Source organism: Collinsella sp. SGI.241 (genome assembly GCF_050312955.1).
Classification (GTDB): Bacteria; Actinomycetota; Coriobacteriia; order Coriobacteriales; family Coriobacteriaceae; genus Collinsella.
The window spans coordinates 173,015-230,685 of record NZ_JBNPKM010000001.1 but is presented as its reverse complement, the minus strand read 5'-3'; the positions used below and the strand labels follow the sequence as shown (position 1 = coordinate 230,685).

The 57,671-nt window shown below is 59.5% G+C and carries 46 protein-coding genes and 1 riboswitch (1 of these 47 cut by a window edge); of the genes, 15 read left to right on the top strand and 31 right to left on the bottom strand.

Annotated elements, in window-relative coordinates; translation table 11 throughout:
- Nucleotides 1–168: 168 nt before the first annotated feature.
- The 8 genes from ACQQ92_RS00960 to ACQQ92_RS00925 form a co-directional block, all read right to left on the bottom strand.
- Nucleotides 169–579 carry a pyridoxamine 5'-phosphate oxidase family protein gene (locus ACQQ92_RS00960; RefSeq protein WP_427718303.1) on the bottom strand — a complete coding sequence of 137 codons (411 nt, stop codon included), beginning with the start codon at nt 577–579 and terminating at the stop codon, nt 169–171.
- Between the two features lie 54 nt (nt 580–633).
- Entirely contained in the window at nt 634–1,080 is a 447-nt protein-coding gene (locus ACQQ92_RS00955) for a pyridoxamine 5'-phosphate oxidase family protein (protein ID WP_427726998.1), read from the bottom strand.
- 30 nt (nt 1,081–1,110) lie between these two features.
- Nucleotides 1,111–1,911 carry an energy-coupling factor transporter transmembrane component T family protein gene (locus tag ACQQ92_RS00950; RefSeq protein WP_427793609.1) on the bottom strand — a complete coding sequence of 267 codons (801 nt, stop codon included), beginning with the start codon at nt 1,909–1,911 and terminating at the stop codon, nt 1,111–1,113.
- Nucleotides 1,911–3,815: an energy-coupling factor transporter ATPase gene (locus ACQQ92_RS00945; RefSeq protein ID WP_427795081.1), complete on the bottom strand. Its 1,905-nt coding sequence runs from the start codon at nt 3,813–3,815 to the stop codon at nt 1,911–1,913. Before ACQQ92_RS00945 ends, ACQQ92_RS00950 begins: the two co-directional genes overlap by 1 nt.
- Entirely contained in the window at nt 3,812–4,402 is a 591-nt protein-coding gene (locus ACQQ92_RS00940; protein WP_427793611.1) for an ECF transporter S component, read from the bottom strand. The genes ACQQ92_RS00945 and ACQQ92_RS00940 overlap by 4 nt, the downstream gene beginning before the upstream one ends.
- 5 nt (nt 4,403–4,407) lie before the next feature.
- A riboswitch (FMN riboswitch) is annotated at nt 4,408–4,600 on the bottom strand.
- 368 nt (nt 4,601–4,968) lie between these two features.
- Nucleotides 4,969–6,606 carry a chaperonin GroEL gene (groL, locus tag ACQQ92_RS00935; protein WP_154514811.1) on the bottom strand — a complete coding sequence of 546 codons (1,638 nt, stop codon included), beginning with the start codon at nt 6,604–6,606 and terminating at the stop codon, nt 4,969–4,971.
- A 96-nt stretch (nt 6,607–6,702) separates the two neighbouring features.
- Complete coding sequence (gene groES, locus ACQQ92_RS00930; RefSeq protein WP_427718293.1) at nt 6,703–6,996, bottom strand: co-chaperone GroES; 294 nt, start codon at nt 6,994–6,996, stop codon at nt 6,703–6,705.
- Nucleotides 6,997–7,917: 921 nt separating this feature from the next.
- Nucleotides 7,918–9,561: an amidohydrolase gene (locus tag ACQQ92_RS00925; RefSeq protein WP_427795560.1), complete on the bottom strand. Its 1,644-nt coding sequence runs from the start codon at nt 9,559–9,561 to the stop codon at nt 7,918–7,920.
- Nucleotides 9,562–9,865: 304 nt separating this feature from the next.
- Here ACQQ92_RS00925 and ACQQ92_RS00920 point away from each other — a divergent pair, with 304 nt between their 5' ends.
- On the top strand, nt 9,866–11,329 hold the full coding sequence (locus tag ACQQ92_RS00920) for a M20 family metallopeptidase (protein ID WP_427795559.1): 1,464 nt from the start codon (nt 9,866–9,868) through the stop codon (nt 11,327–11,329).
- A gap of 140 nt (nt 11,330–11,469) precedes the next feature.
- On the opposite strand, the gene ACQQ92_RS00915 is transcribed toward ACQQ92_RS00920, so the two are convergent.
- From ACQQ92_RS00915 to ACQQ92_RS00865, 11 genes are all read right to left on the bottom strand, one after another.
- The gene (locus ACQQ92_RS00915) at nt 11,470–12,735 is read right to left on the bottom strand and encodes a zinc-ribbon domain-containing protein (RefSeq protein WP_427728026.1); all 1,266 of its coding nucleotides are present in this window, start codon (nt 12,733–12,735) and stop codon (nt 11,470–11,472) included.
- Between the two features lie 150 nt (nt 12,736–12,885).
- Nucleotides 12,886–13,908, bottom strand: coding sequence for a YitT family protein (locus tag ACQQ92_RS00910; RefSeq protein WP_427718279.1), 1,023 nt, complete (start codon nt 13,906–13,908; stop codon nt 12,886–12,888).
- 207 nt (nt 13,909–14,115) lie between these two features.
- Nucleotides 14,116–14,637, bottom strand: a complete 522-nt coding sequence (locus tag ACQQ92_RS00905; RefSeq protein ID WP_427795558.1) for an Asp23/Gls24 family envelope stress response protein — start codon at nt 14,635–14,637, stop codon at nt 14,116–14,118.
- A gap of 44 nt (nt 14,638–14,681) precedes the next feature.
- Nucleotides 14,682–15,059 (bottom strand): DUF2273 domain-containing protein, encoded by a 378-nt coding sequence (locus ACQQ92_RS00900; RefSeq protein WP_427795557.1) that lies wholly within the window; start codon nt 15,057–15,059, stop codon nt 14,682–14,684.
- Nucleotides 15,052–15,597 (bottom strand): hypothetical protein, encoded by a 546-nt coding sequence (locus ACQQ92_RS00895; RefSeq protein ID WP_195838499.1) that lies wholly within the window; start codon nt 15,595–15,597, stop codon nt 15,052–15,054. The genes ACQQ92_RS00900 and ACQQ92_RS00895 overlap by 8 nt, the downstream gene beginning before the upstream one ends.
- 165 nt (nt 15,598–15,762) lie before the next feature.
- Nucleotides 15,763–16,569 (bottom strand): YebC/PmpR family DNA-binding transcriptional regulator, encoded by an 807-nt coding sequence (locus ACQQ92_RS00890; protein ID WP_154514825.1) that lies wholly within the window; start codon nt 16,567–16,569, stop codon nt 15,763–15,765.
- 165 nt (nt 16,570–16,734) lie between these two features.
- Complete coding sequence (locus ACQQ92_RS00885) at nt 16,735–18,918, bottom strand: DUF6020 family protein (RefSeq protein WP_427795556.1); 2,184 nt, start codon at nt 18,916–18,918, stop codon at nt 16,735–16,737.
- A gap of 146 nt (nt 18,919–19,064) precedes the next feature.
- Nucleotides 19,065–19,886, bottom strand: coding sequence for a prolipoprotein diacylglyceryl transferase (lgt, locus tag ACQQ92_RS00880; RefSeq protein WP_427747670.1), 822 nt, complete (start codon nt 19,884–19,886; stop codon nt 19,065–19,067).
- A gap of 109 nt (nt 19,887–19,995) precedes the next feature.
- A complete protein-coding gene (locus ACQQ92_RS00875) occupies nt 19,996–20,274 on the bottom strand; it encodes a NifU family protein (protein WP_427718265.1) in 279 nt (92 codons plus the stop codon).
- Nucleotides 20,275–20,462: 188 nt separating this feature from the next.
- The gene (locus ACQQ92_RS00870) at nt 20,463–20,987 is read right to left on the bottom strand and encodes a deoxycytidylate deaminase (protein WP_154514829.1); all 525 of its coding nucleotides are present in this window, start codon (nt 20,985–20,987) and stop codon (nt 20,463–20,465) included.
- An 88-nt stretch (nt 20,988–21,075) separates the two neighbouring features.
- Complete coding sequence (locus ACQQ92_RS00865; protein ID WP_427795555.1) at nt 21,076–21,927, bottom strand: type III pantothenate kinase; 852 nt, start codon at nt 21,925–21,927, stop codon at nt 21,076–21,078.
- 354 nt (nt 21,928–22,281) lie between these two features.
- Here ACQQ92_RS00865 and ACQQ92_RS00860 point away from each other — a divergent pair, with 354 nt between their 5' ends.
- Nucleotides 22,282–23,985 carry an OPT/YSL family transporter gene (locus ACQQ92_RS00860; RefSeq protein WP_427795554.1) on the top strand — a complete coding sequence of 568 codons (1,704 nt, stop codon included), beginning with the start codon at nt 22,282–22,284 and terminating at the stop codon, nt 23,983–23,985.
- 209 nt (nt 23,986–24,194) lie between these two features.
- A complete protein-coding gene (locus ACQQ92_RS00855) occupies nt 24,195–25,334 on the top strand; it encodes a DUF389 domain-containing protein (RefSeq protein WP_427747667.1) in 1,140 nt (379 codons plus the stop codon).
- On the opposite strand, the gene ACQQ92_RS00850 is transcribed toward ACQQ92_RS00855, so the two are convergent.
- The 4 genes from ACQQ92_RS00850 to ACQQ92_RS00835 all read right to left on the bottom strand — a co-directional run bounded on the left by ACQQ92_RS00850 (nt 25,291) and on the right by ACQQ92_RS00835 (nt 33,151).
- Nucleotides 25,291–26,148 (bottom strand): aminoglycoside N(3)-acetyltransferase, encoded by an 858-nt coding sequence (locus ACQQ92_RS00850; protein WP_427795553.1) that lies wholly within the window; start codon nt 26,146–26,148, stop codon nt 25,291–25,293. The two genes, ACQQ92_RS00855 and ACQQ92_RS00850, sit on opposite strands and share 44 nt — an antisense overlap.
- A gap of 123 nt (nt 26,149–26,271) precedes the next feature.
- Nucleotides 26,272–27,231 carry a 3-hydroxyacyl-CoA dehydrogenase gene (locus ACQQ92_RS00845; protein ID WP_427747665.1) on the bottom strand — a complete coding sequence of 320 codons (960 nt, stop codon included), beginning with the start codon at nt 27,229–27,231 and terminating at the stop codon, nt 26,272–26,274.
- Between the two features lie 416 nt (nt 27,232–27,647).
- Nucleotides 27,648–32,429 (bottom strand): acyl-CoA dehydratase activase-related protein, encoded by a 4,782-nt coding sequence (locus ACQQ92_RS00840; protein ID WP_427795552.1) that lies wholly within the window; start codon nt 32,427–32,429, stop codon nt 27,648–27,650.
- A gap of 11 nt (nt 32,430–32,440) precedes the next feature.
- On the bottom strand, nt 32,441–33,151 hold the full coding sequence (locus ACQQ92_RS00835; RefSeq protein WP_154514843.1) for a TetR/AcrR family transcriptional regulator: 711 nt from the start codon (nt 33,149–33,151) through the stop codon (nt 32,441–32,443).
- A gap of 205 nt (nt 33,152–33,356) precedes the next feature.
- Between ACQQ92_RS00835 and ACQQ92_RS00830 the strand changes: the two genes are divergently transcribed.
- The 6 genes from ACQQ92_RS00830 to ACQQ92_RS00805 all read left to right on the top strand — a co-directional run bounded on the left by ACQQ92_RS00830 (nt 33,357) and on the right by ACQQ92_RS00805 (nt 41,541).
- Nucleotides 33,357–35,483 (top strand): hypothetical protein, encoded by a 2,127-nt coding sequence (locus ACQQ92_RS00830; protein WP_427795551.1) that lies wholly within the window; start codon nt 33,357–33,359, stop codon nt 35,481–35,483.
- Nucleotides 35,484–35,648: 165 nt separating this feature from the next.
- Nucleotides 35,649–37,454, top strand: coding sequence for a hypothetical protein (locus ACQQ92_RS00825; protein ID WP_427795550.1), 1,806 nt, complete (start codon nt 35,649–35,651; stop codon nt 37,452–37,454).
- A gap of 1 nt (nt 37,455) precedes the next feature.
- Nucleotides 37,456–37,782 (top strand): hypothetical protein, encoded by a 327-nt coding sequence (locus ACQQ92_RS00820; protein ID WP_427795549.1) that lies wholly within the window; start codon nt 37,456–37,458, stop codon nt 37,780–37,782.
- 2 nt (nt 37,783–37,784) lie between these two features.
- Nucleotides 37,785–38,858 (top strand): hypothetical protein, encoded by a 1,074-nt coding sequence (locus ACQQ92_RS00815; protein WP_427795548.1) that lies wholly within the window; start codon nt 37,785–37,787, stop codon nt 38,856–38,858.
- Nucleotides 38,859–38,866: 8 nt separating this feature from the next.
- Nucleotides 38,867–39,901, top strand: a complete 1,035-nt coding sequence (locus ACQQ92_RS00810) for a hypothetical protein (RefSeq protein WP_427795547.1) — start codon at nt 38,867–38,869, stop codon at nt 39,899–39,901.
- Between the two features lie 398 nt (nt 39,902–40,299).
- Nucleotides 40,300–41,541 carry a PD-(D/E)XK nuclease family protein gene (locus tag ACQQ92_RS00805; RefSeq protein ID WP_427795546.1) on the top strand — a complete coding sequence of 414 codons (1,242 nt, stop codon included), beginning with the start codon at nt 40,300–40,302 and terminating at the stop codon, nt 41,539–41,541.
- Nucleotides 41,542–41,665: 124 nt separating this feature from the next.
- Here ACQQ92_RS00805 and ACQQ92_RS00800 read toward each other — a convergent pair whose 3' ends face one another.
- A complete protein-coding gene (locus ACQQ92_RS00800; protein ID WP_427795545.1) occupies nt 41,666–42,499 on the bottom strand; it encodes a hypothetical protein in 834 nt (277 codons plus the stop codon).
- A 10-nt stretch (nt 42,500–42,509) separates the two neighbouring features.
- A complete protein-coding gene (locus ACQQ92_RS00795; RefSeq protein ID WP_427795544.1) occupies nt 42,510–43,607 on the bottom strand; it encodes an RtcB family protein in 1,098 nt (365 codons plus the stop codon).
- Between the two features lie 222 nt (nt 43,608–43,829).
- On the opposite strand from ACQQ92_RS00795, the gene ACQQ92_RS00790 reads away from it, so the two are divergent.
- Together ACQQ92_RS00790 and ACQQ92_RS00785 are read left to right on the top strand one after the other, a co-directional pair.
- Nucleotides 43,830–44,840 carry a helix-turn-helix transcriptional regulator gene (locus ACQQ92_RS00790; RefSeq protein WP_427793633.1) on the top strand — a complete coding sequence of 337 codons (1,011 nt, stop codon included), beginning with the start codon at nt 43,830–43,832 and terminating at the stop codon, nt 44,838–44,840.
- 7 nt (nt 44,841–44,847) lie between these two features.
- Nucleotides 44,848–48,135 (top strand): ATP-dependent helicase, encoded by a 3,288-nt coding sequence (locus ACQQ92_RS00785; protein WP_427795543.1) that lies wholly within the window; start codon nt 44,848–44,850, stop codon nt 48,133–48,135.
- 152 nt (nt 48,136–48,287) lie between these two features.
- On the opposite strand, the gene ACQQ92_RS00780 is transcribed toward ACQQ92_RS00785, so the two are convergent.
- From ACQQ92_RS00780 to ACQQ92_RS00755, 6 genes are all read right to left on the bottom strand, one after another.
- Nucleotides 48,288–48,413 (bottom strand): hypothetical protein, encoded by a 126-nt coding sequence (locus tag ACQQ92_RS00780; RefSeq protein ID WP_373573398.1) that lies wholly within the window; start codon nt 48,411–48,413, stop codon nt 48,288–48,290.
- A gap of 155 nt (nt 48,414–48,568) precedes the next feature.
- Nucleotides 48,569–49,426 (bottom strand): HAD-IIB family hydrolase, encoded by an 858-nt coding sequence (locus ACQQ92_RS00775; protein ID WP_427728054.1) that lies wholly within the window; start codon nt 49,424–49,426, stop codon nt 48,569–48,571.
- Between the two features lie 84 nt (nt 49,427–49,510).
- Nucleotides 49,511–49,849, bottom strand: a complete 339-nt coding sequence (locus tag ACQQ92_RS00770; RefSeq protein ID WP_117734256.1) for a P-II family nitrogen regulator — start codon at nt 49,847–49,849, stop codon at nt 49,511–49,513.
- Nucleotides 49,850–50,037: 188 nt separating this feature from the next.
- The gene (locus tag ACQQ92_RS00765; RefSeq protein ID WP_427795542.1) at nt 50,038–51,315 is read right to left on the bottom strand and encodes an ammonium transporter; all 1,278 of its coding nucleotides are present in this window, start codon (nt 51,313–51,315) and stop codon (nt 50,038–50,040) included.
- A gap of 198 nt (nt 51,316–51,513) precedes the next feature.
- Nucleotides 51,514–52,533: a putative ABC transporter permease gene (locus ACQQ92_RS00760; protein ID WP_427795541.1), complete on the bottom strand. Its 1,020-nt coding sequence runs from the start codon at nt 52,531–52,533 to the stop codon at nt 51,514–51,516.
- A gap of 3 nt (nt 52,534–52,536) precedes the next feature.
- Nucleotides 52,537–53,073, bottom strand: coding sequence for an HD domain-containing protein (locus ACQQ92_RS00755; RefSeq protein ID WP_427795540.1), 537 nt, complete (start codon nt 53,071–53,073; stop codon nt 52,537–52,539).
- A 227-nt stretch (nt 53,074–53,300) separates the two neighbouring features.
- Here ACQQ92_RS00755 and ACQQ92_RS00750 point away from each other — a divergent pair, with 227 nt between their 5' ends.
- From ACQQ92_RS00750 to ACQQ92_RS00735, 4 genes are all read left to right on the top strand, one after another.
- Complete coding sequence (locus ACQQ92_RS00750; RefSeq protein ID WP_427795539.1) at nt 53,301–55,082, top strand: 1-deoxy-D-xylulose-5-phosphate synthase; 1,782 nt, start codon at nt 53,301–53,303, stop codon at nt 55,080–55,082.
- Nucleotides 55,083–55,625: 543 nt separating this feature from the next.
- Nucleotides 55,626–56,621, top strand: a complete 996-nt coding sequence (locus ACQQ92_RS00745) for a glutamate ABC transporter substrate-binding protein (RefSeq protein WP_427718227.1) — start codon at nt 55,626–55,628, stop codon at nt 56,619–56,621.
- Nucleotides 56,622–56,759: 138 nt separating this feature from the next.
- Nucleotides 56,760–57,419 carry an amino acid ABC transporter permease gene (locus ACQQ92_RS00740; protein ID WP_154514877.1) on the top strand — a complete coding sequence of 220 codons (660 nt, stop codon included), beginning with the start codon at nt 56,760–56,762 and terminating at the stop codon, nt 57,417–57,419.
- Nucleotides 57,416–57,671, top strand: partial view of an amino acid ABC transporter permease gene (locus ACQQ92_RS00735; protein ID WP_373094275.1) — the beginning only. 578 nt of this gene lie beyond the right edge of the window; the window shows 256 of its 834 coding nt (coding positions 1–256); the start codon lies at nt 57,416–57,418; its stop codon lies beyond the right edge, outside the window. The genes ACQQ92_RS00740 and ACQQ92_RS00735 overlap by 4 nt, the downstream gene beginning before the upstream one ends.

The window sequence follows — 57,671 nt, the reverse complement described above, 5'->3', positions numbered from 1 at the left end:
ACGCAAATAATTTGTGTCTTCATGCATTGAAACATACCCGACACATTCGCTTGAAGGAATTGACAAAAAAATAAGCGAGCTCTGCATTAGCCGCAGCGCATCATACTGCTGGCCAATGCGGAGCCCACCTTATACGGAATACCAAACTTAAGGGTCGCCCAGAGCAGCCTAGAGCTCGACCGGAACCCATTCGTCGTGATTGCAGATAAAAGCCTCGGGGTCCTCGACGCTAAAGAAGACGAGCGTGGGGTCGTTAGGCCCCTCATAGTGCTCGCTCAAGCGCTCAAGATGCTTCCACCCGGCCTCGCGCATTTCATCCGAAGCCCGGTCGTCCAGACCCGCACGCCCGCGCAGGATCAACCAACCATGGCCCGGCCACCAACTCGTGGCCTCAAAGCGCTGGTTTTGCAGCAGCTCTTGCCACACATCTTTGGTGCGCGCCGTTACAAACCACAGCTTGCCGTCCTGAATCTGCGCAAACGAGAACGGACGCACATGCGGCTGCCCATCCACGCTCGTCGCTAGGTACCACGCCGGCACCGACGTCAGATACTCCAGCACCGTATTCAATCCGTCCACGTTTCCTCCTGTCATCTGACCAGTCTTTTTGGAATGGGCAGCTAATTTGGGAAATTAAAGCTCGAGGAGCTCTTCGCTGCCGTCGATATCGCAGAACCGCGCGGCGATGTTGCGGACCGAGAAGAACGCAAGGCGGCCATCGTTGGCACTATCGTGTTGCTCGCCAATGCCCACCATATGCTTAAAGCCCGTCTGGCGCACCTTGTCACTCACGAATGCATCGTCCTCGAGTGCGGCCTCGCCAGTTAACACGATCCAGCACTCCCCCGGCTTCCAGCCCGATACCTCAAACTTGGGATTCTTGCTCAACTCCGCCCACACGTCCTTGTCGCGCGACGTGCAAAACCACAGCTTGTCGTTATCGACCATGGCAAACGAAAACGGCCTCACGCGGGGCTGATGCCCGTCGTTTGCATCGGTCGTGGCAAGATACCACGCCGGAATGCGCCTGAGATACGAGCAGACGCGCTCGAGCTGAGCCATGCGATCGATGTCGGTCATAGAGACCCCTTTCTTGCGCTCGAATCGAGCTTAGACGAGTTGGAGATTGATAACGACAACGCATGCCACCAGCAGCGCCATCGCCACCGCGGCCAGTGCATCCCCGCGGCCAAACGTAAGCGCATGCAGACGCGTGCGTCCCCGCTCGCCGTGATAGCAGCGCGCATCCATGGCGGCCGAAAGCGTCTCGGCATGACGGAACACGCCAGCAAACAGCGGAATCGCCACACTGCCGAGCATGCGCACGCCACCGAGCGGACCGCCCGTCACGCGCGCGCCACGGCTTGCCTGTGCATCGGCCGTCTGTTTCATCTCGGTGGCAAATTGTGGCATAAACCGCAGTGCGATACCCATAATCATGCCGAGCTCGTGCGCCGGAAGCCCCACACGCGCGAATGGTGCGAGCAGGCGCTCAAAACCCGCGGTGAGGTCGAGCGTCGGCGTGGTGAGCGTAATGGCGCTCATGCCGGCCATCATCATCGTCAGGCGACACGCCATAAACGTCGCAGAACGCAGCGAGCCCTCGCTCACCTGCAAAAAGCCAAACTGCCACAGGATGCGGCCACTCTGATCGGAAAACAGGTTGAGCACCGCGACCACCACGACAATCGCCAGCAGTGGTGCCATCGACGATAGGACCCGACGCAACGGAACCCGGGCCGCGACATAGACCAGCACGACAAAAATTGCGATCGGAACCAGCCCGCGGAAGCTGCCGACGGTGAGCGCAGTGATCAGAAATGCGAAACCTAGGAGCAACTTAGTGCGCGGATCCAGGCGATGCAGCGCGCTTTCCCCCGGATAGTAGCTGCCAAATGAGAATGCCTCCATTAGCAGCCCTCCTCTTGCGTGGCCATCTTGGAACCAGCCTGACGCGACGCCCTCAAAGGTCCGTCCGCGCAGCCTAGCAGCATGCCGGCCAACTCGTCGGCCAGCGCCTCAACCGTAAAAAGCTTGTCGCAGCGGAGCGGCACACCGGCTTGCACGAGCGACAATGCCATGCGCTGTGCAGCGGGAACGCCCAAACCGATCGATTTGAGCTCGTTCGCGTGCGCAAAAACCTGTGCGGGCGTTCCATCGGCAAACACCGCGCCCTCGTTCATCACAACGATACGGTCACAACAATTTGCCAGGTCATCCATGCTGTGCGAAACCATGACAACAGTCAGGCCCTCACGATGGAGCCGATCGATAAGCTCCAGGAAATCCCTGCGCGCAGCCGGATCGAGCCCCGCCATGGGCTCGTCGAGCACCAGGACCTCGGGCTCCATGGCAAGCACGCCGGCAAACGCCACGCGGCGCTGCTGACCGCCCGAAAGCTCAAAGGGGCTCTTGTCGCCTATCGCGGCAAGGTCGAGGCCCACGCGCGCAAGCGATGTTGCGACACGGCGAACAACCTCGTCTTGCGGCAGGCCAAGGTTGCGCGGGCCAAACGCCACGTCCTGCGCCACGGTCTCGGCAAATAGCTGGCGCTCGGGATACTGAAACACCACGCCGACCTTGGCCTTAACCGCGGCGGCGCCTTTCTTGCTTGATAGGTCGAGCCCCAGTGCGCAAACGCTCCCCTCCTGTGGACGAATCAGCCCGTTGAGATGCTGAACCAGCGTTGATTTACCCGAGCCGGTATGACCCGCCAGGCCCAGAAACTCGCCGCGACGCACCGTCAGCGAAACATCACGTAGCGCCCAGGGGCTGTTTGGATCGTTGCCCCAAAGAGTCTGTTTGCCCGATGCGCCCACAGTGGTCGAGCGCTTGCGCCATCGGCGGCGCTCGCGGGCGCTCAGCGACCAACTATGCGAGAGGTGCGAAAACTCGATGACGGGCTCCGACGCGACCATCCCACCGGCTGCAGAGGATGCATGGTCAAGCACACGAGAATCGGATGCGGAAGGCCGCCCAGCGACGTCCGCCCCGCTCCGCTCAGCATAAACCTGTGCAATCTCGGCGACCATATCCGCCTCACGCACCTGCGCGCAAACGGGTACGCCCTTCGCGCGGAGTGCCCTACCTAGACAGCACGACGCCGGCATATCCAGGTTGAGCTGGGCAAGTTCGTCCGCCCGCGTCAAGATTTCCTCGGGCGTACCGAGCATGGCAACGCGCCCCGCCCGAAACACCGCGACACGATCGGCCTCGGCGGCCTCTTCCATAACGTGCGTAATCATCACGATGGTCATGCCGCGATCGTGCAACGCGCGGCAAACCTTCATAAGGCCCTTACGTCCACGCGGATCGAGCATCGAGGAAGCCTCGTCCAAAATGAGCACGCGCGGTTCCATGGCGAGCACGCCGGCAAGCGCCACGCGCTGCTTTTGGCCGCCCGAAAGTGCATGGGTCTCGTGGCGCTCAAAGCCCACCAGGCCCACACCCTTCAGCGCCTCGCGTACGCGCTGCGCAATTTGCGCCGATGGCACGCCAAGGTTTTCGGGACCAAACGCAACATCATCTTCGACAAGCGTTGCCACCAGCTGATCATCGGGATTCTGGAACACCATGCCCGCGGTCGAACGAATGTCGTAGACCAACTCGGGATCTGATGCATCCATGCCGTTGATACGCACCGTGCCTGCATCGGGCCGCAGCAGCGCATTCAGATGCTTGGCAAACGTCGACTTGCCCGACCCATTGCCGCCGAGGATGCAGAAAAACTCGCCATCCTCGATGTTCAGATCGATACCGTCGAGCGCCGGCGTGACACCGTCATAGCTAAAGGAAACTCCTCGACAATCAATCATGCGCGGCCTTTGACCTGGTTCTTTTTAGGCGTGATGAGGTTGGAGGCCGCCTTGTACACTGCAAGCGTGAGCACCGAGTTGAGCACGGTCTTGATAAGGTTGAACGGCAGCACGGCAGGAACCATGAGCGGAGCGATCGCATCGACCGAGCCATACCAGAACCATACGCCAATGGTAAGGTTTGCAACCATAGACAGTGCCGTAGCGGCAATGACGCCGAACACCAGGCCAATCACGGCACCCTTATAGGTATGCATCTTCTGGTAGACGATAGCCGCGGGCAGAATGTAGCCCAGCGTGGCAACCAGGTTCATAAGCGCACCGACCCAGTCACCCGTGGTGAGCGCGTGAATAACGATAGCCATAGCGGCAACAGCAGTACCGGCGCCGGGACCATACGCAAAACCGCACACCATCGCCGGCACCAGCGACGGGTCGTAGGTCAAAAACGGCGCCGAAGGAAGGATGGGCAGCTGCACGTACATAAACAGGGCGCCCAAGGCGCACATCAGCGCCATGGTAACGAGCTGTTTGGTGCTCCACCTATTCGTGTTCTCAAAATGGATATGCTGCGACTGTTCAGACATAAGATCACCTGCCTCTTTCATCCGGACTCTAACCGTTGGTACTGGGATCTCACCAGTTCAGCCGACATGCGAACCAACGCACGCACGGGTCGCGGACTCATCGGCTCGGACGCAGGCACCTCGCCTGCGCCACGGTGCCCCTCTGGCACCGTCCGATTTACCGCCAGTGGGGAATTTCACCCCGCCCTGAAACAGCAATTCCAAGTCTAGCACGGGCAGGCTTTCGCGCAAGCATGCCAAGGGTAATTTATAGTGGGGATCAGTTGCCGCAACAACCACGTTCCCCACCCATCCCACAGTAACGCGCCTTTCGCGCAAAGCGCGAAACAGCGTCCGGGATACGTATCCCCAACAACCATGTCCTTCTCCGCGAGCCGACCTCAAGGCCGTAAACGCAGGGAATCCGGGGGCGTGACGGGGTTTCTCTCCGGAACATTCCGCAGGACGCAAAGAGGCTCCGCAGCGCGAAGCGCGATGCGGAGCCTCTTTGCATGTCCGAGGACGTTCCGGAGAGAAACCCCGTCACGCCCCCGGATCCCCGGTGGGAGTTCTAGACCTTGTCGGCCTTAGTACATACCGCCGCCCTGCTGACCAGCGGTAGCAGCAGCGATAGCATCCTCAAGCTGAGTGTTCTTGGGCACATCGGAAACCGTGGCCTCGGTGATGAGGATCAGGCTGGCGACAGAAGCAGCGTTCTGCAGGGTGACGCGGCTGACCTTGACGGGGTCGAGGACGCCCATCTCGATCATGTCGCCCCACTCGCCGCTGGCAGAGTTGAGACCCTGGCCAGCGGGCAGCTCGGCGACCTTGTCGACCACGACAGCGCCCTCAAAGCCAGCGTTCTTGGCAATGGTTGCGACCGGAGCGGTCAGAGCCTTCTTGACGATGTCGACGCCGATCTTCTCCTCGGGGTCGTCGATCTCGACTGCATCGAGCGCAGGAACAGCGTCCATGAAGGCGACGCCGCCGCCAGCGACAATGCCCTCCTCGACAGCAGCGCGGGTTGCCTGCAGGGCGTCCTCGACGCGGTGCTTGATCTCCTTGAGCTCGGACTCGGTGGCAGCGCCGACCTTGATGACGGCAACGCCACCGGAGAGCTTGGCCAGGCGCTCCTGGAGCTTCTCGCGGTCGAAGTCAGAGGTGGTGTTCTCCATCTCGCCCTTGATCTGAGCAATACGGGCGTCGATGGCCTCCTTGGAGCCAGCGCCGCCGACGATGACGGTGTTGTCCTTGGAGATGGTGACGGACTTAGCGGTACCGAGCATATCGGCGGTGATGTCAGCGACCTTCACGCCCAGCTCGTCCAGAGCAGCCTGACCACCGGTGAGGACGGCGATGTCCTCGAGAATGCGCTTGCGGCGATCGCCGTAGCCCGGAGCCTTGACGGCGCAGACGTTGAGGGCGCCGCGGATCTTGTTGAGGACGAGGGTGGGCAGGGCCTCGCCGTCGATGTCCTCAGCGATGATGAGCAGGCCACGGCCAGCGCGCTGGACAGCCTCGAGAACAGGCATGATGTCCTGGACGCTGGAGATCTTCTGGTCGGTGATGAGGATGTACGGATCCTTCATCACGGCCTCCATGCGGTCGTTGTCCGTGACGAAGTAAGCGGAGACGTAGCCCTTATCGAACTGCATGCCCTCGACGGTGTCGATGGTGATGTCGAACGTCTGGGAATCCTCGACGGTGATGACGCCGTCCTTGCCCACGACTTCCATGGCCTCGGCGATCTTCTCGCCGACCTCGGGGTCACCGGCGGAGATGGTACCGACGGAAGCAATCTGCTCCTTGGTCTCGACCGGCTTGGCCTGCTTCTTCATCTCGGCGACGGCGGCGTTGACGGCCTTGTCGATGCCGCGACGGATGGCCAGCGGGTTGGCACCAGCGGCGACGTTGCGCAGGCCGTCGTTAACGATGGCCTGAGCGAGCAGGGTTGCGGTGGTGGTGCCGTCACCCACGGTGTCGTTGGTCTTGGTGGCGACCTCCTTCACCAGCTGGGCACCCATGTTCTCGATGTTGTCCTCGAGCTCGATCTCCTTGGCGACGGAAACGCCGTCGTTGGTGATGGTCGGGGCACCGAACGTGCGCTGCAGGGCGACATAGCGACCCTTGGGGCCCATGGTGACGGTAACGGCATCGGCCAGAGTGTTGACGCCCTTGGCGAGCTTAGCGCGGGCATCGGTATTGAACGTAATGTTCTTTGCCATGGTAGGTAATCCTCCAAAAGAAATGTGACTCACGTCGCCGCTTCCGAGTCCTATGCGGCGACCGCGTTCAAAGACGAATCAGAGAGCCTGATGAGACTAGGCCTCGACGACGGCGTAAATGTCGTCGGCGCGCATCAGCAGATACTTCTCGCCGTCGACCTTGACCTCGTTGCCACCGAACTTGCCGTAGATGACAACGTCGCCTTCCTTGACGTCCATGGGGATGCGCTCACCCTTGTCGTTGACCTTGCCAGCGCCAACGGCAACGACGGTGCCGCGCTGCGGCTTCTCCTGAGCGTTGCTGGCGATATACAGACCAGAAGCGGTCTTCTGCTCGGCCTCGTCGGGCTTGACCAGAACACGATCTGCAAGCGGTTTCAAAGACGACATGCTTGTCTCCTCCTTTTTGGGCCGCGTGGTTATGCCACGCGAATTAACCCTATTTGTTTGCGTACGCGTTGAATGGTACCCACGAATGGCGGGTTATACAACACAGAGTCAAAAAATCTTATTTTTTGGCACTTAGATTTTCTGAATGCCGGGGGGATAACTTGTGCGCAGCTCCCGTGTGGCGCCGGAGGGGCGGGGCATAAGGTTTCCTGCTCGGGCAGTCCTGCTCGCACGAAGGCCACATTACGTGGCCTTCGGCTCGTGCGGAACTCGCGATAAACCTTATGCCCCGCCCCTCCGGCGCCACACGGGAGCCAAGTTAACTAGTTCGGGCGCGGCATTCAGAAACGTCAGTGCAGCAAAATGGCGATGCGGATAGGAACATGGGCATGGCTTTCGCTGCACGCACGGGTCCCCTGGGGAGCACCGTGCATTTTTGGGAGTATTCAGCAGACCAGGATGGCTGTATACGCGCCAGACACATCTTATTGGTCCCAAGGACGCCTTCGACCGGCGATTTGGGTCGGCAGGCAGACCCCATCAGGGCATAAAGGCATGCCTCGTGCCTGCCCGGACGCCAAAATGACGTCAATCCCCATGACATTACCCGACCGCAACGGCGCCGGCAGAGCTCGCAGTGCTGAATACTCCGTTTTTTGCACGGCCCAGGCGGGGGTACATCAGGGCCAGAAAGAACATCCCAACCTTTTTATGCAATCTGTAATGGGAAGTATGCAAAACACCATGAGGCAGTATTGCAAATGTCCAATTTGAACGCGCGGGGCAGCAGCGCCTCCACCCCACGCACAAATCCGGCAGAGCAGGGACGCTCATAACGAGTCCCCACCGATATGCAGACGTCGCTCGAGCGCCATCCCAAAATAAGTCACCCGGGCCGCGTTTAACGACACGGCATGAGCATCAGCGCTCGTAGATTACGTTACCTGCCAGGTAGGTGGCCTGAACGTTGGTGGCCTGAAGCTCTTGGGGGTCAACAGTGAGCGGGTTTTGGTCCAGGACTACCAGGTCAGCATACTTGCCGGGCTCCAAACTGCCGAGGTTTTGCTCGTCGCCTGCCGCATAGGCGCTGCCCAAGGTGTAGTTGCGCAAAGCCGTTGCCGCGTCGATGCGCTCGCTCGGCAACCAGCCGCCCTCGGGCCAGTGGCTTTTGGGGTCCTGGCGTGTGATAGCCGTGTAGAGCACATCCATGCTGGTAACGGGCGTGATGGGGCTGTCGGTACCGAAGGCTTGGCGAATGCCGCGCTGCTTATAGGTTGCGAACGGCCACATGATGCGGCTGCGCTCCAAGCCCAAATCGCGCTCCGGTCCACCCGGGTCGAGCGTAATATGGCAGGGCTGGCTCGAGGCGACCACGTTGAGCTTGCGCAGGCGGTCTATGTCCTCGGGCAGGAGGTTCTCCAGGTGCTCGAGCGTGTTGTGGCCGTGCTGGGGCAGGCCGTACAGACCGGCGGCTTCCTCGAAGATATCCAGCGCGGCATGAATCGCACCGTCGCCGATAACGTGGATGCGCACGGCGCGGCCGCGCTCCGCAGCCGCCAGAACCAGCTTGCGCATGCGCTCGGCGGAAACCGTCAGACGGCCTTGGTCGCCCGGGAAGCGCGGATTGGTATAGGGCTCGGTGAGATATGCCGTATGTTCGCTCGACACGCCGTCAAAGAACTGCTTAAAGCCCGGCGCCGAAAGCAGTGCGTTGTTCGCGTAACGTGCCTGCAGCTCTTCTAGACGCGACTGGTCATCCAGCAGCGTGGGGAACAGATGGGCACGAATGCCCAGCTTGCCGGCTGTCTGCAGTTTGTCGTAGACGTCGTCGCGGATAAAATCGCAGCCCGGCATGGGCATGAGCGACATGTCGCAGATAGAGGTGATGCCCTGCTCGGCCATGCGCCTCATTTGATCGGCGTAAGCGCTTGCGATGCGATCTTCGCCCAGCCACTCAAGGCAGCGCGGCAACAGCTGCATGGCGGCCGCCTCGTGAGCAATGCCCGTGAGCTCACCGTTTGCGTCCTTGTCGTAGCTGCCGCCCGCTGGCGGCTCGCTATCGCGCGTGACGCCGAGCGCCTCGAGAGCGCGACTGTTGAGCCACAGCGTGTGGCCGTCGCCCGAGTACATAACGCAGGGACGATCGGGAAATACCGCATCGAGCGACGCCTTGGTAGGATGCTCGGGCGGGTCCCAACGGTAGTCGCGCCAGCCCTGCGTCACAACCCAAGCGTCGTCGGGCAGATCCTGGGAAAACTCGAGCACGTGCTGCACCAGCGCCACCTCGGACGTGCCCCCATCCATGAGCATATACGGCGAGGAACCGACCGAGGTATGAAAGAAGTGCAGATGAGCGTCATGGAAACCGGGGCAGACAAACTGCTCGCCGTAGTCGATAACCGGCGTGGCGGCAGGCGCGGCGGCGATCACGTCATCGGGCTTGCCGACTGCGACGATACGGTCGCCTGCGAAGGCAATCGCCAGCTCACGGGCGGTATCGATGCCGTCTTGCGAGGTAAAGACGTTCTTAGAGCGGATAATCCGATCGATATGTTGCATGGGCATCCCCATCTCTGGCAGGAAATTCAACACCCCCGAGTTTACTCCACCGCCACAGCTGCAAAACGTCAAGCGGTAAACGGCACCTTTCCCAACCCCAACGGCCTCGCCTGCCCCTTGGGGACGGGGTAGAAATGGTAGATTTCAAGCTTGAAAGCCGCATCCAAAGCTGCGTGCATAAGCAATTTGGACCTGTCAAGGTTACGGAGGTATCCATTTCTACCATTTCTGCCCCGTCCCCAAGTGGCAGGTGGCATACTGGAAAGAGCCTGTACGATTTTGCGATAAACCAGCAAGGAGCAAATCGACCATGACGAAGACCAAGGCACAGCAGATTATGGCAGCGACCGAGGCCCGCGCGGCTGATGACGTCACCGCAGCCATCCAAGATATCGCCGCCGAGTTTGAGCCCTACATCATCAAGCAGCGCCGGCACTTCCATAAGCACCCGGAGCTGAGCCTCGCCGAAGAGCGCACGACTTCTGACATCGCCAACCAGCTCGACGCCATGAATATCCCCTACGAGCGCCCGCTTAAGACGGGCCTGGTGGCGACCCTTCGCGGCACCGCACCCGACGCCTACCGCGAGGACGGCACGCCGCGCCGCCGCATCCTGCTGCGCGCGGATATCGACGCCCTACCCGTCACCGAGCAGACCGGCGAGGAGTTCGCCAGCGTCAACGAGGGCTGCATGCACGCCTGCGGCCACGACTGCCACATTGCCATGATGCTCGGCACGCTGCAGATCCTGCGCCATATGACCGACGACATCCACGGCGAGGTCCGCATCGTCTTCCAACCCAGTGAGGAAAACGGCCAAGGCGCCAAACTCATGATCGGCACGGGTGTGCTCGACGGCGTCGATGGCGCCTACGCCGCACACATCTGGAGTGAGGTCGACGCCGGCACCGTAAGCTGCGAGCCCGGTCCGCGCATGGCCAATACCGACTGGTTCCGCATTGATGTCCGCGGCACCTCGTGCCACGGCGCCATGCCCCAGCGCGGCCACGACGCCGTCATGGTGGCGGCCGAGATCGTCAACGCCCTGCAGACCATCGTTTCGCGCGAGATCAGCCCCTACGAGCCGGCCGTCATTACCGTCGGCGAGCTGCACGGCGGCACCGCGCGCAACGTTATCGCCGGTACCGCCTACCTCGCCGGCACGGTGCGCACCTATGGCGATTCGACGCACGAGGAAATGCCCGAGCTCATGCGCCGCATCGTAGAGCACACTGCGGCGGCCCTGGGCGCCGAGGCTGAACTTACCGACTACACCATCGCCAACTACAAGGTCGAAAACGACGTCGCCTCGAGTGAGCGTTGTCGTCAGGCCGTGGTCAAGTGTCTGGGTGCAGCCGGCGAAGGCCATTATCGCGGCACGCTTTCGGGCGAGGATTTTTCGGAGTACCTGCGCCGTGTACCGGGTGTGCTTGCCTTTGTGGGCACGCGCAACCCCAAGATTGGCGCCACGTACGCCCAACATTCCTGCTTCTACAAGATCGACGAGACCGTGCTGGCTCAGGGCTCCATGGTGGCCGCTCAGTATGCTATCGACTTTTTGGCCGAGCCCACGCAAGAGGAGCTCGACGGCCCCGCTATCGCCGCGGTTGCCGAGACCAATCCCGATCTGGCAGCCAAGTTACGCTCTGCCAAGGCAACGGCCGCCGAGGCCCGCGACGCCATGCACGACGCCCGCACCGCTCGCCATGCCGCGATCAAGGGCATCCACGAAGCTCGCGCCGCCGCTCGTCACGAGGAGAAGCACAACGAGTAGTCGAATCGCGGCCATCTCGCAGCCGTAGCCACATCGCGATGTCAAAGCGGGGGCGGACGTTTCGACACGTCCGCCCCCGCTCATTCGTCAAGCACTATTTCTACCATTTCTACCCCGTCCCCAAATGGCAGGTGACAGGGCTACTCGTCTTGCGGGTCCTCGTCGGAGCTTGGCGCGGGTTCCGTCTCGGGCGCGGGTTCCGTCTCGGGCTCGGGCTCCGTCGTGGGCTCGGACTCCGGCGCAGATCCCGGGACAGACTCAGGCTCGGGCTCAGGCGCGACATCCGGAGCGCTGTAACCCGAAGGAGCGGACTTCTTCTCGAAGGGCAATACAAACGTCAGGACGTCGTCCTTATCCTCGTCGGCCCACTCGCTTGCATAACGTGCGACCCAATAGCCAACGGCACGGTGCTTGAGCATCTTGCCAAAGACCGTTAGAAATACGGTGACGAAAGCGATCAGCACCAGGAACAGCACGAGTGAGATGCCACCGCCGCTAACAATTGCCTCAATACCCGTAGGACGATAGTAGTAGCTATACATACCGACAGAGGCAATGGCGCCAAAGACCGCCGTCAAGATCCATGTGACAACGTTGGCGACCAGGCCCGTCAAAAACTCGGGAAGGAATGAAGCGCAGAACAGCTTGGTCTTATTGTTCTTAAAGGCCGCCCAGACCTTGTCGAGCGAAAACGCGCTCTCGACGCGACCGGTCACCGCAAAGTGCATCACGGCGATATCGGCGAACATCTTAAAGAAGACTCCCAGGACCGCCGTGGCAATCATAGCCAGGACAAGCAGGCCAAGCGAGCCAAACAGCGCAGTCTCGAGCGCAGAAGAGCCGTAATACGAATACGAGCCCGCCGCGCCAATTACCACGCTCTCCACCAGCGAAAGCACTACACCAATAACGGGAATGGCAGCGATAATCTCGAGCACGACCGAAATAACGCTCGAAAAGACCCCGAGGCCAAACGATGTGGAACGCATCAACGGACGATCCATGCCGTCATCGATCTTAAGCGACAGGTCGCGACCCCACTCGATGCCAAAGCCCGAACCGCACACACTCGCCACGCAGGCGGCCAAAAAGCCGATGGCAGCTGCAATACCGCCGATAACGGGAATGAACAGCACGAGCACCGACACGACACAGATAAGCGCCGGCAAAAAAGCAATCTGGCACACGCGCTGCAGCACGCCCGGAGTCTTGGTCATGTCTTGGAACGCCTGAGCCACACAGCCCTTTGGCGCATTCGCCACGGGCGGTTGCGGAACAAACTGCTGGGGCTGAGACTGTTCCTGGGGAGCGGGGCCGGCGGCCTTGACCACGGTATTAGGGGCACCGCACACGCCGCAGAACTTGTCGTTATCGCCCATGGGGGCGCCACACTGCGAACAGAACATCGAAATCATCCCTTCGTATCTAGAGTGAATCACCTGGATCGCAAACGACGTCTTTGGCAACATTATCGCGCAATGTGGGGACAAATACCCCAAGATGACCGGTTTGAAACGTAGGCGGCTTTATTCAATGGTTCGAAGGGTATATCCGCGCTAGTTCGTGCCGCGGAAGCCCTTGCCCACGATCTCGGAGCTGTCAACGATCGTGATAAACGCATCTGGATCGATATCGCGGGTATAGCGGCGCAGTTGCACTGCTTCGCGACGGCTCAGCACGCTCATGATCACCGTCACGCAATTGCCCGAGAAGGCACCGTAGCCGCGGCTGATCGTTGCCGTGCGGTTGAGATGCTTGACGATAAACTCCTCGACTTTGCGTGGCTCGGCGCAAATAATCGTACAGACCTTGCGCAAGTGAATGCTCTCGATGGCCTTGTCGACCACAAGCGTCTTGGCAAACAGGCCGAGCACGCAGTACAGGCCAACGCGCGGACCGTACAAAAAGGCCGCGATGGTCACGATGCCGATATCGACCAGTAGCAAGGCGCGTCCGATCTCGAGCGTCGTGCGACGCTTGAGGATCATGGCAAGGATATCGGTGCCGCCCGTTGAGGCGCCAATGTCAAAGACAATGGCACTGCCCAGCGCCGGCAAAATCACGGCAAAGCACAGATCGAGCCACATATCGCCCGTCATCGAAACATCCGTCGGAATGAAGAGCTCAAACAGCGAGACGTAGGCCGAAAGCGCAAACGAGGCAAAAACGCTCCAAAGGATTGCCTTGCGCTCCAAAAAGATAAAGCCCAAGACGACGAGAACCGCGTTGATAATCCACATAAAGACGCCGACGGGCAGCGTCGGGAACAGCGTGGAAAGAATGACCGACACGCCCGAGGTTCCGCCAAAAGCAAAATGATTAGGGGTTTTAAAGGCCACGATGGCGAACGCCGTGAGGATCAGGCCCAGATTGAGCTCGGCGAAAAAGCGCGGGAAGCCCGGCTCCTGGCTGCGCTTTTGACCGGCACGCTCGCCGCGCTCGATATCGGCGCGATCGACCACGCGCTCCATCGGCACCACGGGAGGACGATGCACCTCCTCGGCGGCACGCGATGCCGCCTCTGCCGCGGCGGCCTCAATCGCCCATGCCTTGCTTTCTGTTTCGTGCTCGTCGGCCATTACGGCAACCCCTCGTTAACGATTTGGAAACAATGCGCCCATTAGGGTAACGCGGTACGCGAAGATTGCAACCCTTAGTTAGACAAGCGGTATGACTACATCGAGGGCATATAGAAAACGGTCGACCGCACTTTTGCTTGCGCGATCGACCGTTTAGCGTTTTCGCAGGTAAAACCTATCGAAACAAACCTGTCCCTATTTGGTAGGTTACTCGTGCTGGCTGGTGCGGTGCTCGTACTCCTCGGGGGTGATGACATCCTCGATGCGCAGGTTGACGCCTGCCACCTCAAGGCCGGTCATCGCGGCCAGGCGCTCGGTCACGCGCGCCTTAACGTCGTCGAAAATCGCGGGTGCGTAGGCGCCGTACTCGATAATGACGGAAATGTTGACGACCACGCGGTTGTCATCGGTGACCTCGACCGTCACGCCCTTGGTCAGGTTCTCGGCACCAAACTGCTCCTGCACAAAGTGCATAAGGTTGCCCTTCATGCCCAGGACGTGCGGCACCTCGCGGGTGGCCATGGCGACGATCTTCTCGATCACACCGTTGGAATAGGTCAGCGAATCCTCGGACTCGTCCGCTTCCTCGTCATCCTCGTCCGCATCGTCGGCGGGCTCGGCCTCGACGAGCGCCCCGTCCTCGAGCGTTACGTCCTCAGCCTCGGCGGCGACGGTCTCGTCTGCCTCGAGCTCGGTATCGGCCACATCGACCTTCGTGCTAAAAGCCATGGTTCCTCCTTATGCCCACCGCACACGCGGCGGTCGAATACATACTAGCGGCCGCTAAACAGACGGCCGAAGAAGTTGACGATCCCGTTCTCGCCGTCACGGATCTGGCCAATCACGGCGCCGATCAGCACAAAGAATGCGATGACGAGTGTGTCCCACAGGCCGAGCGTGAGCACCAGCACGGCGAGCACAAAACCAGCGACGGCTCCGAGCGTGGTGTTGGGATGACGGACGGCATAGCTCCAGATGGCCGCCCCCGTACCCTTGATGAGACCCATGGCCTCGTCAAAGTCGTTGGCGGCGCTGTCGTGCTGCTCGCCGGCCTCGGGGGTGGTGTCGGCGGACTCGCTCGCCGGCGTAGCGTTCTGGTCGATCGTCAGGCGCGGGGTACGGACGGTCTTGTCTTGATTGGTATCACTCACCGGAAACCTCCACGGTCTGGACGGTAGTCTTGGACGGCAAAAAACGGACGCGCGCGGTCGTGCCCGGCGTGCCGAGCATGGTGTCGCAGGCCTCCTCGATACGTTGCTGCATCGCGGTTGCAAGGGAGGCCACGTCCCGGTCATCGAGCGCGATGGCGTCGACCTTAAAACGGACGAGCGATTCGTCGGAACCCTGCACGCGCGCCTCGACATGCTCGACCATCACACGGTCGTCGCGCTCTGCCGCAGCGCGAGCGCACGAGGAAAGCGCTGCGAGGGTGACCTCGATGTTGCGCTCCCCCGCCGGATGCACGCAGGACGGCTCGCGACGCGCGAACATCAGGCGGAAAAACCCGATGAGCACGCCAAGTGCCACGATGGCGGCGCACACCGTAACGACGACGCGAGGCATGGTGTCACGCAACAGCAGCATAAAGCGATACGTATACGGTCCCCAGAACTGGCAGACAAGCGTGCCCAGCGCCACGATGGCGGCGGCAAGGTACACGATTGCTAGGGCTCGTTTGAGTACGCGCACGCGCGCTCCCTTCAGGTTTCGGTCCACAGAATGCAAAACGATTCGCATCATTATAAAAGAGCCGGGTCCGGTGCCATACGCACGCGGATCCGGCTCATCTATTCCACGAGGCTTGTATGCTCGCTTCATTATGCCCAGATATGCACGGCTTAACCCGTGCAGGCGCTACTCCTCCTCGAGGGCAGCGATGACCTCGTCGGTCATGTCCATGGTGCTGTAAACATCCTGAACGTCGTCGAGCTCCTCGAGACGGTCGATAAGGCGCTGGACCTTCTTGGCATCGGCGCCGGAGACCTCGGTCGGGGTGGTCGGAACCATGGTGGTCTCGGAGCCCTTGACCTGGATGCCCTGCTCCTCGAGCGCCTTGGAAACAGCCATGACGTCGTTGGCGGCGGTCCAAACGATCCACTCCTCGCCGGCGTCCTCGTAGTCGTCGCCACCGGCCTCGGCGATAGCCATCATGAACTCTTCCTCGTCACCGGCAGCACCGTTGGCGATCATGGTCTCCTTCTTGGCGTTCTCGTCCAGGATCTCCTTGGCGACGACGATCTGGCCCTTGCGCTCAAACTGGAAGGCGACGGAGCCAGAGGTGCCCAGGTTGCCGCCAGCGTGGGAGAAGGCGGAACGGACATCGGCGGCGGTACGGTTGCGGTTATCGGTCAGGCAGTCGACGTAGACGGCAACGCCGGCGGGACCATAGCCCTCGTACACGATGTTCTCGTAGACGGCGGCATCGGCACCCGAACCGAAGGCCTTGTCGATAGCGGACTTGATCTTGTCCTTGGGCATGGACTGAGCCTTAGCCTTGGCAACGGCAGCGGCGAGGCTGGCGTTGTTCTCGGGCAGCGGGTCGCCGCCGAGACGGGCAGCAACGGTGATGTTGCGGCTCAGCTTGGAGAAGAGGGCGGAACGCTTGGCGTCCTGCGCGCCCTTACGATGCTTGGTTGTGGCCCACTTAGAGTGTCCGGACATACGTGTCTCCTATCGGTTTCGACCTAAAGCCCAGCGCAGATGCTCGGGCAATATAAACAAACGTCGTTATGATATACCTAGTGGCCTGCGAGATAAACCCCAAAATGAAGGCGTCGTGATGATGCAGCCCCTTGGTGCAAAGCAACCTGCCCCCTTTGCACCAAGTTAGAACCAGAGAAGGTCGCTGCGGGTGATGGTGGCGCCGATGGCGAAGGGCATGCAGGCGATGACTGGATACAGGTAGCGCATGTAGGTCGAGCCGTTGCAGGGACCGATCAGGCACACGGCGAGCACGCCCAGCAGCGGCACCCAAATGGCCAGCCCGCGCCACGAATGACGACGTAGCAGATAGACCACCACAGCGATCATGATCCACACATAGGTGGCCGAGCTCATGGTGAGCGAGATAAACGGGATGCGTTGTACTGCCACGCGATACAGGTTGATCAGGTGGTCGCACCAGCGCACAACCTTGCTATCGACCGGATGGAAGTCGAAGTACTTGAGGTTATCGGGCTTCGCCATGATCTCGGCACTGCGCGCCGTGCTGTAGACCCACGCATCGCGGGCACTCGGATAAAAGTAGCCGTAGTAGTTATTGATGAGCGCCGAGATATAGCACTCGGGATCCTTTTTGAACATCTGGGCCCACACCTCAAAATAGGCCTTGATGTCCTCCTGCGAGGCGTACTCGTTAAAACAGTTTTTTACGGCATCCGACTTGTCGGGGTTGTAACGGCGGCCCAGATTCTCGTACTTAAGCACCCGATCGATCGCAGCGCGTTCCTTATCGGTCACCAGACCGTCGCAGGGAGCTTCCTCAATCGTGCCGTCGTCTTTGACCTTGGGGTTAACGCCCGAATTAAGGCCGTCGTGCTTTTGGACGAAGCGCGCCGTCTGTTGAAACGGAATCGAGAGGATCTCGCGCTTGGAACCCGGCGTGATATCGTGCTCGGGCATAAAGACCTTGGTAAAGTACATGTTGGAGACAAGGCAGAGCACGAGCACCGCGAGAACGCCGGCCCAGCGGAAGCGCGGCGTGGCGCATGAGGGTGCGACGCCAGATTGTTTGACCACGCGACGGGCCACATGCGCGTCCCAGGCGCAAAACGCCGCCGCAATCACGCAGGCCGCCAACGGAAAGACCAGGCCGCCATTGCGCAAAAACGTGGAGCCTATGGCGCCCAGCACGAGCAACAGCCAGTCGTGGCGCGCAAAGAGCACAGGCGTGCGCTCGCCCGCGCGCTCGGCATTGACATCGCGACGGGGCAGGCCACATGCCACGAGCTTGACGGTCTGAACGAGCAGTACCAGAAACGCATCGGCAAACAGTACGTCTTTGGTCAGCAGCGCCGCGTAGTTGGAGAACATCGGCATAAACGCAAAGAACAGCAAGATGACGCCGCGGACCGGCAGGCTCACGCCCAGCTTGCGCAGCGACGATATGGAATAGGCCACGCAGGCGGCCGTGATGACAAATTGGGCGCAGGTGTAGATGGCAAGACCCGCATTGGCGCTATTGAATAGCGAAAGCCCCAGTTGCACACACGAGCCGATGATGGCCGTGTGCACCACCGGATGATGGCCGTTGAGCAGCACGTTGGGGTTAAGCAGGCGCAGGTAGTCGCTCGTGCCGTTGGGGTAGTTGAACCATTGGCGGATCTGCGCGCCCGTATCTCCCATAAAGAGGCCGGGCAGCGAGGCGATAAGCGTGGGCGCCCAGACAATCATGAGCACAAGAAACGGCCCAACAAAAGGATGGACCGAGAGCACGGCGTGGGTAACACGCCACACGCGGCCAAAATGCGCCTCCGAAAACGGAATGCGGCGGGAACTCAACCAATCCAAAAACTCAAAAGCCAGATAGAAGGACACAATCGCCAGAAGCATCCAGCCCGCGCCGCCAATCCAGGCGCAGATAACGCGCGCCTTGTCGCCCAGCACAATCTCGGCCGAATCGGTGAGGTCGTAACTGCGGCCGAACACCATGCAGACGGCAAAGAACAGCGATGGCAGCACGACCGAGGGGCGCCAAGCGTCACCGCGGCCAAAGAACACATAGCGAAACGGCAGCGTGAGCAGGCAGGCCAGCGCGAGCAGCATCACAGCGTCGGTATGGCCGGCAAATGAGAGGAGTACCTCGTAGCACACGTAAAGCATGCCCGTCGCCTTTGGATCGATCGCCAGGACCGCGTTGCTCGACACCGGGGCGGGATCGATGGAAAACGCCGTAGTCGCCAGCAGGGCGAGCAAAAATGCGACGAGCGTCTGCTTGGCGGGATAGCGCTTAAACCAAACGATGCGGGCGGCGTCGCGCGCAGCCGTTGTGGAGAGATCGGAATCCTTCACAGTCCGAAAAGCCTTTCTAGAAACCTGCCAAAAAGGGACAGGTTTATTTTGGCAGGTTTTATCTGGGGAAACGTTACGGTTCTGTCATCGTTGCCTGGCAAAACCGCCACAAAGGCGCCTGTCCCCTTTGTGGTGGTATGTGGTGGTTAGGCGTCGAGATAGATGCGCTGGGGACGGTTGCGACGGAGGGCAAAAATGATGAGCGCCAGGCCGGCAATCACGAGCGGCAAACTCAGCAGCTGGCCCATGGTGATGACGCCGCCCAACAGATAGCCCAGCTGGGCATCGGGCACGCGCACGAACTCAACGAAAAAGCGGACAATGCCGTACCCCATCACAAACACACCCATAAACGTACCCTGGGGCAGCAGCGGTTTTTTGCGGCTGAGCACCTGCAGAATGCAGAAGAGCACAATGCCCTCGAGAAATGCCTCGTAGAGCTGGGATGGATGGCGCGGCATATCGCCCGCGGTGCCGCCAAAGATCACGCCCCAGGGCAAATCGGTCGGCTTGCCCCACAGCTCGCCGTTGACAAAGTTGGCGCAGCGCCCCAGGCACAGGGCCAGCGGAGCACCGATAACGGCAAGGTCGGCGATGGTCCAGGCGTCGAGCTTGTACATGCGGCACACGAGCACGCCGCCGATGATGCCGCCCACCAGGCCGCCATGGAAACTCATGCCGCCTTCGTTGGTGGCAAAGATCTCGAGCGGATGCGCCCAGTAGTAGCCGTCACCGTAAAAGATGACGTAGAACAGACGGGCGCCAATGATGAGGCCAAAGACCACACCAACCACGACACTCATCAGGTCGTCGACCGTAATGTCAAAACCCCAACGACGCTGCGTGCGGTACATGACGACCGCCGTGAGCAGAGCTCCGACCACATAGGCCAAGCCGTACCAGTAGATGGTGATGGGCCCCGCCGAAATGGCGACAGGATCAAGCATATGGTAGAGGTCGTTGAGCATATCGGTCCCCCTGTTCCCTACATACAAATGCGGCCGCGGGCCTTTCGCTCGCAGCCGCACATTTGGGCATGACGTCTATGCGGAGCACATCGCCCGCAGCTTTCGCTTCTCAGAACGGCGCATACTCGTCGTACAGATCCTCGACCTCGCCGGAGGCATTGACCTGCTCGACACGCGTAACGCCGGGCACGTGCTCCTTGAGGATACGCTCGACGCCCATGGAAAGCGTCAGAGCGCTCATGGGGCAACCGGCGCAGGCGCCCTGAAGCTCCAGCTTGACGACGCCCTCGTCATCAACGCCCATATACTCCATGTCGCCGCCGTCGGCCTGCAGGTTGGGGCGAATCTCTTCAAGAACCTTCTTAAGCAGCTCTTCGTTAACAGCCACAGGGGCTCCTTTCTCACAATAACGCGGGCGCGCCCGCGGACAGAGCTATGTTACTACAGCCATGTACCCGCTCGCGAGCCGTCCATGCGCGCGGACACGACTTTCACGAGCAGTTAATTTGACAGTCAATTTGGAACGGGGCTTAATTAGCCGCTTTTGCCAACGCCCGGCGCTCGTACACGCTGCCGCTACTGCTGCGTTTGTTCCCCGGTACCAATGTGGACATCGACGATAACCTGGCGGAAGCTAATGCCACAGGAGTCGAGAATGCGGCGGCTGATGCGGCCGTCGTCGGTGTCGGCGTACTTATTGTCCAGATAGACAACCTCGCCCACACCTACCTGCGCCAGAATTTTGGCACAGTCGTGGCACGGGAACAGCGTGACGTAGACCGTGGAACCCTCAAGGTCCTTGAGCGAGCCGCGGTAGTTGAGCACGGCGTTGGCCTCGGCATGAACTACGTAGTTATGTTTGTCCTGCAGCGGGTCATCGCTCGTACCCCACGGGAAAAAGTCGTCGTTGAGCGCCGAGGGCGTACCGTTGTAGCCCACCGAAAGAATGCGGTGGTTGGTGCTGGCGATGCACGCGCCCACCTGCGTATTGGGATCCTTGCTGCGGCGCTGCGCGGCGATGGCCACGCTCATAAAGAACTCGTCCCAGCTAATAACGTCGCGGCGCTTGCCCGACGCGGTTTGATGAAGATCGTCCGACATGGCAGACACCTCCGAAATCGAAATAGTTTGGCCCATTGTAGCAGGTGAAAGGTGGGGCTGTTTCCTCCCGGCGCCGACGTCCTTGGCTTTATGCGCGGCGAGGCTTTTGGTTGATGCGGTACAGCTCGGCGAGACCCCGCAGCGTCAGCGCGTCGTCTACCGTCAGGCTGTGGCCGACCAACGCCGCGAGCGCCTCGGCATCGTCGCCGGTGATGACAATGGGCACGGTGCCCTCGCCTGCCGCCTTGGTCGAGCGCATCTCGGCAAGCACCATGTCGAGCATGCCGTCGATACGGGCCACCTCGCCCAAGACCACGCCCGAGCGCATGGCCTCGCGCGTGTTGCGACCGATCACATGCGTGGGTGCCGAGGGCTCGACTTGCGGCAGGCGCGCCGCAGCGGCCGAGAGCGAGCGAGCGCCGAGCGCCAGCCCCGGCGCGATAACACCGCCGACAAAGGTTCCGCGTGCATCGATGACCTCGATATTGGTCGTAGTGCCCAGGTCGATCACGATGCACGGAGAGCCGTAGACGGCACGGGCCGCCACGGCGTCGGCGATGCGATCGGGACCGATCTCGGCCGGGTCGTCGTAGTGCACGGGCATGCCGGTCTTAAGTCCCGGCCCCACGGTGAGCACGCGCCCCGTGCAGGTACGGGAAAGTGCCGCCTTCCACGGGCGCTCGAGCGCCGGCACCACACAGCTCAGCACTGCTGCCGCGGGAACGAGCACACCAGGCATGCCCGCATCGGCTGCCAGTGCGCCCATGACCCGCGCGAGCCTCATGCGCGCCTCATCGGCCGTAATGCTCGGCGGCGTCGTGATCTCGCACGTCGCAAGCGGGCATTCCTGCGCCGCGGCCGAATCCTCGGCAAACAGACCAAAGCGAATGAACGTGTTGCCCACGTCGACCGTCAATATATATGCGCACCCATTAAGCATCGTCGGCGCTCCTTTCGTCTGCCCAGCAGTATATCCCCTACCCGAACCAGCCATCCCAGGTAGTCATTTTGGGACGGGGCTATTTTAGCTACCCCAATATGTCGGTTGATATTTGCCCCAATCCCAGATAATTCGTCGACTGTCAAAGGGTAGCTAAAATAGCCCCGTCCCAAAATGACTAAAAAAGCCCCGTCCCAAATTAGCTGGTTTTGGCAGGGCATGGGACGGGCGATGCCGCTATACTGATGCGCGGTCGTTTGCGAGCTCACGCGGCGGCCCTTGGTAACCCGACTTCCCGCGCCGTATCCGTAGCGGCGCTTGCGGGGGAAGCGGATATACGCAAAGGAGTTCTATATGGGCAATCCCTCGAACCGCACCTCTATGCGCGGTCAACTCACGCTGCGCGGCGTCGTCATCGGCGTCCTTGGCTGCGTGATTATCACGGCAAGCTCGGCCTACACGGCCCTCAAGATGGGCGCCCTCCCCTGGCCGATCATTTTCGCTGCCGTCATCTCGTTGTTCTTCCTTAAGCTCATGGGCAATGCCAGCCTCAACGAGGCCAACGTTACCCACACCATCATGTCCGCGGGTGCCATGGTCGCCGGCGGCCTGGCGTTTACCATCCCGGGCGCCTGGATGCTGGGCTATGCCGACCAGATCAGCTGGCTCGACATGTTTATCGTGGCGCTCGCCGGCACCATTTTGGGCCTTCTGGCAACGGCGCTCATCCACCGTCACTTTATCGTGGACGCCGCGCTGGAGTTTCCCACCGGCAACGCCGCAGCCCAGACCCTGCGTGCTACCGAGGCTGGCGGCAAGACCGGCAAGCAGCTCTTTGGCTCCATGGCCATCGCAGGCATCTATAGCGTGCTGCGCGACGCCCTGGGCGTGGTGCCCAGCATGCTGTGCACGCTCAATATCCCCGGCGTGACCTTTGCCATCTACAACTCGCCCATGTTGCTGTCCATCGGCTTTTTGGTGGGCTTTGCCCCCGTCGCCTTCTGGTTTGCCGGCGCGCTGCTGGGCAACTTTGGCATTATCGTCGGCGGCACCGCTGCCGGCCTGTTCGATATTGTGACCGCGCAGGGTATCGTCAAGTCCTTAGGTATGGGCCTTATGATGGGCTTTGGCGTCGCCGTCGTCCTTAAAGACATCCTGCCGCAGGTCGCCGGTATCGTCCGCGGTCTTGTCGCCGACAGCTCCACCGACACCGACGAGCAGTCGCTCATCTCGGGCTCGCTTAAGCTCGACGCCGGCATCATCGGCCTGGGCACCGCCGCCATCGCCGTGATCATCGCCATCGCGCTCGACCTTGGCCCCGTCCCAGCCGTCATCGTCACGCTGTTCACCTTTGTCACCACCATCATGAGTGCGCAGAGCTGCGGCCAGACGGGTATCGACCCCATGGAAATCTTTGGCCTCATCGTCATGCTCATCGTAGCGGCCTTCGCGCAGCTTGCGCAGGTCAAGCTGTTCTTTATCGCCGGCATCGTGGCCGTGGCGTGCGGCCTTGCGGGCGACGTCATGAACGACTTTAAGGCCGGCGCCGTGCTGGGCACCAACCCGCGCGCACAGTGGATCGGCCAGGCCATCGGCGGCATCGTGGGCGCACTGGTCGCTGCCGCCGTCATGGTCGCGCTCGTCACCGCCTATGGTCCGGACGCCTTTGGTCCCGACAAGAGCTTTGTGGCCGCGCAGTCAAGCGTAGTCGCCACCATGGTCTCGGGCATCCCGAGCGTGCCGTGGTTCGCAGGCGGTTTTATCGCCGGCATCGTCATGTATTGGCTCGGCATTCCGGCCATGATGATCGGTCTGGGCGTGTACCTGCCGTTCTACATGTCGCTCACGGCCTTCTTGGGCTCCTGCGTCAAGCTCGCCTACGACAAGTGGGCAGCCCACCGCGACGCCGGTGCCGGTCTTTCGGGCAAAGAGAAGGCTTCCAAGGATGCTGCCTTCCAGGAGCAGGGCCTGGTCGTCGCCAGCGGCCTGTTGGGAGGCGAGTCTGTCGTTGGCGTTATCCTGGCGTTTGTCTCCGTCGGCCTGAGTCTGCTGGGCTAAACCCAACAACAACGTACCCGTACAGAGCGCGGGGCCGGAGACCATCCGGCCCCGCGCTCTGTATCTGTCGAAACACTCGGCCGCAACCGCATTTGACGTCCCCCTTACCTGCTCGTCTAAGTTTCACGTCAAGATGACCGCCCCGCCCGCCACGGTGTAGAGTACATGCTGCGAGCGCACCCGCGTTCCTGCGGCAATACGAGGTGGACATGGAACTCGACAAACAACAGATCAAGCGACTACGCAAACGCCATCACCGGCGCCACGGTATTCGACCTGCCCATAGTGAGGCCCTGGAGAACACCGGCCGCTTCCTAAAGCGCGCATTCAACATTCGCGAGGGTCGCGCACCCTATCACGTGATTCGCAAGCGCTTTGTAAACGGGGCGCGGCTGACCGGCTCGCACTTATGCATCCTCATCATCGCCATGCTCATCGCGAGCATCGGCCTCGATATCGACTCGGACATTGCCATCGTGGGCGCCATGCTCATCTGCCCACTCATGGGATCGGTCCTTGCCATGGCATATGGCATCGCCACGCTTGACCGCGAGATTGCCGTCGAGGCCGTCGCCGGCCTCGCGCTACAGATGGCCTTTTGTCTGATCACGTCCACGCTGTATTTTAAGCTCTCGCCCCTTGGCACCACCACGGCCGCCATCATCGACAACTCGACGCCCACTGTGTGGGACCTTGCCGTCGCGCTCGCGGGCGGCTTTGCAGGCGGGCTGGGCAACTCGCGCGACCAGGAGCCCGCCACGCTCATCGCCGGCGTGGCCGTGGCGACCGCGCTTATGCCACCCCTGTGCGCGGCGGGCTATGGCATCGCCATCGCAAGCGGGTCGCTGTTTCTCTCGGCGCTTTACGAGTTTGGCATCAACGTGGTCTTTATCGCGCTGGCGGCCGAAGCCGTATTGCTTCTCTTACGTGTACCGCTCAAGCGTGACCTCAACGGCGACGGTATTGTGACTGCTGAAGAAAACGCCGAGGTCGACGAGCTGTCACGCAAGGTGCGCCGCCGCATCATTGTAGGCACGGTAGTCTTTGCCATCCCCTGCATCGTTATGACGGCGGGGTCTATTGGCTCGGCGCAAGCCGGCGTGCAGGACGGCTACGGCGTCACCGAAACCACGCGCGAGCTTGCCGCGGTACTGCCGGGCTTTAAGGATTACACCGTCGCCGTCGAGACCTCGGCCACCGAAGGCGACGAGAGGGGCATCGTCGAGCGCGAGATTGTCGCCCATGTGACGACAAGCGAGGCGCTCGGGGCACACGACCGCCACGTCGCTCGCAAGCTCATCGACCTCAACGTGCCCGAACTCGATCGCGTGGAGTTCGATGTGGCGTGATGCGGGAGCCGCGATGGGGCTCGGCGCGACCGCGATGACGTTCAATCCAGCTCACGGCAAAATCGACGAGCTCACGCTGACGCATAAAGCGAATCGTCCCGTTGCCAAGCGGCGCGGTGTGAACCCTGCATTCCCGCTCAAAGGCAGCACCGATCTCATCGAAGTCCTCGCCATCGACAAAGAGCGTGCGGTATTCCTTCCACACGCGCTGACCGTTTTCCATAATTGCACTGTGCTCCACGCAATCATGCTTGCCGGGGTATTGCGCACGGGCATCTGCTAAATGCAGCGACGTGTTCTTGTCGTAGCCCACGCCTACGAGCAAAACGTAACCGTCCAGATCGTACAGACGCGAAATGGGCGACCCGTCGCCAAAGATGTTGCTTAAGTCATGGTTCTCCGTCAGGAACTGGGCACGTGCACCGTTTGCCGCCACCGAACGCGCCGGATGATCGCTCCTGAGCGTTCCTGGCCATGTGCGAAACATCTCAGCCACCGCACCCATCGTGTTGGTGGGCGTGATGCGTTTGTCGTAGGCAGGCCAGTTATCGCGAATCAGTTGCCACCACTCTTGGGGTTCCTGCCAATGAACACCACTTGCGGGGTCCAAGTTTTTCCATGATTGCGTCGGCATCATGACGGTGCCGGTTTCGCCCACCGTCTGGAGCAGCGCCTCGATCACTGGTTGAGCGCCGCCGCACACATATCCAAGTGCGCTGAGCGAGCAATGGACCATAACCGTCTGCCCCGCGCACATACCGACGGCGGAGAGCGCGTCGAGGATATCCTGCTTAAGCACGATTTGCCGATCCATTGCCGTTCCCCCTCTATCCCCACGCATCAGTTGCATTTGCGTCAGGCGCCAAAATGGCACACGGGCCATGCGGCGCACTGACAATGCAAAAGATACGTTTCTCAATGTTGCCGAGGAATCTTTTTAGTACTTGAAGAAACCCTCGCCCGAGCTTTCGCCCAGCTTGCCTTCGTCGAGCATCTGCTTGAGGACGGATGCCATGGCCTTAAAGTTGTAGGGCATCATCATCTTTTTGAGCAGCGGGCTCACCAAGCCCGGCACCTTCTGATACTGCATGACGATGTTGTAGGCCGTCTGGATGCCCACGGTGTCGAACACGCGGAACGGGCCCTTGGGCGCGCCAGTGCCGCGCGTCCATGCGAGGTCGATGCTCTTGGGGTCGCTGACGCCCGAAACGTACAGATCAAGGCCCGAAAGCAGCCACGGCACCAGCATGGAATTGAGCAGATAGCCGTTCTTTTCCTTGTTGACAGGAAGTGCCAACATGCGAATGTCGTTGGCGAAGTCGACGAGCTCATCGAAATAGCGCTTGTCGGTCTGGTCCTGAGCCATGACCTCGGTCATGTTGTTCTTCCAGATGGAGTTGGCAAAGTGCAGCGACAGGTACTTCTCGGGGCGGCCGGTGTACTTGGCAAAGGTGCTCGGCAGCAGCGTGGAGGAGTTCGTCACGACAACAGTCTTTTGCGGGAGAACCGGGGCGAGCTTCTTGTAGAAGTCGATCTTTGCCTGGGTGTCCTCGGCCATCGACTCGATAACCAGATCGGCGTCGGCCACTGCCTTGGCAAGATCGAGCTCTAGCTTGAGTGTGGAGTAGGCACGCTCGACGGCGGCGAGCGCCGCCTCCTTGTCGAAGGGCTGGTCGCTATCGGCGATACCGGCACACCACTCGCCCGTGCCGTCCGCCATGCCCTCGATAGCCGCGATGTACTCCTCGCGCACATGATCGATCTTGGGCTGAGTGCGGCCGATGCTGCCCTCGCTGCGCAGCCAGATCGTCACATCGAAGCCGCAGTAGGCAGCCTGAAAGGCAATCTGGCTTCCCAACACGCCGCCACCGGCAACACAAACGGTCTTGTAGCTCATAGGAACAGTCCTCTCTTACGTAATTCCATGGATGTGTATTTATTCAACCGTAAGGATGACGCGCGCTGAGGGTGGGTTCCATAAACGGACGGTAATTTGCGGCGAACGGCTACATATGTTCATTATCTCTCGATTTTGAGGGCATTTTTTGGCGCTGCTGAACCGCTGTTTTCGGAAGTGCGGGGAAAAATCGGGTTTCGCCGACCAGACCGGCTTTTTTTACAACAAAACCGCAGGTCGCGAGAGTCTAAAAAGGCGGTGTGCTCAGGAGGTTCGCGTTTTTCCCCGCACTTCCGAAATTCGAGTGCACAGAAGGCTGCAACAAAACGATTTACGCAACATATGTCCAGCAAAAACGGGTGGTAGCCGGTACGGCTGCCACCCGTTTGCCTCATATCTAGCGCATAGCAGGCCAACTACTTCTTAATGCCGCGTCCCAGACGCTTGGCGACCGATGCAACGGCCTCCTCGCTGGCCGAGCCACAGCTCACGCAGCCACCATGGTCACGCATCTGGCCGGTGACCTCGTCCATCGCGAGCGGCGCCACCTTCTCGAGCTTAAAGCCCTTACCGGCGCGCATGTTTTCCTTGGCCACGCTGATCATGAGCTTAATGCGGTTGAGCTGGTTGACCTCGGACGCGCCGGGGTCGTAGTCCACTGCGACAATGTTGCTCTCGGGGTGCTGACGGCGCAGCTCCTTGATTACGGCCTTGCCCACCACGTGGTTAGGCAGGCACGCAAAGGGCTGCGTGCAGATGATGTTGGGCGCGCCATGGTCAATCAGGTCGAGCATCTCGGCCGTGAGCAGCCAGCCTTCGCCCATGTTGTTGCAAACCGAAAGCACCGTACGGGCCTTGTCCGCCATGGTGCCGATGCACTCGGGCGCCTCAAAGCGGCGGGACTTTTGGAGCAGCTCCTCCACCGGCGTACGCATCCAGTCCACGAGCTTGATGAGCGCCTGCATACCAGCGCGCGTGGTTGCAGAGCTTCCGAGCTCATCCTTCTGCAGCTCGGCGTTGCTCATGGAGTACAGGAAGAAGTCGAGCAGGCCCGGCACCACGGCCTCGCAGCCCTCGCGCTCGATAACGTCGACCACGTGGTTGTTGGCTGTGGGGTGGAACTTGACCAAGATCTCGCCGACCACGCCCACGCGCGGCTTGGTGCCCTCGCCCACGAGCGGCATGGTGTCGAACGCGCGGATGGCCTCGCGGCACAGCTTGGTGTAGTTGTGGCGGTTGAACTTGGGCGCCAGCTTGCGGGCGCGCGCCATGTACTCCTCGTAGAGTGCGTTGGCGGCACCGGGCGTAGCCTCGTATGGACGACAGCGATAAAGCATCTGCATCATCACGTCGCCAAAGAGCACCGCGTAGACTGCCTGCTTAAGCAGCGCCGGCGTAATCTTAAAGCCGGGGTTGTCCTCACCGAGCGCCACCGCCGAAAGCGAGATCACCGGAATCTCGGGGTGGCCGCTCTCGCGCAGGGCCTTGCGGATGAGTGCGATGTAGTTGGTGGCACGGCAGCCGCCGCCGGTCTGGCTGATAACCACGGCCGTCTTGGACAGGTCGTACCGGCCGCTCTCGATGGCCTCCATAATCTGGCCGGTCACCAAAATGGACGGATAGCAAATGTCATTGTTCACATAGCGCAGGCCGGCCTCGACGGCGTCGTGATCGGTCGAGGGCAGCAGCTCCAAGTTGTAGCCGGCACCGCGGAACACCTCTTTGACCAGGTCAAAGTGGATCGGCGCCATCTGCGGGCACAGGATGGTGTAGCCCTCCTCGCGCATCTGCTCGGTAAAGGGCACCTTGGGCCACGCGGTCGATGCGCTCTCGCGCTGAGCCTCGAACGTGTACTTGCGGCTCGCGAATGCGGGGGCATCCGTGGAGGGAGCCACCGGCGCGGCATCGCCCTGCTCGTAGGTCTCGCCCGCGGCCGCGGCCTCGGCCAAACGCTCGGCCTCCTGGTCCTTAAGCGCGGCCATGAGCGAGCGGATGCGGATGCGCGCGGCGCCCAGATTGGACACCTCGTCGATCTTGAGCACGGTATAGATCTTGCCGCTGGCCTCCAGAATCTCCTGCACCTGATCGGTAGTCAGAGCGTCCAGGCCGCAGCCGAAAGAGTTGAGCTGGATCAGGTCCAGGTCGTTGCGCATCGTCACAAAACGGGCGACGGCGTACAGGCGGCTGTGGTACATCCACTGGTCGACGACGCGGATGGGGCGCTCGGGCTTCACCAGGTGCGCAAGCGAATCCTCGGTAAAGACCGCAAAGCCAAAGCTCGAGATAAGCTCGGGCAGGGCGTGGTTGATCTCGGGGTCGTTGTGGTAGGGGCGGCCGGCGAGCACGATGCCGTGACCGCCGTGGTCCTCGACCCACTTAAGGGTCTCCTCGCCCATGGTCTGGATGTCCTCGTGGAAGCGTGCATCGGCCTCAAAGGCAGCGTTGACGGCGGCATCGACCTCGGAGCGCGTGATCTTGGGACCGCGCACGCGACCGCGACCGGCCTCAGCATCGGCCACGCGGTCGACGGCAAGCACCTGGTACAAGCGGCGCTTGAGCTCGGTCTTGTCGTGATAGGGCACAAACGGGTACAGGAACTCGATGTTCTGCTCACGGATCTCGTCGATGTTGAGCGCCAGCGCCGTGGGGTAGCTCATGACGATGGGGCAGTTATAGCAATTGCCAGCCGTCGGATCCTCCTTGCGCTCCCAGCGCACGCACGGCATCCAGATAAAGTCGACATCGCGGTCGATAAGGTTCATCACGTGGCCGTGGCTCATCTTGGCCGGATAGCACACGCTCTCGGACGGCATGGACTCGATGCCCGCCTGGTAGGTCTTCTTGCTCGACTGGTCGGACAGCTGCACGCTAAAGCCCAAGCGCGTAAAGAACGCGTGCCAGAAGGGGTAGTTCTCGTACATGTTGAGTGCGCGCGGGATACCCACGGTGCCGCGCGGGGCCTCGTCGGGGCTCAGCACCTCGCGATTAAAGAGCAACTCGTTTTTCTTTTTGAAGAGGTTAGGGGCCTCGGTCTTTTGCTTTTTGTGGCCGGCGCCCTTCTCGCAGCGGTTGCCGGTAATGAAGCGCCTACCGCCGCCAAAGTCGTTGACGGTGAGCTGGCAGTTGTTGGAGCAACGGCCGCAGCGGACGTGCTTTTGCGTCACAGTGAGGTGCGCGATGTCCTCGGCCGAAAGGATGGTCGAGGTGCCGTCGGCGCCAGCGCGATCGCGGGCGAGCAAGGCTGCACCATAGGCGCCCATGCAGCCGGCGATGTCGGGACGCACGGCGTGAACGCCGGTGAGCTGCTCAAACGCGCGCAGCGTGGCATCGGACATAAAGGTGCCGCCCTGGACGATCACCTGGCTTCCGATCTCCTTGGGATCGCGCAGCTTAATGACCTTGAACAGGGCATTCTTAATGACGGAATAGGACAGACCGGCCGCGATGTCGCCCACCGTGGCGCCTTCCTTTTGCGCCTGCTTAACACGCGAATTCATAAAGACCGTGCAGCGACTGCCCAGGTCCACCGGAGCCTTGGCATGGATGGCGGCGTCGGCGAACGCGCGCACGTCCATGTTCATAGAGACGGCGAAGCTCTCGATAAAGCTACCGCAGCCCGACGAGCAGGCCTCGTTGAGCATGATGTGCTCGATGACGCCGTCCTTGACGCGCAGGCACTTCATGTCCTGACCGCCAATGTCCAGGATAAACTCGACGCCGGGCAGGAATGCCTTGGCTCCGCGCAGGTGCGCGACGGTCTCGATCTCGCCGGAGTCGGCCTTGAGGGCCTCGATGAGCAGCGCCTCGCCGTAACCCGTGGTGGTCACGTGGCCGATGGTGCAGCCGGCGGGGATGTGGTTGTAGAAATCGGCCATGATGACCTTGGCCGTACCCAGGATGTCACCGTTGTTGTTGCCGTACCAGGTATGCAGCAACTGACCGTCCTCGCCCACGAGCGCGGCCTTCATGGTGGTGGAACCGGCGTCGATACCGATGAACACGCGACCGGTGTAGCCTTCGAGCTTGCCCTTGGGGACGACCTCGGTGTCGTGGCGGGTCTTGAACTCGGCAAAGTCCTCGTCGGTGGCAAAGAGCGGATCCAGACGCTCGACCTCGGCGCCCTGTGTGTCACCCAGGGCATCGATGGCCTCGATGAGCTGCGGGAACGTGCTGAGCTTATTGGACTCGTGCGCCATGGCGGCACCGCTCGCCACAAACAGGTGGGCATTTTGGGGCACGATGCGGTGCTCCTCGTCCAGGTTGAGCGTGAGGTAGAAGCGATGGCGCAGCTCGGAGAGATACTGCAGCGGGCCGCCCAGGAAGGCGACGTTACCGCGGATGGGACGGCCGCACGCCAGGCCCGAGATGGTCTGGGTCACGACGGCCTGGAAGATGGAGGCGGCCACGTCCTCGGGGCGGGCGCCCTCGTTGAGCAGCGGCTGCACGTCGGTCTTGGCAAAAACGCCGCAGCGGCTGGCGATGGGATAGATGGTGGTGGCGTTGGCCGCGAGTTCGTTAAGGCCGCTGGCGTCGGTGTGCAGCAGGGTTGCCATCTGGTCGATGAACGCACCCGTACCGCCGGCACAGGTGCCGTTCATGCGCTGCTCAATGCCGTTATCGAAGTAGATGATCTTGGCGTCCTCGCCGCCCAGCTCGATGGCGACATCGGTGGCCGGGATGAGGGTCTCGACGGCACGCTTGCTGGCGATGACCTCCTGGACAAACTCCAGGTCGAGCCACTGGGACAGCAGCAGGCCGCCCGAGCCGGTAATGGCGCAGGTCATTTGGGCCGTCGGCAGCACGGCCGCAGCGCCCTCGAACAGGTCGCGGGCGCAGGCGCGGACGTCGGTGTGATGGCGCTGGTACTTGGCGTAGACGATCTGGTTGTCATCGTTGAGCACGGCGAGCTTAACGGTGGTGGAGCCAACGTCGATGCCCAGGTGCAGGTTGCCGTGGGCGTTGTCGGGGTTGAAGATCGCGCCTTCGGGGGCGTGGGCGGCGGCTGCGGGGTCGGCGACGGTAGCGGGCTCGCTAGCGACGGACGTCTCCCCTACCGAGTTCTTGGCATCGGCAACTGCCTCGGCAACTTTCTCGGCAGCCGTGGTCGCGGCCTTCTGCGCGGCGTCCACCACGGTGGGCGCAGCCTCGCGTGCGGCGGCGACCATGCGGTCCTTGATGCCCTCGACGAGTTTGCTCATTGTCTCTCCTCTTAGTTGTTGGACTCGACGGTTACGGCGGTGTCGGCCGCGTCCTCGAGCTGCAAGTTCAATAGCTTCATGCCGTACTCCGGCACGTTGATATCGATGGGTTGGCCATACAGGTCACCAGGACGCACAAAAGCGAGCACCGTCATCATGCGCGCCATGGCCTCGGGCGATTCGGTGAGCCCACGCTCAAACCAGCGCTGAATCATGCCGACCTCGGCACTCACGACGTAGGTGACGTAGTAGTCAAAGAACGTGCCCAGCGCCAGGCCCAAAATGCCCGTCTGTGCACGCGGCACCACAGCCTCACGCGCGGTGTCGATAATCCTTTTAATGAAGGCCTGGTCGCCGCCCGGACCCAGCAGCGCACCGATCAAGTCGCGGTTGGCCGCAAGATAACGCAGTAGCTCAACCGAACCGGGCGCCGGCTCGAGCTCATCGATGTTGTGATAGAGATCGGGCAGCCGAGCTGCGGTGATGAGCTCAATACGCTCACGGATCTCGGCCAGCAAGCCGTCCTCGATTTGATTGATAAAGTCGGGGATATCGCGGTAATGCGAATAGAACGTACGGCGCGTAAGGCCGGCGCGCTCGGTGAGCGAAGCGACGTTAATGCGCGAAAGGTCGCCGCTTTCGGCTAGTTCGCTGGCAAGTGCCTGGCGAAGGGCACGCTGCGAGCGAAGGGACCGGCGATCGCATTTCTCGAGCTGGGACAAGCGTCCTCCTTGTTACTCAGCCTGTGCGCTATTGCACAGTGCGAGTATTATTGCACACCGTGTGCATCAACACGTAAAGGCAATATTTGGATGTGACGAAGGGGCAGTCCCTTTGTCACATCCATTCTCTCCTGGTCCCGTTAATGGGACCGACGGCCTCCACACCTGTTGCATCATGCCGGCAATGATCGATAAGGAGGCCGACATGAACAATCAGGCAAGCGATGGCATCACCGATGCCGGCAAAGACCTCGTCCTCAGTTGCATCAGAAGCCAAGAGCTGCGAGACCACATGCGCAAATACTTATACTGGCCGGCACCAATCATCGCTGGCTCTCTTAAGACGCTTGATGAAAAGCGCACCATGCTCGAGCAACTCCGCAAGGAGGTTTCGCCGGAGCTGGTCGAAGATATCGACTCGCATCTCGCCCAGCTCAACAGCGCGCTCGACATGCTCAACAACGTCGAGCGCGACCGTGGAATCCTCCTGCTATACGTCATGTTCTACAACGAGGAGGAGCGTGACGCCGACGCCCTCGACGGTCCCTTCCCCACCGCATCGTGGGAGGCCGCGCAGGCACTCATGAAGCGCTACATCGAAGAGTATCCTGAAGACGACTGGTCCGAATCGTACTGGAAGATCGACCTATACACCCCAGAAGACCTTCACGAACATCAAACGGCGCAGTCCTCCCTGGCGTTTGCGGCAACCAAGGATGGCGAGCTTATATTTCTCCGCGATCAGCGCAATAACCGCACTCGCAAATCGTATGTCGAAAGCGCCTGGCGAAACGATAGCAGACGGTTCTGCAACAGCAACGAACCCATCTATACGCCGTGGGTCCCAGGCGACATCCTCAAAATCGACGGTCGCCCCTTTGATCACGGGCCTCGCTTTGCCATTGTGCTCGAAAACGACTACGAGCACACGCTCCGGGGACAGATCTGGTGCGCAGGGCCTAGTAAAGATCACGGCGTTAAGGAGGGTTCACTTTCATCCGGCACCTACAGCGACAGTCTCCTGGACCCCTTCATCCCCTCCGCCCTCTACACCGCCGAGTGCTACACCGGTGAGCTGCCGGACGACTGCGCTTTTATGCTCGAGCTTTCGCAAATGCTGCACGACAACCCCGACTACGGCAAGCAATGGTCCGAAGGCTCGGTCGGACATGACTGCCTTCAGCCGTATCGCAAGCCCGCCAACCAAAGCGAGCTGGATATTCGTCCGGACATCTTCGAGTTTTTAGACTCGCAAAGTATTAAGGAGCATCTTCAACGAATCAACTACGAGCTCACCACGCCCGTAGCGGCTTTCATTGTCAATTGCTCGCATAAAGCAACGCTGCAACAAAAGCTCGAAGGCTGGCAAAAGATCATCGACAATATGCCCAATTGCACTATGAACCGCAGAAACGACACGGTCGTCATCCCGGACTTCCATGCCTTTCTGCGCAATGTCATCAAACAGGAGAAACGAAAACTCGCGCACCTTAAAAGGACGGACGGTCAAAGCCTGTACTTCTTTGAGGACTACTCGTGGGACTGGCGCGGGCAGGTCGGCTATCTTTACGGCCCGTACAGCAGTTATCAAAAGTGCTTCGATGCCATCTGGAAAGAGCTCGACGGTGACGATCCCAAAGCCATCAGGATCACCCGTCGTCCCATCGACCCAGAAGAAGACCACTATGCCGACGACATGGTCTTACTCAATGCGAACGGCGAAGTAATGTCTTGCGATTACCGCAACAAAAGCGAGTGGGACGAGGCGGGCACCGCCAGCGATTTCGAGGACATGTGGTTTGATATCCCGACGCCTTTCCATGCCGGAGACATCGTCTGCAACCTCCAACGCCCCGACAAGCCGATGGTGCTGTTTGACCTGCAAACTTGGGGATCCGAACGAGTCGACAAAGAGCTGGCCTCCTCCGTCTACAAAGAGCGCCTCGTTCAAAAGGCCGACAAGCTATTGCGCTGGCACCGATATGACGGCGACACCAGCGACATGTACGCCTACGGCTGCCAAGTCTCATCCGCCTTGCATTTCCCCTTCTACATTGGGGAGCCTGAGGGCTTTCTTTTGGACATCGACTATTACCGCAAGCCGCTCAAGTCAGAGGAGCGAATCCTTTACGGCGTCAGGGCATATGTCAAAGGCGACCTGGCGGTTGATTCGCTCGCCGCAATGGCCAGCGCATGCGAGCTACAGGCGCTGGCGGAGAAAAAGGCGCGTGGCTTCGAGGATGCAGACGGTTGGCTCAAGGACCGCTACCCGGAGCTGTTCGATGCGACGGCCGATCCCTTCTTAGAGGGAGGTTGCACCAGTTACGCTTAGTTTTTGAAACGCCACTACCGATTGTCCTTTCAGTACGCGCACACTCATGTACCAGTGCGTTTCCAAAAGTATGTTTGACGCGAGATTCAGATGGGACCCGTTAATGGGATCACAAAGCACAGCCTCTGATGGATGCTAACGGCAACGACCGAATTGGAGGTTGCTATGGACAGCCAAGCAGATACCGTGATCACCGATGCCGGCAGGGAGCTCGTTTGCAGTTGCATCAAGGACGATGAGCTGCGTGCTCATATGTTCAAACACATGGGAATGGCAGATGGCTCCCTCTGTAAAACCATCGGCGGCTCCCTCAAGACGCTCGACGAAAAACGGACCATGCTCGAGCAGCTTCGCAAAGAGGTCTCATCGGATTACGCCGAGACGATCGACTCCGGCCTCGAACAACTCGACACTGCACTCGATATGCTTTACAACGTTGACCGTGACCGCGGTATCTTGCTGGTCTCCGGCGTGTTTTACAGTGAAGACGAGCGCGGGCACGACACCTTTGATGGCCCCTTCCCCGTTGCCTCTTGGGATGCCGCTCAAACCCTTATGAAGCAATACGTCGATGACGACCCCGATGAAGATTGGTCCGAATCATTCTGGCAGATTAAGCTCTATACCGCCGAAGACTTACACGACTGCCCACGCGCTCAAGCCTCGCTGATATTCGCCGCAACCATGGCTGGCGATTTGGTCTTTTTGAGCGACCGCCGGAATCAGCGGACTCCGCATCAAAGCATCAATCACTTGCCGTGGAACAATAGCAAGCACTTCTGCGCCAATGGTGAGGTCTTTTACACTCCCTGGGTCCCCGGCGACATCATCAAGATCGACGGTCGGCCCTTCGACCACGGCCCTCGTTTCGCCATCGTGCTCGAAGACGACTACGATAGTTCGTTCAAAGGCCAGGTTTGGTGCGCCTATCCGAGCAAAATCTACGGCGTTGAGGAAGGCAATCTCCGCTTGAGGGATTTCACGGACGGCTTCCTCGACGACTTCACACCCTCTGCGCTCTACACCGCCGAACGCTATATCGGCGACTTGCCCGATGATTGCTCCTTTATGCTCGAACTCTCGAAAAAGCTGCACGATGACCCCGGCTGTGGCAAACATTGGTCGGATGGATCGGTCGTACACGACTGCTTGCAGCCATATCGCACATCGGCCGGCGCCGGCGTCAACGCCATACGTTCGGACATTCTCGAGTTTCTCGACTCGCCCGATATCAGAGAGCATTTGGAAGGCATCGGCTACGAGCCCACCACGCCCGAGGCAGCGTTCATCGTCGACCATTCGAACGAGAAGACGCTGCAACAGAAGATTGAGGCCTGGCAAAAGATTCTCGAAAACATGCCCAATTGTGCGATGAGCAGGCGATACGGCACGTTCAATATCCCCAACTTCCATGTCTTTCTTCGCGACGTCATCAGATGGGAGCGCAAGAAAATCGCCCGGTTCAAACAGCCTGGCAAGCACATGTATTTCTTTGAGGACAAGACGGGAAGTCCCCCTGAGAGCGAGTGCAATTATGGCCCCTACACCAGCTACGAAAAATGTTTCGAAGCAATCTGGAATGTGCTTGAGGAGGAGAATCCTACCTCGGTTGAAGTAACACGCCGCCCGATCGATCCGGACGATGGCCACTATGCCGCCGACAGGCTCATGCTCAACGCAAAAGGCGAAATCATGGACTGCCAGCTGCGCTGCATCGACAAGGAACGCGAGGGCGAAGACCCCACTTTTGCCTTTGAGCTGATGTGGTTTGACATCCCGACGCCATTCCATGCCGGCGACATCATTTGTCGTCACGGCGACCCTGGCGACCCCATGCTGCTTCTCAATATGCAGACATGGACCACGAAGCGGGTCATGGATGAGCTTCCGCCTTCCACCTACAGGGAATGCGCCGCAAAAAAAGGCCGACGACCTGCTCAGGCACCATCGGCAAAATGGCGATACGAGTGACATGTACGCCTACGGCTGTCAGATTGAATATCCCCTGGAGTACCCCGTCTATATCGGAGAGCCGAGTTGTTTTCTTCTCGATATGGAGTACTGCCGTACCCCGCTCAAGCCGGAGGCGAGAATTCTGTACGGCGTGCGGGCATATCTCGACGGCAATCTGGGTCTTGACTCACTTATTGCGCTATCAAGTCTTTGCGAGCTGCAGGCGCTGGCCAAGAAAAAAGCCGAGCGGTTTGAAGGGGAAGACGGCGGGCTCAAGACCCGCTATCCGGAGCTGTTCGATGACACGATAGCCCCGCCGGAGCGATTCGAAACAAAGAGGAGCTAACCATGGACATCTTGGATTTTGTGGACTCCCGGGACATTCGGGAGCACCAGCGCGGTATCGACTTCCAGCCCAGCACCATCGAGGCCGCCTATCTTGTTTGGTTTTCGAAGACCGCCACGCTCGATCAGAAATGCGAAGCTTGGCAGGAGATCGCCCGAGCCATGCCCAATTGTTCGCTGGAGGCGACCCATGCCGGTCTTGGAAGGCCGGCCATCCCCGATTTCCATGCTTTTTTGCGCTGGACAATCGATTACAACAAGCGGTGCGTCGATGCGTTTGCGAGTGGGACGGGCTACGTTTATCAGTATGAAGAGGAGATTGTGCCCGACGGGCAACTTTGTGGGGCCTTCGGCGCGCCATTCAGCTGTTATGAGAAATGTGCCGAGGCGTTGCGCGGTGATGATGAACTGGCGAGCCGTCCAGAGGCACGCATACGCATCACCCGGTGCCCGCTCGATGCCGACGAAGAACATCACCGGGAAGATTGGCTCATGGTGAACGGTAAAGGCGAGGCCCTTTCCGTCTATTGTCCTTCCGCCGGCCCCGTTGAGAACGATTGGGAGATCGCATTCGAGTTCATCTGGGTCGATATCCCCACGCCGTTCCACACCGGCGATATCGTCTGGACGCCGCAAGGCAGTGCCCGTGAGCCGTTCACGTTGCTCGATTTGCCCACGTGGGACCGGACAAAGCTTGAGGCAGAGCTTCGGCAGGCAGACCGTTCTGACAAATGGCTTGATCATGCGCAGCAGCGCCTCGAGCATTATCGCAATGCGGGAGATATCAGCAACATGCGCGCGACCGGCTGTTCGATTAGTTACAACGAGACGTTTCCCCTCTACATCGGCGAGCCAGACCCGCTTTACCTGAATCTTGAGTACTATCGCAAACCACTCGAAGGCGAGCGGCGAATTTTAATCGCAGCCCAGGCATACCTGCGCGGCGACCTGTATGTCGACTCACTTGCAGCGTTTATCGACACCATAAGGATGGAGTCCAAGGCAAAGCGCAACCTAGAAGAGCTGCGTCTTGATCAGGCGCCGCTCAAGGAAAAGTATCCGCAGCTATTTGAATAAAGGCCACCATGTCCGAATCCACAAGAAGTCGCACCAACAACTCGGAGACTATCGTGCACGAAGAAATAATCAACCTGATCGAATCTCCGGAGCTGCGAGAGCATTTGCTGCATAATCCGCAGCTCCTGAGTGGTGATCATTACATGCAAATCATCGGTGGCGCGTCGATAGAAATCAACCGCAAACGGGAGATGCTCAGCAGGCTGGTTGCTGCCGAGCGCGGCTCGTCAGACAAGACTTTTGATTGGTACGGTCCGGAGAGATGTATCGACTACATCGATGACTGCCTGGGTGCGCTCAAGGCCGTCGACGGAAACAAGAAAATGCTGCTTATCAGCGAAATTAGCTTCGTCAATAGCAAAGTGGGATCCGCCATCACGCATGGCCCCTTCCCCGTGGCATCATGGCCGGCTGCTCTCGCGGCAATGAAGACATACGCGGACAAGTGGAGCGGAATGACAGATCTATCGTCCTCATACTGGATGATCGAGCTGTTCAACCTTGCCAACGACCCGAGCTGTTCATATCCATACGACGGCTTTCTACAGCCAGACTACACTTACTACGCAAACGCCTCCGGCGAAATTCAATACATCTGCAGGGAAGAAGAGGGCGAATGCAGCGAGGTGCTCGACTGCATTGTGGGTGGAATCTTTGGCCCGTGGTTCAAGGGGGCATATGTCGACCTGCCCACGCCGTACAGAAAGGGCGAAATTCTTGAGATCGACTGCCGCCCATGGGCGCCGGGACCTTGTTATTGCCTGGTAGCAAACTCGAAATTGGACTGCCTGTATCCCGATGGCAATGGGCAGATCAGATGTGGCTCTATCCCCTACGGCAGCTGCTTTGCCGGATGGGCGTATACGAACTTGATGCTGTCGCCCGTGTTCAGGGCGAGGAAGGTAGCGCGGCCCTTGCCGGAAGCATGCGCAACCTTGCAAGTAATTGATCTGGACCGGATAGAAGACCTATTAGAAGAGTGCTCCAGTCACAAGGAGACGGAGCCTATTTGGCTGGACATATATCGGCATCGCGCTCGTTGACGAACACGGGGTTCCACACCGATACTCAGACGAAATAAATAACAGGTGCGACGGACCCATCCGACGACGAGAGCCAGATACAGTGGAGGCGCAGACTTTTTGAAGAGAGACCCAGACGCCGGTATTTGAATATTTTCCCGTTCACCCGTCCAGATCGTCCGTACATCTTTGTTGCTCAACAAATTCACAAGGTCCGCGTTCTACTATTTTTGTTATAGAGGCCGCTAAAGACGGGAGCAGAATGGGCACCGAAAAGAAGGCCACCTGCGTCGATTCCTATACAACAATCGCTCGAAACTGTTGGCTATGCGAAACGACGAAGAATTCCTTCTCGAAATCTGTAAGCCCCCCGCATCTACAACGAAATGATTGAATCGAGTATTAACTGGAGGTCGATAATGAACAACAACGAGCAAAAAGAAGTTTTAATCGCCAAGGTTTTTTGTGGTGGGTATCTTTTCGATGGTGAGAACATAGGCCATGAAGTCATTGATTTTTTTGACACTGATAATGGTGAAAGATATCTATATATAGCTCCTGACGGAATCGTTAATAACCACCCCAATGTTGAAGCGGTGCTTCTAATCCGATCATATGGAAACACGCTGGGTGAAGTCGTTGGTCTAGCATGCGACCTTGAAAACATTTGTTCCCCGAGGAACAAGGAGGAAGATCTTCCAATGCCATACGGCAGTGTTTCCTATAATGGCGTTTCGGTGGATAAGATATTTGCCGAAAACGTTTACAAAGGAGAAAAAGAAGAAGCGTTTAGAACTCTCAGCTACCATGCAGGATCGTTTAAGGTCCCCAGTCCCAAGCATCAGATCTTTATTTCCATGGGCAAAGCAAAAAACGAAGACGAGCGTCATCATCCAATTGAACTAATTTGCAACGATAAGGAGCAGTGGGGACATCAACGAACATATATCTCCAGCGTCAATCATCCAGAAGCTTATGCACGGTTAAAAGAACTGATGGCGGATGAGGAAAAATGGGAGGAACAAATCGGGATAAAAACCGTTAAGTCGGCGAGTTGCGATAAAACGCAGCCCTCGTTCCTTGAAATTATCAGAAAAGAAGACGATGAGCTCGTGTTCTCCAATTTGCTGGCACATTACCTAAGTTGTAGCAAAAAAGGATTTGAAGCGTTTACCAAAGAGGTTCTCGATATTAACGACTTCGGCCCGCACCCCACGATCATTCGCGAATCAAAAGACCACGTGGATTTATGGATTGAAAATGATCGGCACATCGTTGTAATCGAAAACAAAATCCATTCGGCGATTAATGGCATTAAACCCGATTGCAAGGAAACGCAGCTTTCACGATATCGCGAAGCGGCGGAAAAGGAATGCAAAGACAGAACAGTTAAGTGCTATTTATTTGCGCCGGATTTCAATAATGTCGACGAGGCCGAGGCAAAAGCAGCAAGATTCAGTGTTAAACACTATAGTGAGCTATATGCGTTTTTTAAAACTAATAAAAGCCTATTTACCGGAGATGAACGCTACGGCGTAGATGAACATTACGATGAATTCCTCATTGGGCTGAAACGGCATACTCTTGCTCCTGCGGAGCGTAATGAGCATGCGATGCTCGAAAGGTTCTCGTACATGATAGATAGAGCAAAACAGAGCTGAGCGAAGACCGACTCAGTCGGGAAGACTGCAACCGTCATCTCGATCGCTCCAATCACCTCTCAATAAAAAATCGACCCGTGGCGCAAGCGCGCCACGGGTCGAGCTGTCGCTATCGGCTATGGCCTCAGCCAAAGACTCGCGCACAGGAAGGCTCCATGCCATCGGCACTCGTGCGGACGAGGGTATCTGCGTTGCAATGAGTCTCGGCGAACGTTGCGTCGTCCTCTCTGCCCTCCACCGCAAAGCAGCCTGCTAAGATCGCCGCCGTCGGGCTGAGCATGTTGCGTAGGTCGCGCAGGATTGCATTTACCGGGCGGTTGTCGTCGAGCATCTCGAGTCCGTCAATTACGACCACGACGTCCTTTAGCACTGCTCTATTCCACGTCTGGTCGCCGAGCAACCAGCTCGTTAAAAGGTCCATGGTCATGTTGTCCTCAACAAAAATGCCTAGGTTGCGCTGCTTGAGGCGCATCGTTGCGCGAATCGCCTCGACCTGTCGTTCCTCAGGATCCTCTGACACCTTGTCATCCATCTCGGCGCGAATAAGCCGGGCGATCGCGTCCTCTTCACACTCCCGCATCGGCATGTAGAGCACGGCGCATTGCTCACTCAGACGCAAAGCCGCATACACCAGCACGTTCGAGACATCTTCATGCGCGCCGCCAATCACGCTGAGCTTGCCCAACCCAACGCCGCCACCTAGGGCATCATCGACCGACATACCGGTTTTCAACACACAAGGAGTTTCAAAAAGCGACGTCTCCATACGGCGATCGAGCCCAGAAACCAGTCGATTGCGAAACCCGCTGAGGTCAAAAACCTCGTCATCACGCTCTTTGCGATTCCCACTACGCTGATTCGCGGGCGTCGGCGGTATCACGCCTGATAGGCCCAGCATCTCGCCCAAACTCACAGAACAGCCAATTCGGTCGTCCCTGGAGTCCATCTTTAACGTCATCGCAACCCTCCTAACGCCTACCACGCTTACCAGTAGCCTTAAAATTCCAAATCGGCATGAGTCGGTGAATAACATCAACCGTCGGGGCCATGAGTCTCAGTACATCATCCGCAGGCTTATACGCTTCGGGCGACTCATCGAGCGTCGTCTCGCATGCACTCGGACAGTAGATGCCGGCATCGTGCATCTCGTTAACGAACGACCTGGTGTCGAGCGTTTGGAACGCTTTGGTGCGGCTCATCGCGCGACCCGTCCCGTGCGGCGCCGAACAGTTCCAGTCCTCGTTTCCCTTGCCGCGTGCGATAACGGCACCGTCGCGCATGTTGAACGGAATCAGCACCATCTCGCCCGCATGAGCGCTAATGGCACCCTTGCGAATCATGCCGCCTTCCGAGATGTAGTTGTGCATGGTGGTAAAGCCGTCTCCGTCGAGCCGAATTCCCGTACGCTCAACAATCTGTGTGACAATCGCCTTGCGGTTCTGATTCGAGAAGCGTTGGCAGTTATGCATATCGACGAGATACTCGGCAGAAAGATCTCCCACGAGATACTTAAGCTCGTCGGGGATATCTGCCGTGCACGTCTTCTGCGCCAGCGCCTGATGATGCTCCGCCGTCTGCTTGCCCATGTTGCGCGAGCCGGTGTGCACGACCAGATATTGGCACCCATCCTCGTCCTCGTCGAGTTCAATGAAGTGATTGCCGCCGCCCAGCGTGCCCATGGAGCGCTCAACCTTGCGCTTGTCCTGAAGCCAATCGCGCGACTCCATGTCAAAGTCCGCGAGTACGCAGGCAGGATCGCGATGAAGGCTAAAGCCCGTGGGCACCGCGCGCTTCACATCGCGATTGAATTGAATGAGGTCGTCGCGCGCGATGGTTTCCGCAAGCGGCACGCAGTACATCCCGCATCCGATGTCGACCCCCACCAGGTTGGGAATCACCTTGTCGCCCAAGTTTGCCGTAAAGCCAATCACGCAGCCCTTGCCCTTATGGGCATCGGGCATGATGCGGATCTTGGCACCTTCAAACGCCGGGCAGCTGGAAATCTCCTCGATCTGCTCCTTGGTTGAATCCTCAAGATTCTCGGCAAAGACTTTGATGTCTGCCATCGCATTTCTCCTGTTCTGATCCTTGTAAACCGGAACCGGCCCCAAGCCAATAGAGCGCATGTCACACCATCCAGCCAAACCGCCGATTTCCGTTTAACCACCTTTCGCCCTATTCGAGCTCTTATTGCTGCGAATACTACGGTCGCGCGGACTACAATGAGTCCCAATAACGGGTCTTGTTTTGTATCTCCGGTTGGTACCCTGCCGGCGAAAGGAGACAACGTGGCGAACAGACCAAATCAAAAGCTCAGGCTTCTGTTCCTGCTTAAAACCTTGATGGAAAAGACCGACAGCACGCACGGGCTCACAACGCAGCAGATTATCGAGGAGCTCGCCTATCACGACCTTGAGGCAGAGCGAAAGGCCATCTATCGCGACCTGCAAACGCTTCGCGACTTTGGGCTCAACATCAACCAGCGCGGTGGCAAGGAATGGGCGCTGGTCTCACGCCCGCTCGACCTGCAAGAGCTCATCATGCTTGTTGACGCCGTTCAGAGTTCGCCGTTTTTGACCGATGAGTTGACCGACCACCTCATCGGCAAGCTGCAGAGCCTCGCCAGCCTGGGCGAACGCGAGCTTATGCACAAGCGTGTCGACGTGCCTTCGCGCGTGAAGATGCAAAACTCTGATGCCCTGCTCAACATCGACTTGATTCAGCAGGCTATGCGCGAAAAACGCAAGATCCGCTTCCATTACTTCCACTACGACGCCGCCAAGCAAAAGGCCCTTAATCATGACGGAAAGACCTACGAGCTCACACCTGTGCGCCTTATCTACTCCGACGAGCTCTATTACATGATTGGCTTTAGAGATAAATGGGCCAATGCCGGCTCGGGTCATCAGCCGTTCACGCCTTATCGCGTCGATCGCATGCTCGATGTGGCGGTATCCGAAGAGTCCGCGACCAAAGATCCGCGTATCGCAGGCTATGTGCTCGAAGATCACGTTTCGCCGTCGTTTGGCGTTTACGCGGCCGACAAGACCACCGTCGTGCTAGAGCTCGACGACCGCGCGATGAACCCGCTCATCGACAAGTTCGGGCTCGACGCCGTTGTTTTTGAGAACCAGGATGGGCGCCTGCTGGCTACCGTCAAAGCCCCGCTGTCTCCGCAGTTCTTTGGCTGGCTGCTGCAACTCAGCACCTTCATTAAGATCGTTCAACCTCAAAGTGCCATCGATATGTATCTCAACTATCTCGATAGCACGCGTGCGCTCTACCAGGAAGACAGGTAATACTGCCATGAACATGACCCCCAACTTTAACGTATCGTTCGAGCGCCTGAATCCCGAACAGCGCGAGGCCGTCGAATGCCTAGATGGTCCGTTGCTCGTCATTGCCGGCCCCGGCACCGGCAAGACGCAGCTGCTGAGCCTGCGCGCGGCGAACATCTTGGCCAAACGCGACGCCGCCCCTAGCAACATCCTCTGCCTCACCTATACCGAGGCGGGCGCGGAGGCCATGCGCAAGCGCCTGATTGAGCTCATCGGCCGCGACGCCTACGGCATCGAAGTCAGCACGTTTCACGGATTTGCAAGCAGCATCAGGTCGCGCTATCCCGAGTACTTCATGCGCCCTTCGACCGACACGCTTGTTACCAGCCTGCACCAGCAAGAGATTTTTGATCGGCTGCTCAAATCGCTGCCCTTTGGTTCTCCGTTAGGCGGAGGGTCACCTGATATGCCTGCACAAAACATCGGTAAGATGATCGGCTTTGTCTCCAAAATCAAACGCAGTGGCCTGGACTACGACACGCTGAGCGCCATCGCGCAGCAGAATATCGACGCCGCTGCCTGGCTCACCGAACATTCCGAGCTGCTTACGCTCGTCTGTGGAAGGGCAAGCGCCGTGTTAGCCGAACGCTTTGAGGAAGAGGTCGAGCGTGCCTGCGCCATGGCACCCACATCGCTCACCCGCCCGATTGACTGTCCCGCCGGCACATACGTGCCGTACATCCTTGAGTTGCGCGACACCGTTCGCCGCACCGAGCTCATCGATGAGAAGGGCAAATCCTCGGGATACACCAAGGTGCGCGATGCCTTCTTTGGAGGCAGCAACTCTCAGGGGCGCACGTTTAAGATTGCAGAGCAAAGCGAGCGACTTAAGGCTGCTTGCGACGTTGCACGTCGCTACCAAAATGAGCTCGACCAACATCATCTCTACGATTACGACGACATGATTGGCGATTTTGTCGACGCCGTCGAGCACAACGACGCGCTACGCCAAGTACTCCAAGACACCTATACCTATATCCAAGTTGATGAGTTCCAGGATACCAATGGTGCCCAGATGCGCATCATCGAGCTGCTCTGCGACGGCGTTGATGCGCCCAATATCATGGCCGTCGGCGATGACGATCAGGCCATCATGCGTTTTCAGGGCGCCACGATCGAATGTGCCAACCAATTTGCGGCCGAGTTTTCGCCCCGGAACATCGTGCTCAAGACCAATTACCGCTCCACGCCCGCCATCGTTGAGCTTGGTCAAGCTATCGCCCAGCAAATCGAATACCGACTCGATGCCAGCTCGAATAAGTCAATCGAAGCCTTTAAGCCTCAAGGCGATCAAGTCAGCTTTAGCGAGAGCGTCTACACCGGCAAAGCCGAGGAATACGCCGCCGTTACCGCGAGCATTAGGCAGAGGATTGATGCTGGCTACCTCGATGACTGCGAAGATCCCAATGAAGGAATTGCAGTCATCTCTGCCAAACACGCCGCATTGCGCTCGCTGATTCCCTTCCTCGTTAAGGAGAACGTGCCGTTTTCGTATCGCGAGCGGCAGAATCTCTTTGCCTCCGAGCGTATGCAGACGACGTTGGCACTGTTGCGTTGCGTTACTGCGCTTGCCCGCGGGCAAAAAGGACTGGCAAGCAGCTATCTCCCCCAGATCATTTGCGCCACCGAGCTGGGCGGAGATCATCCGTCATCCGTGGCGTTTGCGCTCAACGCCAAGCGTGAGCATCGCGGCGACTGGATGGCCGCCATGCACGAGAGCGATAACGTCCGCGTCAAAGAACTGTACGACGGCCTTATGCAGTGGGCGGCCGAAGCCAGCGCCTCCCCTGTCAGGCCACTGCTCTTTAGAATTGTCGAACGCAGCCTTGGCTATTATCAGGATTGCAAGGAACAAGATCCGCTGGGCGCAGCCGAATTCAATGCCGGCATCCGCGCCCTGCTCACCTTTGCCGAAGGTGAAATGGGAGACGCACGCCGTATGGGACGTGCGCTTCGCCTGCCCGATATTGTCGACAAGCTCGATGCCGCTCAAAAGTTTGGCGTGAGTATCGACGCATCGATCGACCTCGGCACGCCGGGAGCTGTTCGCCTCACCAGCGCCCATAGCTCTAAGGGCCTGGAATTCGACTGCGTCTACCTGCTCGATGCCGACGACTCCACTTGGCACAAAGGCGCCGGCGGCATGAGCTTGTACCCGTCCAACCTGCTTATTCGCGATGAAAAGGATGATGACGACGCGCGCCGCCTGTTGTTTGTCGCCATCACGCGCGCTAAACGACACCTCGAGCTGTACCGTGCCGGCGGGTCGGCACTGCAGGAGCTCACGGGGCTTATCGACTCTTGCGAGGTTTCTGCTGAAGCAGACCAGCTCAGCGTTGCAATCGAAACCGAGTGGCGCGACAACTACGTGCTCGATACGCCCGAGCTCCGCGCGCTTCTGGAACCTCATACCGACGTGAAGTTTCTTTCTGCCACAGCGCTCAACAACTTTGTGACGTACGAGCCTGGATGCGCAAATAGTCTGCACTTCCCTGAGAAGCAGATTGTGCGCCTACCCACGGCGCCCACGATCCAAACCGAATTCGGCACCATCGTTCACGCGATGTTCGAGGAGATCGTTAATAGAATGGCAACCGATGGCGAGGCGGCGATTGAGACAATTGAGGCCGAGTATCGCCAGCAGATTTCGTGGCTCGATTTTGCCCCCGAGGACGTCCATCGCTATTCGGAGCGCTTCGAACGCATTTGTCGTGCATTCGTCCCCTGGCTTGTCGAGCATGTGCATGGCTATCGCTGCATCACAGAGGCGAATATGCAGTGCCTGACCACCGAAGGAACTCCGCTCTTTGGTTTTCTCGACCTGCTCCTCGTTGACGATGCAGCTAAAACGGTGCAGATCGTTGACTACAAGACTGGCTTTGGCAAAGAAGTCCCTGCAGGCTACCATCGTCAGCTCAGGTTCTACAAACTGCTGGTCGAAGCGTCGCCCGAGTTTTATGGCTACACCGTCACTTCCATGGGCGACTACTATGTCGAGCCCGACAAGGCAACGAATGAGTTGCGTCCGCCGTTCTCGACGACCGCCAGCACCGATGACATTGCCGAGCTCGAACACCTCATCGATGCCGTATGGTCTCGCATTGAACACGGTGCTTGGGATACCAGCGCTTTTGAGCAGAGCGGCGCTTATGAACTGGCCGTTGAGGAGCAGAAGGGCTGCCGCAAAAAAGCCGACAAGGCCGAGCTCATGCAACGCGCTTACGAGCATTGGCTAGTCGAGAACCCCGGAATGTGACAAAGGGACAGTCCCTTTGTCACATTCCGCCTGGCTTTTGGAGCGGCATTACCGATTGTCCAAAATGTCATTCGTGGGTAGAATAGTGTTAACGGCAGCCCAAGTTGTAGTTGGCTGGGCAACGCCGTTGTTTGCATTAGGGGGTCAACGCCTTAGTGGCGGCGACCCCTTCTGTTGCGCTTCGAGCGCTGCTTGAGTGCCTCGGAAAGGCCGACAAGCGCCGTGAAGAACGAGACCAAAGCGGTCAAAAGTCTCACGAAATCAATCAAATCGGTCATGGGCATCACCTCCCATCAGATGGAGGGCGTTGCCCGGCACATGGAACTGCCGTCAACGATACCGATTCTACCAGAGCCTAGTTATATATACGAATATATGTTCGTATTCCGAGAACACAGGCCCCGTGACAAAGGGGGACTGTCCCTTTGCCACATTATTCGATGATGGTGCGGGAGTTCTGCTTATGCATGGTGGCGAGCATGTGTTTGGGGACGGCGTGGACCATGCAGCTGCCGATAGTCGCGCTCGCGGCGGCCTTGGCGGCATCGCTGCCGTTTTTGGTCGCGTAGCTGTGGCGGAAGCGCTTGAGCATGGCGATGTCGTTGCCGCCGTCGCCGTAAACCGCGACCTCGTCCTCGGCAATGCCGTAGTAGCCCGCCAGCCAGGCCACGCTCTCACCCTTGTTGCACGCCACGTCCGTGATCTCAAACATCACCGGATCGAACGGCGCGTTGACCACGCGGTCCGAGCGCTCGGCCAAATACGCCTTAAGGTCGCGCTCCAGCTCGGGCGAGGTCACGCGACAATTGATCTTGCATACGTCATGGCGCAGGATGTCACCGATCGACTGGTCGAAATACTGTTCCTCGTGATACCCCCCACGTGCACGCATGCCGCGCATCACGATGCGCTTGATAGGACTGTCCTTTTTAAAGCCCGCCTGGTGCATCTCGAACGATCCGCTCGAGAACATGCCATCGGGCGTGGAGCAGTCGAAGCAAATGTCCGGGAACGCCTTGAGCAGCTCCTCGGTAACCTGCGGGTCGATGGTCCAGGTCTTGAGCACCTCGCCATGGCTGTTGCGCACGATGGATCCGTTGGAGCAGCAGGCGTCAAGCGCCAGACCTGTAAAGCCATGTTCGCCGATCGGCAGCGTCGAGCGCCCGGTCGCGGGAACCACATGCAGGCCAGCTTCGGTCAGCTCGCGAATGGCACGGCGGATGGTCCCATCTGCCTCGTGCAGGGCGTTCAGCAGCGTTCCGTCTAAGTCGCTCGCAAACATCTTGATCATGGGCATGCCTCTCCTTCGTCTGCACGATATTGTAGACGAGAACGGGCGCGCCCCAAGAGAGGCACACCCGTCAGGCGGTCGATTCTACACCGCGGCGGGGCCGTGTTCGCCGGTGCGGATGCGGATAACTTCCTCGACCGGCTCAACCCAAATCTTGCCGTCTCCAACGGCACCGGTGCGAGCGGCGTTGCAGATAATCTCGACAATGCCGTCGACATGTTCATCGGCGCAGATGAGGGTGAACTGCACCTTAGGGATCGTGTTGACAAGCAACTCGTTGCCGCGCACATATTCCTTCCAGCCATGCTGCGCACCGCAGCCCTGCACCTGGTTGATGGTCATGCCACGAACATCGGCAGCAAACAGCGCATCTTTAAGAACCTCAAGCTTCTCGGCACGAACGATCGCCGTAATTTTCTTCATAGTGAATTCCTCTCAATAAAAGAAATGAATTGCCATTCAACGACGCGGGTTTTCGAGGTGCCCGAGATTGCCCCGAAAGAGGAGCGCCGCGTACTTCGGTACGCAAGCGACGGTTTGAGGGGTAAGGTCGGGTGCCTGGGAAAGCCGCGCGACGATTGAACGGCAAGGTGCGGTGCTTGGGGAAGCTGCTAATCGAGTCCGGAGAACGAAGGATACGCGCTCTCGCCGTGCTGACTCGCATCCAGGCCCAGCGCCTCGTCTGCCTCGTCCACGCGCAGGCTGCCGCGGAACAGCGCCTTGACCACCGCGGCGATCACCAAATCGAGCACCAGTACAAGAGCGACCGTCACCACAATGCCCAAGATCTGCGAGATGAGCAGCGACACGTCGCCCGTGTAGAACAGGCCGCCCTTACCGGTCCACGAGAGCTCCGGCACGCAGAACAGGCCCGTGAGCACGCCGCCCAAGATGCCGCCGATGCCGTGGCAGCCAAACGCGTCGAGCGCATCGTCGTAGCCAAACTTGGTCTTGAGATGGCTAATGGCCAGGTAGCAGACAGGCGATACGATCAGGCCCATGACCAGCGCTGCCCACGGCTCGACAAAGCCCGCACCCGGCGTGACCACCACAAGGCCCGCAACCAGACCGGTGCTGGCACCCACCAGCGTGGGGCGACCGGTGCGCACGCGCTCAACGGCAAGCCACGAGACCATACCCGCCGCGCTGGCCGTCACGGTGTTGAGGATGGCGAGCGCGGCCACGGCGTCGGCCTTAAACTCGCTGCCGCCATTAAAGCCAAACCAGCCAAACCAAAGCAGGCCGGCGCCCAGCGCCACAAACGGCACGTTATGCGGGCGGTAGCTCACCATGCCAAAGCCGCGACGACGGCCGAGCATTAAGCAGAGAATCAGGCCCGTGAGACCGGACGAGATGTGCACCACGTCGCCGCCCGCAAAGTCGAGCGCGCCGATGACGTCGCCGATAAAGGAACCCTCACCGCCCCAGACCATGTGGGCGAGCGGCGCATAGACCACGAGCAGCCAAATGCCCAGGAAGGCCGTCATGGCACCAAACTTAACGCGGCCGGCCAGGCTGCCCGTGACGATAGCAGCCGTGATCATGGCAAACGCCATTTGGAAGGTGATGTTGATGATTTGAGGGTAGACGGCACCGTCCGCAGCATTGCCCTCGGCCGCCTGCAGCACCTGGTTGAGCACCGGCAAGCACAGCAGCTGGTCAAGGCCTCCAATAAACGGGCTCGAGCCGTCGCCGCCGTAGGCCAGCGACCAGCCGGCGACAATCCACAGCACACCAACCAGACCAATGGCGCCAAAACACATGAGCATGGTGTTGATGACATTTTTGCGCCTGGACAGGCCACCATAGAAAAACGCCAGACCCGGTGTCATTAAAAACACGAGCATGGTGCAGATGAGCATAAACGTTGTCGATCCCGTATCGTACATTCGCTCCCCCTTGATCGCATGAACGTTGTCGGCGCCCATAATGCGGCCGAGGGGCAACTGGTGTAGACCAGATACGGCGTTGTTAAACGCTGCGTTGTCGAATGGAAACGGTGCCGCAATCTTGGAAACGGCACGGCAACGGGCGCGAAACGAACGGGAAATACGCGAGCAAGGGAGCCGTGAGCGTGCCCGTCCCGGCTAGCGCCGAAACAGCTCGTGGGCGCGGTCGCGGAGATTAGTTGCTCGAATGACGCCCTCGTAGCGATTGATGCGCAAGCGCGGGAAAGCATTGAAGAAGCGCAGGTCGCGACGGCTGAGCGACACACTCGGCACCGGACGGCTCATGCGCTTGCCGGCAAGGCGACGACTGAGCGACGGACGCGGCATGCTCGGCGCGGCATCGGCCACGCGGCGGGCGGCAAGCGCCAGGCCGCGAGCACCATCCGAGATAAACGTCGGCATCGAAGCCTTCTCACGAAGGGCATCGAGCGCCGCGTCGCCCAGCTCGGCCAGCCACGCGTTAACGGCGCGGCTACGGATATGCGTCTGCGCTACCGAGTCGATCGTCGAATCGGGAATACGTTCGAGCATGGAGTCCGAGGCATCGGCAAGCGACTCATTGATGCGGTCGGCAAGGTCGGCGCGCACACGCTCCAGCTGATCGGACAGGCGACGCCAACTGGCCAAAGAGAACACCGCGTCGACCATCATCGCAACCGCGACGATAAAGGCGGACAGCCGCACAATCAGCACCGGCAGATGGCCAAGCAGTCCCAGCAATGCCGGCTCCACTAAACGACAAATGCACAACGCGCCCAGGCCAAACGCGCAGGCCCAGTACAGGCAGATACGTCCGTGCAAGTTAAACGGCAGGTGCGAGTAGTCCCAAAAGCGTGCGCCTGTTGTCTTTTCCAATAGAAGGCCCACACTGTACTCGATTACGCTGCACACAAGCGCCGCGGCGACAAATTGGCTCGAGGCATCCGGAATCCCGCGCAGCAAAAGCCAGCAGGCTATGCCGCCCACACCATAGATAGGGCAACACGGCCCCAGCAAGAATCCGCTGTTGGCAAAGCGTCCTTGGTTGAGCATGGCGCATACTGTCGACTCCCATGCCCAACCGCAAAACCCGTAAAAGGCAAACGAGAGCACCAGTGCCGAGAGCGGACAGGCGGCAAGCGTCGCGCCGTCAAATGCCATGTCGATCGCGGTCCCCACCGTCTACCCTCTCCTCTTTTCGCTCGATTCTTCACTCACGCCATCGTCTGCCTCGTCCTTGCGCGGCAGACGGCCGGCGATCGTCTCGCGCAGAGCACACCATTTATCCGCCAGGCACACAATCCATGCCTCACGACACGTCGGCGGCACCGGCACCAGCGGAAACATATGCCGCACGATAATATTCCGCTCGCGCGACGTCAGCTCAAAATCTTCCTCCGCACGCGCCAGGGCAAAAAACGGATGCCGAAAGCCATGCAGCCGATGGCTTGGGTCGGGATCGTGCCAATCGTAGAGAAAGTAATCGTGTAACAAGGCTCCGCGCAGCAACGAGGCGCGGTCGACCGAGATACCGACACGGCCCAAGCGCTCGGCAAAGGACAGGCTCGCCCGCGCTACCGAAGTCACATGTGCATAGACCGTCACATCGCCATGCTGGATAAACTCGCGCGTCAGGTCCAGACGGCCCGCCTGGGCGAGCTGACGGGCGGCACAGTCGACCTCGTGCGCGATTTTCTCGGCACGAACGACATCGGACATGCTGCCTCCTTCCAGCGACTCACGGCGACAAGCCACGGCCTGCACGCATTGAATAAATCATCATCGAATCTACCAGTATGGCATCGGACAAAACGTTTTGCCCCACCAGTTGGCGAATTACCGCGCCGCCGTCACATATCAAACGCCAAAATGTGCGAGACTGTTTTGTGCAATTGTGCCGGCCGAGGGAGCGCCGGCGCTCGATTCGCATGGAGTAACCCACAACGATGCTGCTTACGCAAACGACAACGCCCGAGGACGTCAAGGCTCTCGACCGCGCCGAGCTTCCGCTGCTCTGCGGCGAGATCCGCCAGGCAATCCTCGAAAGCTCCGCCGCCGTCGGTGGGCACGTTGCCCCCAACCTGGGCGTCGTTGAGCTTACGGTTGCGCTTCATCGCGTGTTTAACTCCCCCATCGATAAGATTGTCTTTGACGTTTCGCACCAGACCTACGCCCACAAGGCGCTGACGGGGCGCGCGTACACCTATATCGATCCGGAGCGTTATGGTGAGGCTTCTGGCTTTGCCAATCCCGACGAGTCCGAGCACGACCTGTTTGCCATGGGCCATACCTCCACGTCGGTGAGCCTGGGCTGCGGCCTTGCCCACGCGCGCGACCTGGCGGGTGACGCGTACAACGTCATTACCATCATTGGCGACGGTTCGCTTTCGGGCGGCCTGGCGTTTGAGGGCCTCAACAATGCCGCCGAGCTCGACAGCAACTTGATCATCATCGTCAACGATAACGACCAGTCCATCGCCGAAAACCATGGCGGCCTGTATCGCAATCTGGCCGAGCTGCGCGCCAGCAACGGCGCCTGTGAGCGCAACGTTTTCCGCGCGATGGGGCTCGACTATCGCTATCTGGACACCGGTAACGATGTGTTAGCCCTCGTCGACGCGCTGCAGGAACTACGCAATATCGATCATCCCATCGTGCTGCACGTCTCCACCGCCAAGGGCAAGGGCTTTGAGCCGGCCCAGAGCGACCCCGAGCGCTGGCACCATGTGGGTCCGTTTGACATGGCAACCGGGCGCAAGCTCTGCCCGGGCCATCCGAGCGAGCCTGCGCCGCGCACCTATGCCGACATTACGGGCGAGGCGCTCAGCGCCGCCATCGAGCGCGATCCGCGGGTCGTGGGCATCACGGCCGCCACGCCCTACATCATGGGCTTTACACCCGAGCTTCGCGCTGCCGCCGGCAAACAGTTCGTCGATGTGGGCATTGCCGAGGAGCACGCCGTGACCTTTGCCACCGCGCTTGCGCGCTCGGGCGCCAAGCCAGTCTTTGGTGTGTACGGCACGTTTTTGCAGCGCGCCTACGACGAGCTGTGGCACGACCTGTGCCTCAACGACACCCCCGCAACCATCCTGGTGTTTGGCGCGTCGATCTTTGGCACCACATCCGAGACGCACCTCTCGTTCTTTGATATATCCATGCTGGGCGGACTTCCCAACATGCGCTATCTGGCACCGGCCTGCATGGAGGAATACCTGTCCATGCTGAGCTGGTCGCTCGACCACCGCGAGCATCCCGTGGCGATCCGCGTTCCGGGCATTGGCCTGGTCAGCCGCCCCGATTTGGCGCCCGCCGAGGACACCGACTACAGCGCCGTTCGCTACGACGTGGTGCATCAGGGCCGCGACGTTGCCGTGCTCGCGCTTGGCGATTTCTTTGAGCTGGGCGAGCGCGTGACAAACCGCTTGGCTGCCGAATACGGCATAGAGGCCACGCTCGTCAACCCGCGCTTTGCAACCGAGCTTGACCGCGAGTCTCTCGATGGCCTTGCCGCCGAGCATCGCGTTGTCGTCACCCTCGAGGACGGCATCTTGGACGGTGGCTGGGGCGAGCGCGTCGCGTGCTACTTGTCCTGCACGCCCGTGCGCACGCGCACCTTTGGCATCGCCAAGGGCTTTCCCGACCGCTACGACCCCAACGAGTTGCTTGCTCAGAACGGCATGACGGTTGAGAATATGGCCGCCGAAGCGGTACGCCTGCTGAACGAGTAGAAAAACCTCCGCAAGGGAAGCACCCCTGCGGAGGTTTTTATTTTCCCAACTCAATTGTCTCGATCTGTAACACCTAGAGGACAAATCCTCGCCCAATTGTTACAGATCTAGACAAACCGTCTTTGCCCCTGTTGTTTGTCTCAATCTGTAACAGATAGAGACCTTTTGTCCGTCCAGATGTTACAGATCGAGACACTCAAATCCCCCTAAAGAGAAAATCTCAATCTGTAACAGTTACTCGGCAAAAATGGCTGCAGATTTTACAGATCGAGACAAAACAGCGAGGCAGGCCGCCATATGTCGCGTTGCCGCCATTATAGCGACCGCCGCGAGCGACCATGCCGTCCGCAAAACGCTATCTCAGCTGCAATAACTGACGTTTTCCCAGATAAAACCTGCCAAAATAAACCTGTCCCTTTTTGGTAGGTAGAATTACCCATAAGGTAAGTATGTTTCTGAGTTATTTCGTGTTGACCCATTTGAGCGCAATAGGGTATAACTCTATTCAACCGCTAGGGATTTTATTGAGAAAGGTGTTCTACCATGAGCAAGAACCTCTCCCAGCAGGTCGTTCTCGACCGTCGCGGCTTCATCGCCGCCACCTTTGCAACCGTCGCCGGCCTTGGTCTTGCCGGCTGCTCCGACACCAGCGCCGAGGCCGACAAGGGTTCCGCCGCCGGCTCCTCCAAGAGCCCCGAGGACACCGAGGCTTCCACCACGCTCGATGCCAAGGCATTCGACAAGCTCGTCGACAACGGCCCCAAGGCCGATGATGACGCCATCGCCGCCAGCACCTGGGCCACGGCCGTCAAGGACGCCGGCGTCTTTAAGATCGGTGGCGTTCAGACCTCCACGCTCTTCTCCCTCCTCAACGAGAAGGACGGCAAGACCCGTGGCTTCGACGCCGGCATCGCGCAGCTCCTGTCCAACTACATTCTGGGCGAGAACAAGGTCGAAATCACCCAGGTGACCTCGGACACGCGTGAGTCCGTCCTGCAGAACGGCCAGGTCGACGCCGTCTTTGCCACCTACACTATTACCGATGAGCGCAAGAAGCTTGTCTCCTTTGCCGGCCCCTACTACTACACCCAGCAGGCCATCCTGGTGCTCGCCGACAACGACGACATCAAGAGCGTCGACGACCTGGCCGACAAGAACGTCGCCGTCCAGTCCGGCTCCAACGGCCCCGCCATCCTGGAGGAGTTCGCCCCCAAGGCCAGCCAGCAGGAGTTCAAGACCGACGAGGAGGCCCGCCAGGCACTTCAGCAGGGCCGCGTTGACGCCTACGTCATCGACAACAACATGCAGCAGAGCGCCCTGGTCCGCGAGCCCGGTAAGTACAAGATCGCCGGCAAGCCCTTCGGCAGCAAAGAGCCCTACGGCATCGGCCTGCCGCTCGATTCCGACGGCGTCGCCTTTGTCAACGACTTCCTTAAGAAGATCGAGGACGATGGCACCTGGACCGAGCTGTGGCAGATCTGCATCGGCGATCGCACGGGCGACACCAACGTTCCCGAGCTGCCCGAGATCGGCGCCTAGACAGCGAGCCCAGTAACGGCCGCTACGAAACCATACGGAAACGCACGATGCGCTTTATTGCGCTAAACTGTTTCCACACTGAGTTGTCGGGGCTTCCGTACACACGGGAGCCCCTTTCCTTATCGGCGGGAGGTCCGCATGAGTCTCTCCGAGCTCTGGTCGCTCTATGGCCAGAACTATATCGACGCGCTGCTAGCAACCTGGGGCATGACGCTTGAGTCGTTTGCCATCGCCATGGTGCTGGCCGTCGCTGTCACCGTGATGCGCGTGTCGCCGCTCAAGCCGCTGCGCATCTTTGGCGACCTGTATGTTCAGGTCTTCCGTAACATCCCCGGCATCGCGCTGCTTATCATCGTCGTCTATGCGCTGCCGCCGCTCAAGGTCGTCCTGCCCTACCGCACCTGCGTTATCGTCGCCACGGTCCTTTTGGGCTCGGCCTTTGGCTCCGAGAACTTTATGAGCGGCATCAACACCGTCGGCGTCGGCCAGGTGGAAGCCGCGCGCTCGCTCGGCATGAGCTTCAGCCGCATCCTCGCCAAGATCGTGATTCCGCAAGCACTGCGCTCGAGCGTGCTGCCCATGACCAACCTCTTTATCGCCGTCATGCTCACCACCGCACTCGGCAGCCAGGTACCGCTTCAACCGCAGGAGCTCACCGGCGTGGTGAGCTACATCAACACGCGCTCGCTCGGCGGCGTCGCCGCGTTCTTTATCTCGGCGCTCGGCTACCTGGGCACGGCCTTTGTGGTGAGCCACATTGGCAACTACATCGATAAGAAGGTGAGGATCCTCCGATGAGCAAGCATTCCACCTCCGCGCTCACCATGCGCGATGCGCTCTACGAGGCTCCCGGCCCCAAGATGCGCGCCAAGATTCGCATCGGCACCGCTATCTCGCTTGTTGCCGTCGCCGCGCTCGCCGTCCTCGTGTTGCAGCGCTTTTATGTGACCGGTCAGCTTTCGGTCCACTATTGGTATTTCTTTACGCACCTCACCACCTGGAAGTTCCTGCTTGCCGGCTTTGAGGGCACCGTTAAAGTCGCACTCACCG

What these genes read in the sequence shown, in the direction of transcription:
- ACQQ92_RS00955 (WP_427726998.1), bottom strand. Translation starts at nt 1,080, where the DNA reads ATGACCGACATCGATCGCATGGCTCAGCTCGAGCGCGTCTGCTCGTAT.
- ACQQ92_RS00950 (WP_427793609.1), bottom strand. Translation starts at nt 1,911, where the DNA reads ATGGAGGCATTCTCATTTGGCAGCTACTATCCGGGGGAAAGCGCGCTG.
- ACQQ92_RS00945 (WP_427795081.1), bottom strand. Translation starts at nt 3,815, where the DNA reads ATGATTGATTGTCGAGGAGTTTCCTTTAGCTATGACGGTGTCACGCCG.
- ACQQ92_RS00940 (WP_427793611.1), bottom strand. Translation starts at nt 4,402, where the DNA reads ATGTCTGAACAGTCGCAGCATATCCATTTTGAGAACACGAATAGGTGG.
- groL (WP_154514811.1), bottom strand. Translation starts at nt 6,606, where the DNA reads ATGGCAAAGAACATTACGTTCAATACCGATGCCCGCGCTAAGCTCGCC.
- groES (WP_427718293.1), bottom strand. Translation starts at nt 6,996, where the DNA reads ATGTCGTCTTTGAAACCGCTTGCAGATCGTGTTCTGGTCAAGCCCGAC.
- ACQQ92_RS00925 (WP_427795560.1), bottom strand. Translation starts at nt 9,561, where the DNA reads ATGCCCATGCAACATATCGATCGGATTATCCGCTCTAAGAACGTCTTT.
- ACQQ92_RS00920 (WP_427795559.1), top strand. Translation starts at nt 9,866, where the DNA reads ATGACGAAGACCAAGGCACAGCAGATTATGGCAGCGACCGAGGCCCGC.
- ACQQ92_RS00915 (WP_427728026.1), bottom strand. Translation starts at nt 12,735, where the DNA reads ATGTTCTGTTCGCAGTGTGGCGCCCCCATGGGCGATAACGACAAGTTC.
- ACQQ92_RS00910 (WP_427718279.1), bottom strand. Translation starts at nt 13,908, where the DNA reads ATGGCCGACGAGCACGAAACAGAAAGCAAGGCATGGGCGATTGAGGCC.
- ACQQ92_RS00905 (WP_427795558.1), bottom strand. Translation starts at nt 14,637, where the DNA reads ATGGCTTTTAGCACGAAGGTCGATGTGGCCGATACCGAGCTCGAGGCA.
- ACQQ92_RS00890 (WP_154514825.1), bottom strand. Translation starts at nt 16,569, where the DNA reads ATGTCCGGACACTCTAAGTGGGCCACAACCAAGCATCGTAAGGGCGCG.
- lgt (WP_427747670.1), bottom strand. Translation starts at nt 19,886, where the DNA reads ATGCTCAACGACCTCTACCATATGCTTGATCCTGTCGCCATTTCGGCG.
- ACQQ92_RS00870 (WP_154514829.1), bottom strand. Translation starts at nt 20,987, where the DNA reads ATGTCGGACGATCTTCATCAAACCGCGTCGGGCAAGCGCCGCGACGTT.
- ACQQ92_RS00865 (WP_427795555.1), bottom strand. Translation starts at nt 21,927, where the DNA reads ATGCTTAATGGGTGCGCATATATATTGACGGTCGACGTGGGCAACACG.
- ACQQ92_RS00860 (WP_427795554.1), top strand. Translation starts at nt 22,282, where the DNA reads ATGGGCAATCCCTCGAACCGCACCTCTATGCGCGGTCAACTCACGCTG.
- ACQQ92_RS00855 (WP_427747667.1), top strand. Translation starts at nt 24,195, where the DNA reads ATGGAACTCGACAAACAACAGATCAAGCGACTACGCAAACGCCATCAC.
- ACQQ92_RS00850 (WP_427795553.1), bottom strand. Translation starts at nt 26,148, where the DNA reads ATGGATCGGCAAATCGTGCTTAAGCAGGATATCCTCGACGCGCTCTCC.
- ACQQ92_RS00845 (WP_427747665.1), bottom strand. Translation starts at nt 27,231, where the DNA reads ATGAGCTACAAGACCGTTTGTGTTGCCGGTGGCGGCGTGTTGGGAAGC.
- ACQQ92_RS00840 (WP_427795552.1), bottom strand. Translation starts at nt 32,429, where the DNA reads ATGAGCAAACTCGTCGAGGGCATCAAGGACCGCATGGTCGCCGCCGCA.
- ACQQ92_RS00830 (WP_427795551.1), top strand. Translation starts at nt 33,357, where the DNA reads ATGAACAATCAGGCAAGCGATGGCATCACCGATGCCGGCAAAGACCTC.
- ACQQ92_RS00825 (WP_427795550.1), top strand. Translation starts at nt 35,649, where the DNA reads ATGGACAGCCAAGCAGATACCGTGATCACCGATGCCGGCAGGGAGCTC.
- ACQQ92_RS00820 (WP_427795549.1), top strand. Translation starts at nt 37,456, where the DNA reads ATGTACGCCTACGGCTGTCAGATTGAATATCCCCTGGAGTACCCCGTC.
- ACQQ92_RS00815 (WP_427795548.1), top strand. Translation starts at nt 37,785, where the DNA reads ATGGACATCTTGGATTTTGTGGACTCCCGGGACATTCGGGAGCACCAG.
- ACQQ92_RS00810 (WP_427795547.1), top strand. Translation starts at nt 38,867, where the DNA reads ATGTCCGAATCCACAAGAAGTCGCACCAACAACTCGGAGACTATCGTG.
- ACQQ92_RS00805 (WP_427795546.1), top strand. Translation starts at nt 40,300, where the DNA reads ATGAACAACAACGAGCAAAAAGAAGTTTTAATCGCCAAGGTTTTTTGT.
- ACQQ92_RS00800 (WP_427795545.1), bottom strand. Translation starts at nt 42,499, where the DNA reads ATGACGTTAAAGATGGACTCCAGGGACGACCGAATTGGCTGTTCTGTG.
- ACQQ92_RS00795 (WP_427795544.1), bottom strand. Translation starts at nt 43,607, where the DNA reads ATGGCAGACATCAAAGTCTTTGCCGAGAATCTTGAGGATTCAACCAAG.
- ACQQ92_RS00785 (WP_427795543.1), top strand. Translation starts at nt 44,848, where the DNA reads ATGAACATGACCCCCAACTTTAACGTATCGTTCGAGCGCCTGAATCCC.
- ACQQ92_RS00780 (WP_373573398.1), bottom strand. Translation starts at nt 48,413, where the DNA reads ATGACCGATTTGATTGATTTCGTGAGACTTTTGACCGCTTTGGTCTCG.
- ACQQ92_RS00775 (WP_427728054.1), bottom strand. Translation starts at nt 49,426, where the DNA reads ATGATCAAGATGTTTGCGAGCGACTTAGACGGAACGCTGCTGAACGCC.
- ACQQ92_RS00770 (WP_117734256.1), bottom strand. Translation starts at nt 49,849, where the DNA reads ATGAAGAAAATTACGGCGATCGTTCGTGCCGAGAAGCTTGAGGTTCTT.
- ACQQ92_RS00765 (WP_427795542.1), bottom strand. Translation starts at nt 51,315, where the DNA reads ATGTACGATACGGGATCGACAACGTTTATGCTCATCTGCACCATGCTC.
- ACQQ92_RS00755 (WP_427795540.1), bottom strand. Translation starts at nt 53,073, where the DNA reads ATGTCCGATGTCGTTCGTGCCGAGAAAATCGCGCACGAGGTCGACTGT.
- ACQQ92_RS00750 (WP_427795539.1), top strand. Translation starts at nt 53,301, where the DNA reads ATGCTGCTTACGCAAACGACAACGCCCGAGGACGTCAAGGCTCTCGAC.
- ACQQ92_RS00745 (WP_427718227.1), top strand. Translation starts at nt 55,626, where the DNA reads ATGAGCAAGAACCTCTCCCAGCAGGTCGTTCTCGACCGTCGCGGCTTC.
- ACQQ92_RS00740 (WP_154514877.1), top strand. Translation starts at nt 56,760, where the DNA reads ATGAGTCTCTCCGAGCTCTGGTCGCTCTATGGCCAGAACTATATCGAC.